The organism is Planctomycetia bacterium (assembly GCA_021413845.1).
Lineage (GTDB): Bacteria > Planctomycetota > Planctomycetia > Pirellulales > PNKZ01 > PNKZ01.
Genome location: JAIOPP010000056.1, coordinates 1 through 57,671 on the forward strand (window position 1 = coordinate 1; position 57,671 = coordinate 57,671).

Below are 57,671 nucleotides of genomic sequence, written 5' to 3' on the forward strand. Positions count from 1 at the left end.
CGACCTTCACCACCTGGAAGCGGCGTGCCAGGGCGGGGTCGCGTTCCACGTATTTCTTGTACTCGGCCCAGGTGGTGGCCGCGATGGTCCGCATCTCGCCGCGCGCCAGGGCGGGCTTCAGCAGATTGGCTGCGTCCCCCTGGCCCTCGGTCCCCCCCGCGCCGATCAGGGTGTGGGCCTCGTCGATGAACATGATGATCGGCTTCTCGGACGACTGCACTTCTTCGATCACCTGCTTCAAGCGATTCTCGAATTCTCCCTTCATGCTCGCGCCGGCTTGCAGCAAGCCGACGTCGAGCGTGCGCAAGCTGACGTCGCGCAACGACGGGGGCACGTCGCCGGCGGCGATCCGCAGCGCGAAGCCCTCGACGACGGCCGTCTTGCCGACGCCGGCCTCGCCCGTCAGGATCGGGTTGTTCTGCTTGCGGCGCATGAGGATATCGACGACTTGCCGAATCTCCTCGTCGCGACCGACGATCGGGTCGATCTCTCCCTTGCGGGCCTGCTCGGTCAGGTCGACCGTGAACTGCGCGAGTGCTTGTTGTTTCCCCATTTGCGCCGGCGACATCGCCCCGGAAGCTTCTCCCGGCGCCGCTCCGCCGCTGAGGCCCGAGCCGTCGGTGGCCTTCAGGCCCGACTCCGGCGAGCCGCCGACGACTTCGTCGAACTTCTCGGCCAGCGTTTCGACCTTGATCTTGTCGAACTCCTTCGAGATGCCGACGAGCGCGTTGCGCAGATGCTTCGTCTTCAACATGCCGAGAATCAGGTGACCGGTGCGAACTTGGCTATCGCCTAAGAGGAGCGTGGCGTAGACCCAACCCCGCTCGACCGCTTCATCGACATGCGACGAAAGATCGGAGATCGACGAAGCGCCGCGCGGCAGCCGATCGAGGCTGTCGGTGAAGTCTTTCACGATCCGAGACGGATCGAGATTGAACTGCCGGATGATCCGGTGCAAGTCGGAGTCTTGCAGCTGCAGCACTTGATGCAGCCAATGCACGAGCTCGACATAAGGGTTGCCGCGCAGCTTGCAGAACGTCGTCGCGCTCTCGATCGCGCGGTAGCCGACGCTGTTTAATTTGCCGAACAGTTTCGATCGACTGATTTCACTCACGGGACGGACCTCTCGGATTTATCGGAACGGTATTTCGGATAAGGGCGTATTTAGACTTCGCAGTTAGGTTTCGTAGCTTGGCTTCTTAGCTGGACATCGCGGATAGTTTTAGAGCGGATAGTTTAGAATTGTTTCGGATCGCTAGCGAGCGGGGCGGCGTTAGGCGGCGTCGAGCCCTCGGCTGAGGACGAGGTCGCGGGCATCTTCGCCCGGCTTGCGACGGCCGAGCCAAGTGGTCCAGCCGAGTTTGCCTTGCCGGCCGAGCGTCAGCCGCGGAATTTCCTCGCTCTTGAGCGTGAGCCGCACGTCCCAACGCAGCGTCAGGCCGACGTAGTTGCGGATCACGTCTTTCAGGCGCGTGAGCGTGGCCCCGCCGGGGAGCAAGCGGTTGTAGTCGGCGAAGTTCATCGGGCCGAGATCCAAGCGAAACGTCTGCCGCCGATCCCACACGCGCGTCCCGAGGATCGCGCTCGAGCCGAGCGTGGCGCAGGCGCGATCGACCCCGAGCTTGAGCCGACAATCGGCCGGCAAGTCGAGCCAATGGCCGACGAACTCTTCGAGCTTGGCCGGCACGCGCAGAAACGAGCCGACGATCGCGCACAGGCCGACTGCGTGGCGCGTTTGCGCGGAAAGATGGCCGACGAAATGGAGCTTCGTATGGTCGGGCATCGCATCGCGATTGCGGAGCGACGGCACGCCGATCCCCATCAGCGAACCGGCGTACGTGGCGAAGCGATCGCTTTCCGGACGATCGAACTGCACTGTCGGCTGGGAATCGGCCCAAGCGCGATAGAAGTACGTGGCGAAGCGATGATGAAAGACGTCGAAGAAGCGGGCGATCGTTTGGTCGCGATTGCGGAGGATCCGTTCGTAAGCGAACTCGGTGAGATGCAGCGGCAGCGGGCCGTTGGCGCCGAGCAGACCGAAGAAATAGGTCTGCAAGCGCCACACCTCGGCATCGCCGAGCTTCTGGAACGACGCCAAGGTCGAGGGGGCGAAAGCCATCGTCGGCACTTGGCCGATGCGCAGCGACTCGTCGCGCGGGCGCGCAGAGTAGCCGATCCGCGGTTGATTGCGGAACGTCGCTTCCAGGCGGCGCAAAGTCTGGTAGAAGCCGAATCGAAAAGGCTCGGCTTCGAGGCTTTGCAACCAACCTAGATCAGGTGCTTTCGTCCGATGCTCGCCGGCCATCGCATGATCTCGCCACGTTCCGTGGTGCGCAGAATCGTTTCGGTGAATGAATTGATCGAGACGTACTTCGTGAAAAACTCCGCCAACACGCCCCCCAACAAGAACACGCCCGCTCCGGCGTAGTTCGACTCGTCGCAAGTGAGCGTGATTTCCAAACCTCGGCCGAACGTCATCGGGCCCGGCATCGGCAACCGCCGCGTGACGGGCTTCGACTCGACCTTCTGCAACCCTTCGACTTGCTTCAACTGGTCCGCTTCGTAAATGTCGGCATAGAGCTTCAGCAACTCGCGCAGCGCGGTCGCTCCCCCTTGTCCCTCGTTGCCGACGAGCGACAAGTAGTTCAACGACAGATGGTTGATGAGCCGCCAAATGTGCGCGCCGGAGACGAAGTCGTGGGCGGGAATCGGCTCGGTCGGGCCCGCGACGCAACGGATCGACTTCACCGGAGCGCCGATCTCGAGCGTGAAATCGGTCGCCCCTTTGCCGACCGACATCATCAGCGGCAAGTCGCGATTCGTGCAGAGCAGCATCAGATCGAGCTGATTGAGCCCGTGGCCGTGAGGCGCTTGCCGACCATCGACGAGCGACAGATACAACTCGCTGCCGATATAGCTGGTGCGAGGGCCGGCGCGCTTTTGCTTCGACGACAACGGCCGGGGGACCCGACGCTGCGCGTAGTACGCCGTTTGCGATTCGGCCGGCTCCGTAGCGACGTCGCTCATCGAGTAAAACGAACGAAACGCCATGGGCTTCGGATCGTCTTCGGAATAGCCGGTCGCCTTCGTGACGCGGAAGACCTCGAGATCCATCGGCCGCGTTCGATCCGGCACGACTTGATACTCGTGATCTTGACGATTCAGATGAATGCGATCGGCCCGATGCGGAAACAGATTGATTGCCGGAGTGCAGAACAGGCCGAAGTTGGACGGATCGACGACGTTCTCCAACATCGGCTCGGCCCGGTTGAAGAGCACCACGATTTCCAACATCGACTCTTTGCACTTGCGCACGGCCGGCGCCAGGCCGGTGAGCTCGAAGAACATGAACCGCTGGAAGAACGCGAAGTATTCCTGCAGCAGGCGATAGCCCTGAAACGATTCGGCCGTAACCGGGAGGAGCGCTTGCGCGTCGTCGAAGCCGAGCCGGCGGATCGACGACTTATCGAGGATCTCATGCCAGGCATTGCCGACCGGCCGGACGAGCACGGCGTCGCAAGCGGCGAAGATCTGTTCATAGAGCCGCATGGCCCGTTGCTCGCCGCCGCGCACGAAGATCGGCAGCCGATCTAAGGCGAGCTTATCGAACGTCAGGCCGGCGGTCGTGCGGAGGCGAAGGCGAACCCCGGCCTTCGCCTTTTGCAGCTTGCTCGGCAGCGAGATGTTGGAAACGTCGCGGCTGAAGTAGTCGGCCTGCGTGAGCTCGATGGGCCACAAGGTCGTGTCGTGCGCGGTGCGGTATTCGCAGGCCGTTTGATCTCCCTTGCCGAGCACGCTGCGTAGCGCGGTCGCGCGCGGCACGACATACCCTTCCGCCAACGCCCCTTCCGTCAGATCCGGCCGCATCTCGACGACCGTCATCGACGGCGTCGGGCAGAGGTAATGCGGATACGTCATCTCCAGCAAGTGCTGCGTGAAGCGCGGGAACTCGCCGTCGAGCTTGAGCTGCACGCGGGCCGAAAGGAACGCGAAGCCTTCGAGCAAGCGCTCGACGTAGGGATCGGCACACTCAAACGCTTCGAGCCCGAGCCGGCCGGCGATCTTCGGGAACTCGCGCGCAAACTCGCTTCCCATCTCACGGATGTATTGGAGTTCGCTGTTGTAGAATTTGAGAAACTGCGGATCCATCGGCTCATCGCAACCTCGCGCGCTCGGCGCGACCGTTACTTCTGCTCCTTCACGGTGACGGTGCCGGTATCCAGATCGACTTCGGTGCGCAAATACAATCGCAAGGGAATCGGCTGCGCCCAAAGCTCCCCTTCGATTTCGATCGCGAGCGACTTCTTGCTCATTTCCGAATCGCTTTTCGCGGCCCGCACGACGACCGAATCGTGCAAGATGCGCGGCTCGAAATCGTAGACCGCTTGCCTCACGCGCTTCTCGAGCTTCGCGAGGTTCGTGCCCGAGAGGGTCGTGCCGGAAAGGGCCGGCACGCCGAAGTTGACGACCGAGCGCTTGACGTGCGGATACGCATCGAGGTCTTCGAGGTTTTCCAAACTCTCGCAATTGAGCAACCACGCGAGATCGCGCAGCACCAACTCGCGCAGCTTCTGCATGGCGAACACGCGCTGCTCCCGCGACTCGACGCGCGACGTCGGATCGTCGTCGATCAGGCGATCGAGCAACGAGGGTTGCAGACGTTCTTTTTGCGTGAGTTCGGCCATGAGATGCGATCCGTCATGCTCTCGGTCGCCCGCCTGCGCTAGGAGGTCTTGGCGGGAGCGTCGAAGAGAATTTGTTCGACATCGAACAAGGAGTATTCGTTTTCGTCGGTCGAGAGAAGTCGTTGTCCGAGCCCGTAGAAGATTTCCGGGGCTTGTTCTTGCCATTCGGTTTTACGCGCGAGGCGAATCAGATCGTCGGCCGCGGATTCCGAGCCCGGATAACGGGCCGGGACGAAGCCGACCGCTTCGCCGCCGTTCGTCCATTGGAAATGCGCCGGCAACCAAACGACGTCGCGCAGATCGGTCGGCTTTTCGAAATCGACCCGCATCAGCCGCAGCATCGGGATCCAATAATACTTCCCGTTCACGACCGCTTCGAGAATCGGCCCGAGCCGCGAATCGGCATCGGCGATCCACTCGAACGGCACCTTCGGGTTCACGTCGGAATCCTTCGCCGTGGTCTTTTCGTCCGTCGGCTTGCGAACCTTGAGCTTGCCGGGCGAGGCGGGGACGTCTTCGAGCGCTTGGTTGCGAAGCTGCTGAGCTTCGGCATGCTTGCCGGCTCCGGCCAGCCGCGCCGCTTCCATGACGAGCGCCATCCACGGCTCCGGCTCGCCGAAGAACAGCGGCGAGCGCTCGCCGGCGAACACCTGCTTGCGCAGCGCTTCGCATTGAATCAACTCTTGATAGGTCTGCCCGAGCGAGAGACACTCCGGGTCCATATCGCGCGCGACGTTGAGCTGCGTCAGCGCGCGGTCCCAATCTCCCATCACGGCGGCCAGCTGGAACATGTAGACGCGATGCTTCGCTTGGGCCGGTTCTTTACGAACTTCGGCCTTGAGCGCTTCGAGGGCGCGAGCGAGATCGGCGTTGCGAAGCGCTTCCTGCGACGACATACGGCGAGTCCTTCCCGATGGTTGCGAAGCCGAAGCCGGCTACGGCGAAGCGAGATCGAATCCAATCAGTCGAGCGGGCCGTTACTTCCAGCCGCTCGGCGTCCAGTCTTTGCTTTCTTGCTGGTCCCAACCGCGCGGACCGTACGTCTGATACGTCTTGCCGTCGGTCGAGGAATCGTAGGCCATCGCGATCTGGTTGTACCAGAAACTCAGCGACTCCGAGGCCCGATCGGACGCGCTGCCGTCGATGCTCCACGACTTCAACAGGGCCTTGCCGAAGCGAATCTTGAGATACGCCTTGATCGTTCCTTTGGAATCCTGATCGCCGTAGGCCCGGGGCTCGACGAACGCGATGTCGACGACGAACGGCGTGTTCGCCTCGCCGCTGGCGCGCTGCTTGATGGCCGTATACATTAGATCGACGGTCGAGATGTCGGCCGTCTTGGTGCAAGTGAACTCTTGCGTGTCCCCTTTGCCGGTCTCGATGTCGTTGCCGCCGCCCCGCTTGGCTTGCTCGATCTTCCGCTCGGTGCCGAAACTGAAGTTTTCGAGCGTGATCCAATTCTCGTAGCCGGGAAATTTGCAGTCTCCCTTGATCTCGTTGATTTTCATCAAGATCATCGGATCGAATCCCTCTTTCCGAAAGAGACGGCGACGTCACGACGTAGGGGTCGGCCGCGAAATGAAACGCGAGGCGCAGCGTCGAAACGGTTTTTCGACGCTGCGCCCGCGATGATGTCGAACGAAAACTTCCGCCCGAAGCTTACTTGATCAGCTTCCCGCCCTTGGAGTCGTAGCTTTCGACCGAGCCCGGGAGACCAGGTCCGTCGTCGCCGGTGTCTTTGACCCACGGACGGCTTTGGACGTGATCCCAGCAGCACTCTTGTTGCTTGGTGAAGATCTTGCCGTCGGTCGTGGCGAAATAGGTGAAGGCGATCTTGTTGTACCACAGCGCGACGTCTTCGGTCGGGCGACCGTCGGCATCGCCGCTCATCGTCCAGCTCTTGATGAAGGTGTTGTGCAGCTTGAACATCAAGAACACGACGTTCCCTTGCTCTTCGCCGATCGTGATCGCTTCGACGAACTTGATTTCGACCGTGCCGACCGAGGAGCCGCTGATCGCCTTACGAGCCAAGAAGGTCGAGATCGCGTCCATGCTCTTGCTGATCGTGCACTCTTGCAACTCGCCGACGCCGAGCGTCACGTCCGCAGTGCCCGACTTGGCGCTGTCGGAAAGTTCGCGCTGCACGCCGAAGCTGAAGCTCTCGGCCGTGAAGTAGCCTTTCTTCTCGCCGGAATCGGAAGTGAATCCCGGGATCTGGCAGTCGCCCTTGTGGTTTTCGATAGTGATGAGAATCATCGTTAATCCTTTGCTGTACTAAAAGACCGATCGCTCGGATCCCGCTACCCTTAATAAACCGATTTCTCGACTCGCGCAACGGAATTAAAATAGAGTGTCGAAAAACATCTCGTCAACTTGCGGCGGCCCTCGGCGCTCGGATTTTTCCCGAACGCCGAGGTGCCGGCATTAACCCGCCGGAAGCTTCGACGTGAGTCGGAGCGAGACGGTGAGACCTTCCAATTGGTAGTGCGGACGAAGGAAGAACTTCGACGCGTAATAGCCGGGATTCGCCGGATCCGGCTCGACGACGACCTTCGCCTCGGCCAACGGACGACGAGCCTTATCTTCTTGGCTGGCAACGCCCGGGTTCGGTTCCACATAGCGGTTGATCCAGCTTTGCAGCCAGTTCGCCAGCGAAGTCTGATCTTGGAACGAGCCGATTTTGTCTCGCACCATGCACTTCAGATAGTGCGCGAAACGGCAAGTGGCGAACAAGTACGGCAGCCGGGCCGAAAGCTGAGCGTTGGCCGAAGCATCCGGGTTGTCGTATTCCTGCGGCTTCTGCAACGACTGCGCGCCGATGAAGGCCGCGAAATCGCTGTTCTTCTTGTGGATCAAAGGCATGAACCCGGCCTTCGCTAGTTCCGCTTCGCGACGATCGGCGATCGCGATTTCCGTCGGGCACTTCATATCGACGCCGCCGTCGTCGGACGGGAACGTGTGCGTCGGCAAGCCTTCGACCGCTCCGCCCGACTCGATGCCGCGAATCGTCGTACACCAGCCGTAGAGTTTGAACGCGCGGGTAATGTTCGTCGCCATCGCATAGGCGGCGTTCGTCCAACAATACTTCGAGTGATCGCCCCCTTCGGTCTCTTCTTCGAAGTTGAACTCTTCGACAGGGCTGGTCTTCGAACCGTACGGCACGCGCGATAAGAACCGCGGCATGCACAGGCCGAGGTAGCGCGCGTCGTCCGACTCGCGCAGCGAGCGCCACGAGGCATACTCGGCCGTCGAGAAGATCTTCGTCAGATCGCGCGGGTTGCTAAGCTCTTGCCAGCTTTCCATCTGCATCACGCTCGGTGCGGCGCCGGTGATCATCGGCGTATGCGCGGCCGCGCAAACCTGCATCATTTCGGTCAGCAAAGCGACGTCGGGCGGGCTGTGGTCGAAGTGGTAATCGGCCGTGAGGCAGCCGTAGGGCTCGCCGCCGAACTGGCCGTATTCTTCTTCATAGACGCGTTTGAAGATCGGGCTCTGATCCCAGGCCGTCCCCTTGAACTTCTTCATCGTCTTGCCGAGTTCCTTCTTCGAGATGTTGAAGACCTTGATCTTCAACAGTTCGTCGGTCTCGGTGTTGGTCACCAAGTGGTGCAGACCGCGCCAGGCGCTTTCGAGTTGTTGAAAGTCGGCGTGGTGCAGCACGAGGTTGACTTGTTCGGTCAACTTCTTGTCGATCGCGGCGATCATCGCCGTGATCGAAGCGATCGCGTCGTCGGAGACTACGCCGGATTTTTCCAAGGCTTGTTGAGCCAAGGTCTTCACGGCGTTCTCGATCGCTTCCTTAGCCTGAGTCGATTGCGGCTTGAACTCTTTGCTTAAGAGCGAAGAGAACTCGCTCGTTTCCGTCGTCGTGGTCGTCGTCGTTTGACCAACTGCCTGATTCGCATCCGTTGACATTCGGTTACCTCTTCCCGATTAGAATTTCTGGTGTTTCGTGGGACGAACGCGAGACTATTTCGCCTCAGCGTCACCCGGCTTCGCGCCTGCGACGAGCGATTGCAACAAGGCGGGATCTTGCAGCGCCTTGGAGATGAGTTGCTCGGCGCCGGCCTTGCCGTCCATATACGTGAGCAAGTTGGCGAGTTGCGTGCGGGTTTCGAGCAGCTTGCGGAGCGGCTCGACCTTCCGCGCGACCGCGGCCGGCGAGAAGTCGTCCATGCTGTCGAACGTCACGTCGACCATCAGATTGCCTTCGCCCGTCAATGTGTTCGGCACGGTGAACGCGGCCCGCGGCTTCATCGACTTCATCCGATCGTCGAAGTTGTCGACGTCGATCTCGAGGAACTTCCGATCGGCCACGGCCGGCATTTCGTCCGCCGACTTGCCCGACAGATCCGACAACACGCCCATCACGAACGGGAGCTGGATCACCTTCTGCGCACCGTACACTTCCACGTCGTACTCGATCTGCACGCGAGGGGCCCGATTGCGTGCGACGAACTTCTGGCCGCTACCTTTTCCCATAACACTTAGCTCCTAAGAGGCATTCATCGAAGGGATCGAACCGAATCGTCGGGCTTCGAGTGAACGTGAAAGACGGTCTGTATCGAAACGATAGGGATATGTATCGAGGCTGCTAATAGTCGTTGGCGGAATTGTGAAACACCGGCGGCGGCGGTGGCGGAGGAGCCGACGCGGCGGCCGGGGCCTTCGCCGATTGCTTGGCGGCCGAAGCGGCTGCGGCAGCCGATGCAGCGACCGATGCCGCCGCGATCTGCGTGTATTCGTCGCTCGTCATGCCGCCCAAGCTCTCGGCTTGGCTGAGCCCGTCGGGAGAAATGTCGCGCAAGATTTCTAAGAAGCTCTTCGTCGAGAGCCGCATCGCCCGACGGAGCAACAACGGCAACGGGCTCGACGGCTCGTAGCGCTCGAAATACTTACAGACTTTCTCGATGGCCCGAATCGCGTCGTCGCGAGTCGCGATGTCCGCGTCCCAGTTCTGCACGACGACTCGCGTTTCTCGGCCGCTGCCGCTCGGCGCCGAGTCCTCGTCGTCCGACGAGCCATCGATGTCGGCATCCACATCGGCCGCCGGTTCGTCGGCATCGAGCGAAGCGCCTCGTCGGCCGAGGCGTTCGACGAGGATCTTCCGAATGCCGTCGAGTTCTTTCACGGCGGCATCGAGACTGCGCGAGTTTCCCGCGCCGACTTGCTTCGTCAGCGCGACTTCGATCGCTTTGACGTATTCGACGGCGTCGGTCACCGCTTGCGTGTTCTTTTTCAGTTGTTCGAGATCGCAATCGGCGAACGCCGCGTCGATGAGCGCCGGTTTCGGCTTCGTTTCGGACGGGCCGACGTGCGGGATTTCGCCCGTCGCAACCGCGAGATCGCGGCGCGAGAACTGCCCGGCGGCTCGCGAAGAGACGAGCGGCACGGTGCGCACGATGTTCAACATTGCGCCGTTGTCGCACAGCGTCGCGATCGTGTTGACGCGCATCGTCGGGTCGAGGTCGTCGTCGGGATCGAGCTGAGGATGCACCGAGTCCCAAAACTTTTCGATGAAGCTTTGCAACACGGCGAGGCTATCGCGAAACGCCGGCCAGCCGCTCGTTTTCAAAGCGGCCCGCGTCAGATATAAGCCGATGCGCAGATCGTGGGTTCGTTTGAGCAAGCCCACGGCCGCTTTGCCGACGTCGTCCCACTCGGGCTCTTTCGCTTCGATGATCGTCGAGCCGTACTGCTGCTCAGGCGTTCCCTGCGCGGCGCGCTCCATCTCGGCAAAGTCCGGATCGTATTCCAGATTTTCGCCCGACGGCGCATCCGGTGAAATCGGTCCCGTGAGGCTCTCGAGATCTATGGCGATCAATCCCTACGACCCTTTCAATAGAGTGTTCCGGCGCGCAATCGCCCGGTGGCTCGGGTGAGCCATGAGACCGCAAAGCTACCTTATCGGAAGGGCTGAGGCAAAGCAAACAAGCCGAATTCGCGGTCCAGGCGATTTTTCGGCTTTTGGGTTCCGCCTTGCCTGTCGCGCCCCTCGAATAGGTAATAACACCATCTGCGGAATGGCGCAACGGACCTATGTGAAAAAATCATCTCGATCTAAGTTGTTCGATGGATGCTCACGATCAAATTGACGGTAAGCTTCACGGCATCTAAATTCAAAAATCCCTCCCGCGACGATTCGGCCCGACCAGCCCCGGCGGCAATTGATGCACATCCCGCCGGGCGAACTGCCGATCATAGGGAAGCTCCGAAACTCATTGAGGCAGCCGGATCATGATCAACTTCCTGCTCAATATCTTGTTTCAACTCAAAGACTTGCCCGGATTCCGTTTCCTGGGTCCCTACTATTCCAACCTGTTCGGCAAAGTGCAGAGTGTTTTGGATAAGAAGGGGGATATGGAAGAAGAAATGGGGGGCATGCTGACCGGCGTAAAAGTCTTGAAGAACGCCCCGAAAGCCGCCATGGGGGCCAAAGGCTCGAAGAAACGGAACTAGCCGCGGCGACCTCGAACGACCCAAGGACGGATCCGTACGGTCGAGTTTCTTTGCATCTCTTCCGAATACCGTCTCCGAATATCGATGTTCGGCAGTGCCATGAAGTTAGAGCCGCCACTCGCAAACTTGATTGCCCGATGCCAGACGATTTGTGTGGCCGAGTGCTGTGGAGTGGATGCGTATGACTTTTCACCCATCCAGATCGCGTCATATCTGACGATGTATCGAGGAGCGCCGGATGACTCAGATGTTCAGACGTTACGCGGCCAAATCGACGCGTTGCGGGCGAATTACGGAGTTGCGGGTGCAAGTAGCCAAGGGGTGAGCCTTGAGGAGATGAATCAGGGATTTAGCGGCGAGCAGATAGAGGGACTTGCAAGCGAACTGTTGGCAAATCTAGACGTTGCCTTGAGCTTGATTGAGAAGAGTGAAGGACTACGATACAGAACCGCTTAACCATGCGCTGCAGCCAACGACGGCATCGCGTCACTTTTGCATCAGTGCGTCACCTGGCGGCCGCCGTTGAGTGTGGGGTGGCCGCTCCGCCTGGACGATCCCGTTCGACAGCCGAGCGAATTCCTGTCATCTTCTCTCCTGAATCGGTTTCTCTATATCATCGGGCCGAATGTCGAACAGAGATCGCCGGCGATATACCGTCGAAACCAACTTGGACGTGGGACGACTGAATGAGCGTGCATGAAATCACCACGGCCGTCTCAGGCACGACCTTTTTCTTTTGGCGCATGCACGTTCGCGAGGAATTGGGTCGGCCGTTCCAGCTCGATCTGGAAATGTTCTGCGAAAAGGCCGACGTCTCGGCCGAGAAAATGCTCGGCACCACGGCGACCTTGAAGATCACGAAGCCCGGCGGCGGCGAGCGCTATTTCAACGGTCTCGTCAGTCGCTTCGCCTATGCCGGCAACCGAGGCCGATACCAAGTCTATCACCTCACGCTCCGCCCCTGGCTCTGGTTCCTCACCCGCACCAGCGACTGCCGCATCTTCCAACAGATGAAGGTGCCCGACATTATCGAGAAGGTGTTTCGCGATAAGAACGGCTTCACCGACTTCAAACGTTCGCTGAGCGGCACCTATCGCAACTGGGAGTATTGCGTCCAGTATCGCGAAAGCGATTTCGACTTCGTTAGCCGGTTGATGGAGCAAGAAGGGATCTACTACTACTTCGAGCATGTGGACGGCAAACACACGCTCGTGCTCGCCGACTCTCCAAACGCCCACTCCACGATGGACGGCGGCGGCGAGCTCCCGTATCGGGGCGGCGGCGACGGCCGGATCGGCCAAGACCATCTCCACGAATGGCTCCGGTACCAAGAAGTGCAAACGGCAGCGTACGTCATTCAAGACTACGACTTCAAGAAACCCAAGGCCGACCTCGAAGTTCGTTCGCAGGTGACGCGGCAACATGCCTTAGCGTCGTACGAAGCCTACGACTATCCCGGCGAATACGTCGAGACGGCAGAAGGAACGGAATACGTCAAGGCACGGATCGAAGAACTGCAATCGCAACATCTGCGCGGCGTCGGCGTCGGCTCTTCCTACGATGTTGCGGTCGGCAAAAAGTTTAAGCTCGTCGACTTCGCCCGCGCCTCGGAAAACATCGAGTATCTCGTCGTCGCGGCCGACTACCAGATCGAGTCGGGCGAGGTCGAGCAGTTCTCCGCCGATTCGCAAAACCGCTTCGATGTGAAGCTCGAAACCATCGACGCCGCGCAGTCGTTTCGCGCGCGCCGCACCACGCAAAAGCCGGTCGTCGCCGGGCCGCAAACGGCCGTCGTCGTCGGCAAGTCGGGCGAAGAAATCTGGACCGATAATTACGGCCGCGTGAAGGTCCAGTTCTATTGGGACCGCGAAGGGAAGAACGACGAAAATAGTTCCTGCTGGATTCGGGTCGCGCAAGTTTGGGCCGGGAAAACCTGGGGCGCCATCCACATCCCGCGCATGGGCCAAGAGGTGATCGTCGAGTTTCTCGAAGGAGATCCCGACCGCCCGATCATCACCGGCCGAGTGTACAACAACGACGAGATGCCCCCTTACGCGCTCCCCGACAACGCCACGCAAAGCGGCATCAAGAGCCGATCGTCGAAGGAAGGGACCGCCGAAAACTTCAACGAGCTCCGCTTCGAAGATAAGAAGGGAGAAGAAGAGGTCTACTTCCACGCCGAGAAGAACTTCAATCGGGTCGTCGAAAACAACGACACCTTGAAAGTCGGCTTCATCAAGAAAGATAAGGGCGACCAGACGGTCGAGATTCACAACAACCAGAAGACGGTCATCGGCAACAGCGAATCGGAAGACGGCAGCCAAACGATCGAAGTCTGGAAGAACCGCACCGAGACCGTAAAAGAAGGGGACGAAACCGTCACCGTCTCGAAGGGGAATCGGGTCGTCACGATCAGCAAGGGAAACGAGACCCTGCTGGTTTCCGAAGGGAACCGCGAGGCGACCGTCAGCAAGGGGAACGACACCCTCACCGTGAGCACGGGCAACCTGACGATCAAGGTCGCCGCCGGCAAGGTGGAGATGGAAGCCGCGGTCTCGATCGAACTGAAGTGCGGCGCGAGCTCGATCAAGATCGAGCCGGCGAAGATTACGCTCCATGCGGCCGAGATCGCCGTAACGGGCGACGCTAAGGTCGCCGTCGCCGCCGCGATGGTCGACGTCAGCGGCTCGGGCATGGTGAAGATTGCGGGGGGCATCGTCAAAATCAACTGACGCGCACTATGAAAGCCTCGCTCGAAGTCCTTATCGCCGATCGAGTCGTGCGGCGCATTGAATTGCGCGAAGGACAGGTCGTGCAATTCGGCCGAACCGATTGGGCCGATTTCAGCTTCCGCGACGATGCCGCGATGGCCGACGTCCACTTCGCGATCGAATGCCGCCACGACGCCTGCCGCCTCAAAGCCCTCGTCACCGATCGCGACACGCTCGTGAACGGCGAAAAGGTCGAAGAGGCCGTGCTCCACACCGCCGACCGCATCAGCGCCGGTCTGTCGACTTTCCTCGTCACGATCGAAGGCGAAGCCGCTCCGCTCGGCGCGATCGTCGCCGGTGCGGCCATCGCCGCCACGCCGCCGGCAACCGACTTCGTGAACCTTTGCAGATACCTCGGGCTCGACGAAGCGCTGCCGTTTGCCGAGACCAAGCCGCATCAATCGCGCGACGAGTTGCTGCAAGCTTTGATCGCCGCGCAACAATATTCCGCCGCCGCGCGGCTCTATGCCCACTGGTTGCCGAAGCCCGCGGCCGTCTGGTGGGGCTGCCTCTGTGTGCGCGAATCGTGCGGCAACGCGCTCCCGAAGCCACAAGAGTCGGCCTGGGAAGCGGCTAAGAATTGGGTCGGCAAGCAAGACGAGGCGACCCGTCGCGAAGCCGAAAATGCCCTGGAAATGGCCGCCTATTCGGGCCCCGGCGGCATGCTGGCATCGGCAGCATTCGCCACCGGCGGCAGTATCGCTCCGGCAGGCTTGGAAGATCTCCCGCCCGACCCGCGCATGACGGGCCATGCCGTGCGCACGGCCTTGATCTTCGCTTCGGTCTTCGGCGACGCACGGCAAGCGCCGGCCCGTTGGCGCTGGTTTTTGGTATTGGCAGCGGAAGTGACCGCCGGGAAAATCACGCTGCCCGAAGCCCGCTGAGCCTATCGCTTGCCGTGGCTGAGAGCGAATCCGCGCCGCAACCGGCGCGCCTCGCTGTGCCTCGCCTTCTCTCTCGGAAACCGAATTTTCGCATGGCCCGTGCCCTGAAGAAGCCCGCCGAACTGCGCGACTCCTGGCGGCCGCGCCTCGGAACCGACCGGCAAGGACGCTGGCTCCGCTTCGGCCGCCGGCTCGGCATGACGTTTCTCGTCGGGCTCCTGTTCGCCGCGATGTACTACGCCCTCTTCAGCCCCTTCTGGCATCCGCACACGCACCTGATCACTGCCGGCGTCGAACGCTTTCGCGACACAGCCTCGCCGGCGCTCGAGTTCGTGCGCGAAGATGCCGCGGCGATGCAGGTCCCGCTCGATGCGGTTTTGTTTCACTCTTCGGCCGACGATCGAACTCCGCGCCACCTCGAAACGGCCGACGACTTCGCCGGCCTCGCCGCGCGGCTGAATGCCGACGACGTCCGGCCCGAAGACGTTCTCGTACTCTACCTGCAAACGCACGGCGTCGGCCTCGACGGTGATCGGCGTGGTCGTGAATGAGTTTCCCCGTTTACTGCGCGACGAGGTCGAGCGCACCGACGACCCGAACCTGTGGGTCCTAAGCGATTGCGCTCCGCTCGAGCGCGGGCACCTTGCCACCCTGGTGCGGCAAACGATCTTCGGCCATTTTTCGTCGCGCGCTCTGCAAGGCGAAGCCGACTCGAACGCCGACCGCTTGCTCGACATCGGCGAACTGTTTCGCTTCGTGCAAGCCAACGTCGCCCACTGGGTCGCCGATGCGACGGCCGGCGTGGCACGCCAAACGCCGATGTTGCTGTGCGGCCGAGCGTTGAAGGAGCCGCCGAGTTCGTACCCGGTGCTGCTCGCAGTCGCGGCGTTGCAACAGAACGAGCCGAAGGATGCGGCGAAAGATGCGGCAAAGCCGGCCGAGCCGGTAGCCGCCGCGCCGGCTCCTGCGCCCCCGATTGCCGAGCCGACGGCCACCGCAACACCCGCGCCTACGATAGCCTCTCCCACGGCGGCAGCCACGGCCGACGCGAAGCCCGCTGCGCCGGCCGCACCCCTCGACCCCAACGCGCTGCCGACGATCAAACTCCCCGACCCCGCGCTCACGGCCGCGCCGCTGCCGCCGGCGATCAAGCCCCTCACGGTCGAGATGCCGAAGCAGGAAATGAAGAGCGAGGCTTTGCTCGCGCTCGGCCGGCAGATGCAAGTCGCGATCGAAGATCGCAGCCGCGGGGCTGCGGTTCCCGTCGACTTCGGGCCGCAATGGTGGCGCGCCGCGCGCTCGGAGTTCCGCAGCCTCGAACGAATGCAAGCCGACCCGAGCGTCGATGCGCGCGTGAAGGAAATCTCGATCCGCCGCGCGGTCACGTCGCTCGGCGAGTTCGCCAACGGCCGACCGCTGACGACCGGCGATGAAGCCCTGCGCAAGCTCGAAGCGCTCCGCGGTTCGGTCGCGCCGCCGACGGAAGAGTTGCGAACCTGGGCTCTGGTCGAACGAGCCGTTTCCGAAGGGGCCGCGCAACCGTCGGCCGACTTGAAAGAGTTGATCACCGCGCTCGACGCAGCCTTTGCCGCCGACACCTCGACCGCATTCGACGCGCTGGCCGCAAAGGCTTGGTCGCCGGTCGCCGAGCGCTATGAAGAATTCCATTTCGCCCGACGACTGGGACGCGCCGCAGATGTCTCTTGGACGACACGCCGCCTCGCTTGGCATACCTGCCGCGAAGGGGAACGGGCCGGGGCCGAAGACCAACCGCGCACGTCGCTCCAAAATGCCGATCGACTCCGCGAAACGGCCCGGCGCGAAATGTTCGACCAAGTCGACGACGATTGGATTCGCCAAGCCGATCGCGCTTTTCGCGACGCTTTAGAACTCTATCGCCTGGCGCAACGGGCGGCCGACGAACGCCGCCGCTCGTCGCAAGTGCGCAACGACGCGCTCTACCGCGCCTCCGAGTACGTTCGCTGGGTTCACGACGGCGAGGGAGACACGATCTGCGCGCCGCGCCACGACGACGTCCTTCGCTTTCTCCTGTTACTGGCCGAATTCACCGAGCTCTTGGAACAGGGGCCCGAGGCTTCGTACGACGATCTCCTGCCGCGCCGCGAACGGCTGGAAGCTCTCGTCGCGGCGATCGAAGCCCCGCTCGGTCCGCCGGCGGTCGACGCTCTCGTCCGGCCGGGCTCGCCCGTTCCTGCACTGCGGCATCGGATCGAAGTGTTGCTCAGGTCGGGCCTAGCGAGCATCACTGCCCGCACACGATTGGAAGAAGCGCTCCTGCGACTCGATGCCGACGCGCCGAAGATCGCGGCGGTGCGCGAGCTGCCGACGACGTTCGACTTCGCCCGCAACCCGACGCCGCACGACTGGCGCTCGGCGCTGCGCTTTTGCGTTCTGGTCACGAGGCTCTCGCGGCTGACGCTCATTGACGGCAAATCCACCGCGAAGCTGTTCGAAGTGGTGAGTGAAAAGAAGTGGGAGCTGGCTTGGAAGCGTGCGCCGCAAGAGGGAGACCAACATGCGAAGAAAGAGCCGACGCACGAAACCGACGAATCGAGCCTCGAACATTTCGCGCAAAGCAACTCGCCCGACGGTTACGACCTGCGCGCGATCGAGCGCGAAGTGCGCCGGCGTTATGCGGAGCTGACGCATACGATTGAGCAAGCCGCGCAACTTGCCGGCGACCTGACCGACCCGCTCGAGCGCACCCGTCGCCTCACGACTCTTCGTGCCGCAAGACGCGCAAGCTACTTGCTCGATCCGCGCGACGTCGCCAGGCTCGCCGGAGCAGATGTCGGCCGCATGCTCCAGCGTGCCGAATGGTACGATCTGCTCGTCGAAGCTCGCGATCGGGCCTTGCTGGCTCGGCAAGATTCCTCGAACATCGAAGCGGCCTATCTCGCGGCCGTGGCCGAAGACGATCGCGAGCTCGCGCAAAAGATCCCTTCGCAACCGCCGATCGCCCCGCGGCCGCTCGATCCGGTCAGGCTGCTCGGCCCGGCGGAGCTCTCGCTCACCGACGAACCGACGCGCGATCTGAAAGCGACGGTCGAATACATCGGCCCGACCGCCGGACCGGTGTGGTTGATCGTGCATTACGACCCGGACCTGTTCGAAGTGAAGCTCCCTCCCGGCTCGGGCATCTACGAGCAGCACGAGCTCAAGCTTGAGATCGCAAAGATCGCGGCCGACGCGGAAGCGAAGCGGATGAAGTTGGCGAGCGCCGAGAAGATCGACGAACCGGCTTTCATAGAGGCGAACAAGAAGGCGCTCGCCGCGCGCAACGCCGGCCGCTTCCCGCTCGAGCCCGCCGGCGCCGGCCTCCCCGCTACTTGGTCGCTGAGCCCGGGCGAGCGGAAGGAGGTCGTCGTTCAATTGCGCCGCAAAGGAACCGCGGCGCGGCGGACGAAAGTCGTCGTCAACGCCGTCACGCGCGAATCGTACGTCCGCGTCGAAACGGCCACGACGCTGCCTTCGCTCGAAACGATCTCTTTCGCACCGGTCGGCGGCAGCGGCAGTTGGTCGCGCGCGGCCGACGGCGTCGTGCTACACCCGCTGCCGAATCGCACGACCGACTATGAGTTCCAAGTCGCGAACCTCGGCACGGCCGACAAGGTCGTCGATGTCGAGTTCATCGCACCCGAAAAACGCCTCGCGACGACCCTCCCGAACTCCGTCCGGACGCTCGCGATCAGCGAAGTTCTCGCCATGGTCGGGCCCGCACAAACGCTCGTGAAGATCGACGATCTCAAACTTCCCGGCGGGGCCAAGCCGGTCTCGCTGGCCGCTCCGAAACCGAAAGAAAAGGGAGAGCCGCCGCCGAAGGAAGCAGATAAGAACAATGCCGAGAGCACGGTCGGCACCGGCCCGAAAACCGGCGACGAGCCGCCGCCGATTCCCGTGCGCCAAGGGATACTGATGATCTTGCGCGAGCGCGAGACCGGCAACACGCTCTTGCGCCGCATCGACTTCCGCCCGCAGCGCCCGCGCCGCTATATGGATGCCGTCGTCGGCTACAACCTCGGGCTCGAGCGGATCGAGGTTCGGGTCGTGGCGTCCGATCGTGCCGCCGTTCCGCCGGCAGGGGTCAAAGTGAAGTTGAACTTCCCCGAGCCCCTTGCGCGCGGCACCGAAGCGCAGCTCGAAGGGATCGTCAACGCGCCCGACTACACCGCTCTGCTCTACGTGCAAGCCCCGCCGAGCGACAGCCGGGTGCAAACCGTGTATCTCAACGTCGACGACTATCCTCGCGCCTTTACCTACCACGTTCCTTGCGGCCCTCCGGCAACGAATATTCCCGAAGTCGCCGACGCGCTCGAGCTTCGCATCCTCGCGCCGGCGAACGGTTCGATGTTCAAGGCACCGGCCTCGGTCATTCCGGTCGAGCTTCAGGTCGACGCGCCGATCGGCTCGTTCGACAACGACCGCGACGTGCTCGAAGTCGGCATCGACCGCGACCGCGACCGCGACTTCCGCGACGAAGCGCCGCTAGTCCTCTATGCCGATCGCCAAGCCGAAGTGTTTCTCAATCGCTGGGGAACCAACGGCATCGTCGTCATCAAGACCGACGTCCACGACTTCAAGCTTGAAGTGCCGGGAGGCGCGTTGCAAAACTTGCGCGCCAACCTCGTCGCGAAAGCGCAAGTCGGGTCGCGGATCGCCTACAGCGCTCCGCTCGAAATCGGCCTCGACGGCGCAGCCCCGCAAATCAGCCGACTCGAACTCAAGCCGGGCCGCACCGTGGCCGTCGGCGGCGAGCTTGTCGTCGACGCCTGGTCGACCGATGCCGAAATGAGCGGCACCGGAAAAATCGAGATCGGCTTCGACGTCGACGGCAGCGGCAAGTTCTCCGAGAAGGAACCACCGCTCCCCGCACTCTCCGTCGCACCGACCCGTTGGTCGCTCAAGCTGCCGACCGATAAGCTCGTGCCCGGCAAAGCGACGGTGCTCGTTCGCGCGACCGATCGGGTCGGCAACGTCGGCGAATATAGCAAGCTCGCGCTCACGGTCGTCTCGGCCGCCGATGCCGCTGCGCTGGCCCGCGCGGCCGGTTCGCGCCTGACCGGCACCGTCCGCTATGGTACGGATCCGTTGGAGAAAGCGGTCGTCAGCCTGCTGGGAGCGGAAGATAAGCAGATCGCGACGGCGGAGAGCGACGCCGCCGGCTTCTTCGCGCTGGAAGCAGTGCCGGCGGGAACCTATAAGCTCACCGCTCGCGGACTTGCGAAGAACAAGCCCCGCAAGTACGAGCAGCCGCTTACGGTCCCTGCTCCGCCGGCGAAGGTTCCGCGGCTCGATCTGCAGGTGGAATAACCCGACGATTCGTTAAAATCTCCCCAAACCCTCAAGACGACACGCGACGATTGCCGATTTTGCAGACGAGAGACCGTCCGGTCTTTTTTGTTTGCGTGGCTTTTCGGAATCGCGGTCGATGCCTTCCTGGCGTGTCACAATCACGTTGCTCTTGGTGACGATGCAATGCATCGGTTGCGCCGGCGCAGGCAAACCGCCGACCCCTCCGGCCCTGCCCGCTGCGCCTAGCTCGGCGACGGCCGGCGCCACGACGATCGTGGCGATCGCGCCTCCTCCGGCACCCGCCGGTCCTTCTTGCACGCTCGCCGGTTTCCTCGGGCTCGACAAGCTCGGAGCCGGCATCGGCGGCCTTTTCCAGCGGGCATTTAGCCGCATCAAGAACGCGCTCGGTCTTACCGGTAAGTTTCCGGGCCTGCAAGCGCAGCCGCCGGTGTTGCCGATCACCGATCCCGCGAACCTCGGACCCAATGCGCCGCCGGCGGTCAAAGCGGCAGCCGCAGCGAAGATGGAAGAAGATCAGGCGGGGCAAAAGATCCAAGCGCTCCGCTACCTCGCGACCCTCGGTTGCGGCGGCTGCTATCCGGCGGTCGAAGATGCGATGCTCGCCGGCCTCGACGACTGCACGGAAGCCGTGCGCTATGAAGCGGCCCTTGCGCTGCGCGGCAAAGACGGCCAAACGCGCTGCTGCAACTATTGCAAATGCGGCGACTGTTGCAGCGACAAGATCCGCAAGAAGCTCGACGAAATCGCGAACAAGATGGACGACAAGAACTGCTATAAGGAACCATCGGAACGTGTGCGCCGCGTGGCCCGCGAAGCCCTCGCGGCTTGCGGCGGTTTCTCGAGTTCGCAATCGCCGACTCCGACGGAAGGCCCGACGGAAGCGCCGCTCCCCGATCCCGCCGTGTCGGGCCCTGCCGCAGGGGTTGTGCCCGAGGCACCGGCTCCGGCCGCGATCGTGCCCGGCTCTTCGGCCGGCGCCGCTGTGCCGAATCCGTTCTCCGGCGTGCAGCTCGCGTCGTTCGAGCAACCGACCGCCGAACCGCAGACGGCCGGCAACCCCGTCCTCGCGACCGTCGACGGCGAGCCGATTCACGAAAGCAAAGTCTTCCGTTCACTCGACGTCGAGCTGCAACGGGCGAAAGCGCAAGGCACGACCGTCGGGCCCGAGCGGTTTCAAGCCTTGTTGATCGAGCAGATCCAGCGCTCGGTCGATTGCCGCCTGTTGTTGCGAGAAGCGCATCGCGAGCAAGCTCGTTCGACCGGCTATATGTCGGCGCGTCCGCTGGATGCCGCCGAGATCGACGCTTGGCTCGCGCAAGCGCTGAAAGTCGACTCGCGGATCTCGCTGCTCGAGCTCAACGCCCGCTATCAAGCCGAGGCCGCGCGCTACCGCACGGCTCCGCAAGTGAAATGGGAACAAGTCTCCGTACCGGTCGCGCGGCTGAAGTCGCGTGACGAAGCGCGACTCCTCATTACCTATCTGCACAATCGGGCTCAAGGCGTGCGCTGCGAAGCCCCCGATGTGAACCTGCACGCCGTCGATACGCGCATCATCGATTGGACCCCGCGCGATCGGATCGGGTCGAAGTTGCTCGCGCAAACCTTGTCGCGGCTTCCGGCCGGAGCGACGAGCCCGATCTTGGAAGAGAACGGTGCGTTTCAAATCGTGCGCGTGCTGGAACATCGGGCCGGCGGAGTCGTGCCGTTCGAGCAAGCGGTCGACGCGATGCGCAAGGAAATTCTGGCCGAACGTCGCACGCAAGCGGAGCGGCAATTGCTCGAAAAGCTCAGGGCCGAAGCGAAGATCTGGACCGCCTTCGACCCGGCAGTGAAGACGGCCGACTACTCCGTCGACACGGCGAGCTTCTCCCCTTCTCCGTTCGGAGCCGAGGCTGCCGGGGTCGTGCCGGTCGGGCATTCTTCGACCGCCCCGCGCTTTCAGCCGGGAGCGCCGCGCGCCGCGAGCCCGTCCGAAATTCCCCCGGGAACTTACATGCGTCCCCCTTTCCCCGCTCCCTAACTCGTAAACCTAGGGTGCTTCGATCGGCGCGATCGAGTTATAATGCGTTGCCGCAGCGGCGGCCCGCATAGTTCAGGATGCAAGGTTCGCTATGGCAAGCCACTCTTCACGAGAACCGACGCCGCCGCCGAGCTGGAGCGATCGGCGCGATGAGTACGTCGACGATCGCAAGCACCGTTGGCAAGGGGCCGGCGATGCGGCCCGAGCCACGCGCGTCGCCGCGGTCAAGCGCAGCTCCGGGCGGCGCGTTTTCGTCATGCTCTTGTTGCTGCTGGCGCTGTTCGGCCTGTTCGTCTACGTGCTGTTGTTCTCGCCTGCCAAGACGCCGCTCATCGTGATCTCGGCGACCGACTATGCTTGGCCCGTCCCGCCGAACGCCTGGGTTCGCGAAGACATCGCCGGTCTCGAAGAGCTCGACGGCCGCACCCTGCACGTAGTCGATACCTCGACCGCTTGGCGCTCGAAGTCGACGGGGCTCGCCGAGCTCGATCGGCGCTTGCGCGAGCTCGGCCACGCGCGCGGCAACGACGGATCGATCTTGTTCTACGTCGCGCTGCACGGCTTGGTCGACGAAAAGGGAATGCCCTGCCTGCTGCTTCCCGGCGCGTCTCCTTTGAACTCCGCACAATGGCTTCCCTGCGATGAATTGCTCCGGCATCTCGGCTCGGAGCTGCCGGCCGAAGTCAACAAAGTGCTCATCCTCGATTGCACGCGGATTCGCACGAACTGGAATCTCGGACTCGTTCGCAATACGTTCGTCGAACGGCTCGAAGAACTCGTCGGGCGCGGCGACGTGCCGAACCTGCAAGTCCTCACGTCGTCGGGTCTCGATGAAACCTCGTGGGCCTCGGCCGATTTGCGCGGCTCGGCCTTCGGGCGCGCCGTGCGCCTCGGGCTCGCCGGAGCGGCCGATCGAAGCGAACGAGGCGAAAAAATCGGCAACCGCAACGGCCGGGTTTCGATCGCGGAATTGCATCGCTACGTCGGGTCGTATGTCGAGCGCTGGGCCAAGAAGAATCGCGGGGTCGAGCAAACGCCGCGCTTGCTGTTGAACGAAAAGACGCCGCTCACCGACTTTCGTCTAACCTGGTCGCTCGATCGCTCCGGGTTGAAACGGATGCTCGAAAGTGAAGAGACCGCCGGACGCGCCGCAGACACGATCCCGCTCGACGACGTCGCCGAACTCTGGCGCAAGCTTGATGCGCTTCGTGCGGCCCGCGCTTATCAGGCCGATCCGCTCGCATGGCGCGAGCTCGAACAACGCCTGTTGCAGCTCGAACAACTGGCCTCGGCGGGCGAAGCCTATCGCGAGCCGGCCGAGCGGTTGAACGCCGAACTCCGCGAACGACTCACGATCTCCGTGGCTCGCGCAACGCAAACCGCGGCCGGCGAAAACGGGATGGCGAAGGCCGCGCTGCTCGCGCCGACCGACAACGACGTTGCGGCGAACTTCAAGCTCCACTCGCTCCCGCTTTGCGAATACTTCGGCACGCTGGACGCCGGCACGATCGCTTCGACGCGCGGACGCCTCGACCTCGCGACCGCGGCGAACGATCCCGAAAGCTTGGAAGCGATATGGTTGAAATCAACCCGACCCGAGCAAGTGCGCGAGCTGGCTGAAGTGCAATTCATCAAGCTCGCGCGGCGCTACGAAGCCTCGACTCTGTGGAAGCAAGGAGATTCGGTTCGCAAAGGTTTGCAGCTCTACGAGCTCGCCGAGCGCACCGCGATCTTCGGCGATGCCCGCGCCCACTACTGGCTCCGCCCGACGCTCGAAGCGGCCGACGCGGCACGTCGCGCGGCGGAAGATCGGTACTATCTCGGTCCGCGCAAGGCCGCCGAAACGGCCCCGTGGGACGCGCCGCTGGCGCTCTACGAAGCGATCGGCGCTGCAAATTCGGGCCTCCGGCCTCGCATCGAAACGGCCCTGCTCGCGTACGATCGGACTTGCTCCGCGGCGCCGTATCTGGCCGAGTGGTATTCGCGCCCCGGGTTGAAGCTCACGAAGCGCATCGAGGTCGAGAGTGAGAAAAGCAACGACGGAACGAAGGTCAACAAACCTGCGACTCCCTCACCCGACGATCCCGTCAACGGGCGTCTTGCGCCGCTGTTTCGCAATGCGAAGAAGCTCGGCGAGTTGCTCGACGAACGGAGCGCGACGCCGTCGACCGATGCTCCGCCGTTCTTGGAATCGGCCCGCATCGTGGGAGAAGAACTCGAGGCGCTCGACCGCGACTTTCGCAACACGGTCGAAGAGCGCCTGAACGAGTCGGGCTCCGACGGCGCAACGCTCCGCGAACTGCAAGCCGCGCTCGACGTTCCGCTGTTGCCGGCTGATAAACGAGCGGCCGTAATGAAGAAGGCGAACGAGCTGGCCGTGCGCCTGCATGCCGCAGGGCTCGAAGATGCCGCACCCGCCGCAAAACCTGCCGACAAGCCGGCGAGCGATCTGGTCGCGATCGGTTTCGCGGAGCGGATCTCCGGTTGGCCGACCCATCCTTTGGCGATGATCCTCGACTTCGACGAACCGTCGAAGACACCGGAAGCGGCTGGAACGAAACCGGCCGATCCGCCCGCCGGCGACGTGAACGAAAAACATGCGGCGGCCGAACGTGTGGAACGGCTCGGCACGCTCGCCCGCGAACGGTTGCGACTGCTGCCGACGTTGCCGCTGGCCGACGATGCCGCCGTGGGAGATGCACCGCGTGTCGCATACGCGCGTACGGCCCGAGCGCTACGGAGCGCCGCACCGATTTGGTTCACAATGCCGACGGTCGATCCGATCGCGCGGCTGCGGCGCTTCGACATGCAGCAGCTCCTGCTGTGGGATTGTCGCCGTACGCTCGACGACTTCTGGGGCTCCGGCGGCGACAAGCCCGGCGCGATCGAGCGCTCGAAGCCGTTCTTCGATACGGCGGCGAGCGACCATCTCGCCGCCGCGCGCGAGTTGTTGCCGCCGACGTCGGCCGTCGATAAGGAGTTCGACGCTTTGCGTCGTCTCTTGAACTTGCGCCGGCTCGCGAGTCGTCGCGGAGCGGTCGCCGCCGTCGAGACCGGGCTGCCCGACGGCGCCGGCGATTCGATCACGCTCACGGTCGACATCGAACCGGGAGACGATTCCGCTCAGGCAGCCGTCCAGGGGGCGTTCCCCGCCGGCGAAGGAGCCGCCTTCGCCCGCAATGCCGAGACGATCTTGCCGCTCGTTCGGGAACCATGGAAGACGCCGCTCGCCGGCAAAGGGGCCGAGTTACGGCTGGCCGGGTCGGTGCCCGAGACGTTCGGTTCGGCCTTCCAAGCGGTCGCGATGTTTCGCGGCAACGAATACACGGTGCCGTTCATGCGGCCGGGGCTCGGGGGCGTGGTCGTCGACTTCGTCCCGACGCTGCCCGACACGGCGCAAGTCACGCTCTTCGGCGACCGACCGCAGCAATCGTCGGTCGTTTTCATTCTCGACTGTTCGGCGAGCATGGCGACCGACATGCCGGTCGAATTGATCGACGCGCAGAAGTTGCCGCGCCTCGAGATCGCCAAGAGCGTGCTGGAATCGCTCTTGGAACAGCTCGCGATCCGCGGCGATACGCGCGTCGGTGTCCGCTTCTTCGGGCATCGGGCCGGCTGGGCCAAAGAACAACTCTCGAAGATGCTCACGCAAAACGACTACGCGGGCTCGATCCCCGACGACGTGAGCCCGAGCTCCGACGTGGAGTTGGTGTTGCCGCTCGGTCGGTTCTCGTCGGTCGAGGCGGGCTTGGTGACGTCGCGTTTGAAGAGCGTGAAGCCGTGGGGACAGTCGCCGCTGTTTCTTTCGCTGCAAGATGCGCTGCGCGATTTCGACGCCGACAAGGGAGATACGGACAAGAGCATCGTCGTGATCACCGATGGCGCAAACTACCAATTCACTCCGGCCGGCGGCGGCGTGGCGGCACCGGCGCATCGCACGCTCAACGATGTCGCAACGAGCTGGCAAGGGAAGAACGTGCCGATCTATATTCTCGGCTTCGGCACGGCTCAGGCCGGCGATGCCGCGGCCGAGCGCGAGTTCACCGAGCTGGCCCGACGAACGCAAGGCCGGTACTTCCCGATCGGCAACGGTCGCGATCTGTTGACGACGCTGCGCGAGCGGCTCGGCCTCGGCAGTTACGAAGTCGACCCGTCGGGCGCGGCCGCGCTCGGCAACCAAGCGGCGACGAAGCTCAACAGCCCGGTCACGGTCTCCGGCCTGCGCAAACAACCGGCCGACTACACGGTCCGCTTCGAAGCGACCTCGCGGCAAGTCTTGCTCGAAGGGGGGGAGGCGTTGCAGCTCTATGCCTCGCGCGGCGGCGAGATCTCGGCCCGAGCCTACGACCAAGGGGTCCCGGTCGAAGACCTGTTGGTGAACGACAACGAGCGGCTACGTCTGACGGTGCGCGCTCATCGACCGCGGCGCATCGCGGCGGGGGTCGAGTTTCCGATCTCGGTGCAAGACGCCGATTCGTACTTCACGCGCCGGCCGACCGAGATGTGGATCGAGATCACGCCGACGACGAAGAACGGTGCGAAGAACGAAACCGAACCGCTGCCGACCTATATTTTCTACGATCGCAACTACACGCTCGGCACGCCGGTGCCCGTCGAGACCTGGACGGCCGATCGTTGGCCGGCCGGCAGCGCGCAGGCGAAGGTGCAAGTCTGGTGCAAGTATTCGCCGACCGAGCCGGGCGGAGCGACGCCGCTGCGCGAAATCGTCGAAGACCGCGCGCGGTTTCTCACCGGCACCCCGATCGCGCTCGTCGACGGCGCGACGTTCCGCGTGCAGCTTCCCGAGCGGATCGACGGCGACACGCCTTACGAGATCAAGATCATCGAAGAGCATGGTCCGGCCTCGCCGGGAGTCGGCGCGCTCAAGGTCCTCTTGGAGACCGAGAAGTCGCTGCTCCCGAAACGGATCGTGCGTCGGTTCGACGCGAAGCATCGCGTGGCGATCCATTCCTACTGGTTCGACCCGGACACGGCGCGGAAGGTGCTCGACTCCGCCGCCTCGCGCATCACGTTCACGACGCGCAACGCCACGCGCGACGGAGCCTGGCGCATCGAAAACCGATCGCTGACGGTCGACATCTTCGGCGCCGGCGAGACCCTGCCGCTCGACGCCGCGACCGGCGTGCGCTAACCGCGCGGGCCGCTTACTACGAGCCGCCCTTCAAGGCGACCGCGATCGCGACGACCAGGGCCAGCAGCACGCACACGCCGATCAGCACCGCCCGGCTCGGGCCGCGGCGGACAGGGCCCGACGCGGAGGAGTCGTCGTCGCCGTTCCAGCCGCGCATGATCGTCGAGAGGCGGACGGCGATCGTCGTCGGGGCGCCGGCCTCGGGATTCTTCGCCGGATCGGACTTCGCCTCGGGCTGCGGAGTCGATTCGCCAGCTTGCCCCGGCGGCATCGCCGACAGCGCGGCGGCGAACTCCGCGGCCGATTGAAAACGAAGCTCGGGATCTTTCTCCAAGGCCCTCAACGTGGCCGCGCCGATCGGCAGCCGCGCGACGTCGCTCGGCAGCGGCGGCACCGCTTCCGTGTTGTGCTTCACCAACACTTGCACCGGATTCGGGTCGTCGAACGGGGGCTTTCCCGCGAGCATTTCGTAGAGCACGACCCCCAGCGAATAAATGTCCGACGTCGGCGCGGGGAAATCGCCGCGGCATTGCTCGGGGCTCATATAGGTCGGCGTGCCGAGCACGTTGCCGTGTACCGTGAGGCGGGCCGATTCGGAGAGGCCGCCGCCGTCGGCACGTCCGGCGACTTTCGCGATGCCGAAGTCGAGCACTTTGACGTCGAGCGGCGCGCCGTTGCCGCCGCACAGAAAAATATTATGCGGCTTGAGATCGCGATGAACGACGCCGAGCTCGTGCGCCTCACCGACCGCCTCTAAGACCTGGCTCGCGATCTCCACGGCCGCGGCCGGAGCGACGCGTCCTTCGCGCGCCATGCGGAGCGTAAGCTCCTCCCCTGCGAGCAGCTCCATCACGACGTACGTTCGCCCTTCGCCGGTTTCCGCCACGTCGAGCACGCGGATGCAATGCGTGCTCCGCATCTCGTTGGCGAGCTTCGCCTCGCGCCGCAGGCGATGGCGGAGCGTCGGGTCGGCATCGGCTTCCGGCAGCAGCACCTTCAGAGCGACGCTCCGCTCCGTCTCGCAATCGAGCACGCGATAGACGATGCCGAACGAGCCGCGACCGATCTCCTGATCGATGCGGTATCGGCCGGCGAACAAGGTTCCGAGTGCGAGCATGAACGAATGATCCGAGAGATCCCGACGCGTTTACGGCCGGCCGCTAGTTTGCGGCGTCTTCGCGTCCGGTGCAAGCGGTGATTTGTCGTTCTTGCCCCCTCCCCAATCGACGGCCGGCCAAATAATCGCCCTGCCGTCTCTGCCGGTCGTGAGCGCGTTCAGTCCGTCGTGCGAGAAGGTCGTGCTGGAGACCGCTTGCTTATGTTCCTTCAACGTTAGGATTTCCTTGCCGGTGGTCGTGTCCCAGAGCTTGGCGAGGTTATCTTGCGAACCGGTAAGCACTCGTTCGCCGTCGACGGTAAACGCGACCGATGTCACGCCGGCCGTGTGCCCTCGAAGCACATATAAGTTTTCGCCGGTTTCGGCATTCCACACGATCGCCGTAGTGTCTTCGCTGCCGGTGGCGATGAACCTGCCGTCTTTCGATACGGCCACGGCGCGAACCGCCATCGTGTGCCCTTCCAGCGGAGGCAACTGTCGGCCGTCGGCGACGACCCAGCGGTGCGCGGTAATCTCTTCGCCGCCGGTAATGATGCGCTTGCCGTCGGCGGCGAACTCGGCGACGTACATCGCCCCTACCTGAGCGAACGACTTCCCTTCGAGCTCTCCGGTCTCGGCGTTCCAGAGGCGGGCCTGGCCGTCTTCCGAAGCGGTGAGCACTTGCTTGCCGTCGGACGAGAAGCGAACGGAATTGACGTTGCCCGTGCCGGCCGCCGCCAGACGCCGGATGGCGAGGCCGGTGACGGAATCCCAAATCTTCGCCGATTGATCCCAGCTGCCGGTCACGACGCGCGCGCCGTCTTTATCGGGAGAGAATCCCACCGAAGCGACCGCTCCTTGCGGGCTGAAGCTTTTCAACTCCGCGGCGGTCGCGGCATCCCATAGCCTGGCACCGTCGCCGCCGACGGTGAGCAGGCTTTTGTCGTCTTCGGAAAACATCGCGCACCAAACCAAAAAGTCGCGCGCCTCGAGATCCAAAAAGGGAGCGGCTTGGGCAAGCCGTTCGTTGCCCGCGGCCGGCGAAGGAATCTCGTCGCCGGTTTTGAGATCGAACATGCGGACCGTGCGGCGCACGGCATCCGTCGAAACGATCCGACGTTCGTCGTGCGACAAAGCGACCAACTGCGGCGACTTCTCCGTGCGCAACTCGTGCAAGACTCGGGCCGACTGGACGTCCCACACGCGGACCTTGCCGTCGTTGCAACCGGTGACGGCCGTTCGACCGTCGGCGGTTGCGGCGAGCGACGACACGGCCTGCGGATGCTTCAAGATCCGATCGCGCAGCGGCCGGCCCGTAACCAAGTCCCACTGCTCGACGGAATTGTCGGCCGAAGAAGTGAGCAGTAGCTTGCCGTCGTCCGAGAAGACGGCGCCGGTGATTCGATCGGTATGCGAGGAGAGTTCGCGCAGCAGGCTGCCGTCGGCCCGGCTCCACAGGCAACATCGCCCGCCGGAGTCGCCGGTGAAAAGTTGCAAGTCGTCGGCCGAGAAGGCGGTCCACACGATTTCATCGCCGCGGTTGGCGAGTCGGAACAAATTTTCCCCCGTCTCGGCGTACCACAACGTGGCCCCATCCTGCTCGTTGCCGGTCAGCACGACCGAGCCGTCGCGCGAGGCCGAGAGGGCTCCGGCTCGGCCGGCGGGTTTCAAGCGCAAAATCTCGACGCCGCGCGCGACGTCCCAAATGCGCGCCGTGTTGTCGATGCCCGCCGTCACGACGCGCCCCTGCGGGTGCTCATCGTCCATGCCCGGCAGGTTCGGAATAAACGCGGCCTGCGAGACCAAGAACGAATGCCCTTCGGAGATTTGCATCGACGACCCATCGGCGACGTTCCAAACGCGGGCCGTGTGGTCGCGGCCGCCGGTGACGATGCGCTGATCGTCGGGCGAGAACTCGGCATGCAGCACGGCGTCGGAATGCTTATGCAAGACGAGCTTGCCGAGCACTTTTTCTTCGGCGTACTTATCGAAGTCCCAGAGGATCGCGCTCCGATCGTGGCTCCCCGAGAGAAGCCGCTTGCCGTCGGCGGATAAGACGCACGATCGGATCCAACCGGCATGGCCGCGGAGTGTCTTTTCGAGCCGACGATTCTTAGCGTCCCACACTTTGACTGTGTTATCGTTCCCGGCGCTGACGATGCGCAAACCATCGGCGGAGAAGCCGACCGAGCGGACGGCGGCATCGTGCCCCTGGAGCGCGTCGAACTTCACTGGAATTTGCGGCTTTTTGTCGATCAGTTTCTCGAAGTCGAAAGCGCGAATATCGGCCGGGTCCCAAAGCATCACGCGCTTGTCGTCTCCGGCCGTAGCGACATACTTGCCGTCGGGCGAAAAGGCCGCCGCGTAGACCGGGCCTTCGTGGCCCCTGAACGGCTCGCTCGGTTTCTCCGTTTCGATATCCCAAACGAACGCGTTGCCGTCTTGGCCGGCGGTGACGATGCGCGTTTCGGGAACATCGGGACCGAGAGGCGGGGCAAACGCCGCGGACCAGACCCACCAGTTATGCCCTTGAAAGATATGGAGCTGTTTCTTGGTTTCGATTTCCCACAGCCGTGCGGTTTTGTCGTAGGAACAGGTGAGCAAGCGCAGCCCGTCGCGCGAGAAAGCGACGCCGAGCACGCCGTCTTCGTGGCCCGAGAACGTCCGCTTCAACTCGCCGGTAGCGGCATCGCGAATCTGCACATAAGCGTCGGGATCGCTACCGCCGATCGCGATGTCTTTTCCGTTCGGAGAAAAAGCGACGGCATGCACGTATTTGGAACCGTAACGGATGACGGTCGGCGGCGCCGAGCCTTCGACCGACCAGATGCGCACGCTGTTGTCCCAACTCCCGGCGGCGAAACGTTTGCCGTCGGGCGAGAACGCGACGCAATCGATCGGGCCGACGGTGCGGAACGTCTGTTTGTTTTGCCCGCAGAGGTACATCAACCGACCCCATTCCCACCGGCGTAGGCTCGCCTCGCATTGATCGAGCAAGGCTTCGGCGGTGCCGAACGAGTTTTCCTCGATCTTCGCCGCCGCGAGTCCGATTCGTGCGACATACGCTTCGTAGGTCTTGGCCGTCTGTGCCGCTTTGGCGTCGGCCGCGGCTTTGATAGCCGCAGCTTCGGCCGTTTTCGCCAGCGCGGCCGCTTCGCGCGCACGCTGCTCGGCGAGCGTGGCGTCGTTGAGGCGTTGGGTGGCGAGAGTTTCCGCGGTGCGAGCCTTACCGGCTTCGGTCGTTGCCGTGTCGGCGGCGGTTTGCGCTAGTGCTTCCGCATCGACGGCAAGCTGACGATCGGCTTTGGCCGTTTGTTCGGCGATCAGAGCGAGCTTGCGATCGCGATTGATCTGAAAGAACGCGCCGGTTACGACGACGATCACGAGCGCCGCCAGCCCGATCGCCATACGCTTCGCGGCGGTGAGGCGCTGCTGACGTTGTTCCCGTTCGTCGCGGCCGGCCGTGGCGCGGATGCGAATGTCGTCGTCGCGCAAGTCGCCGGCGTCGAGCAGCGAAAGAGCGAGATCGAAGTCGGCCTTCGTGACCGCCGCCTCGGCGTAAGCTTCCTTCGTCGCGCGGACCCCCGCCTGCGCTTGTTCGCTGCCGCTCCACAAGCCGAGCGCTTGCTGAAACCCGAACAGCGCGCGGGCGAAGTCTTGATAGTCTTTCGACTCGCTCGCGCGCGTCAGATCTTCTTGCGCTCGCACCGCGAGCACGATGCTCTCGGCGTGCGATTGGTACTCGCGAATCTCGTTTTGGAAGTCCTTCACCGTCGCCGGGCGTTCTTCCCGCGACGACGCCATCGAGCGCCGCGCGATCTTGATCAATTCGCCGTCGTGATCCGTCGGCACGATCTCGTTGCGCGCCGCCGCGAACAAGCAGCCCATCACGTTCGGGCCCGTATGCGGCGGCCGGCCGACGACGATCTCGAACAAGATCGCGCCGAGTAGATACACATCGCTGCGGGCGTCGATATGCGCAATCGGGCCGGTCGCCATCTCGGGAGCCATGTAGGCCGGGGTGCCTCCCATGCCGGGATCGTAAGCGGCGACGCTGATCTTGCGCGACTCGGCAGTGAGCAGCGCGAGCCCCCAGTCCATGAGCAGCACTTCGCCGTAGTTGCCGAGCATCACGTTTTCGGGCTTCAAATCGCGATGGACGACGCTGCGCGAGTGGGCGAAGGCGACGGCGTCGGCCACCTTCATCAAGATTTCGATGTTCTCCGCGAGCGACTTCTTCGCGAGCACTTTGTTCCACGGCGTGCCGACGACCCGCTTCATCGAATAGAAGTAAGAGCCTTGCTGACTGGAGCCGAGATCGTAGATCGGCACGATGTTCGGATGGTCGAGCTCGCCCGTGATGACCGCTTCGGAAAGAAACTTCGCGCGCTGATGTTGGTCGGTCGTCTTGTCCGACTTCAACATCTTCACGGCGACCGTGCGATCGATCGAGGCTTGCCGCGCCGCATAGACGACGCCGATCCCGCCTTCTCCGATCATGTCGAGCAGCTGATAGTCGGCATCGGCCGCGCGGCCGCCGCTGATGGCTTGCAGCACGCGCCGGCCGACCATCAGCGATGGAATTTCTTCCACTTCATCGGCGGCTTGAAGCGTCTTTCGCTTATGGGCCGAGCCGGTGACGGTGCCCGACCAGAGATCGCTCATCCGCGCGACGTCGGCCGGATCGAGCTTCGGGCCCGAGCCGATGAGTGAAGACGGCAGAGCGATCTCGTCTTCGGGAAGTTGGAGCGGCGCAGAAAACGTTTGCGTATTCAGCAACTGCGTCGGGCTTTCGCGCTTCGCGTCCGTGGCACCGAGACTTCGGTCGGTCGTCTTGTAATGATCGACTTCCGGCGGCGGCGGGGCGGCGGCAGGCGCCGGCGGAGCCGTCGCCGCTACGACCTCGGGCGGCGAGGCTGAAGGAGGCGAAACAACATCGGGCGAAGCGGCTTCAGGCGAAGTAGCTGCGGCAGGCTGTGCGACGAGCGATCCGCCGAGCGACTCGAAATCCTTCGACGACACCATCAGGGTGCCCGTGATCTCGACGGGATGAGCCGCGACGGGCATGACGCCGCCCGGGCCGACGTATGCCGTGGCACCGAGCGCGCCCTCTTGTGCGCCGACGGCAGGGGTCGCCGGTGCGGCGAGCGCCGCTTCGGCCGCGCGAGCGACGATGCGCTCGAACGTATCGATGAGCGACGGCTGCACCTCGGGCGGGGGTGGCGGGCCTTTCCGTTTGCGCGTACCGCCGGCGATCAGCCCATCGCAACAGGGGCAGACCGGCGACGTCGCGAAGGCGGCGCCCAGTTCACGGCCGCAGGAGGCGCATTTCCGCATCACGGAACGGGACCTCGCAGCTCATTGAATTCGGGAGTCGAAGCGGCGGGAGAACCGACACCGCGCACACCCTGCGGCGGCACCGACAGGTTCGGCCCGACGATGCCCGGGCCCGCGCCGTCGCGCTCTTCCGGCGATGCGTTGGAGGAGTTGTCCGTCGCGGCGGGAGTCTTTGCGATCGGCGGCACGTTCTGCACTTCGGAGGAAGGCAGGCGGAACTGCTTCGGCGGACGATCGGCTTGCAGATCGCCGGGAGAAACGGCGAGCCCGCGGAACATGATCACGTCGGCCAGCATGCGCGGCATCGTGAAATCGTTTTCCTTTAAGTACAGCCGATAGTGCCCGTCCGGAAGCGTTTTTAGGAACTCGGGGAGATCGTCGAGCACGGCCAGCTTCAGCCTGTATCCGGTCGACGCCTCGACGCCGCGCGACACTTTGCGCAACTCGACCGTGCGCTCGACGGCCGCCACCTGCTGCGCGACGGCCCGACGATCGTTGATCGCCGTCGGTGCGGTCGGGATGGTCGTGCGCACTTCGGGCGTTTCCGGAATGATGTACGCGCGCAACAACGAAGGGGTGTCGATGATTCCCAAATCGCGCACGATCGGGGTCGGAATGCCGGTGCCGGGAACTTCGATCGTCACGTCGCTCGTCGACACGCCGCCGTCTTTGTCGATCGCCGTCACTTCGATTTTGATCGGGGCCGCCGCATTGCTCGGATCCGGAGCGATGAGGAACGTAAACGCCTGCGCGAGAGCCGTGCCCGGCAGCACGTGCGGCAGGAAGGTCTGTTGCGGGAAGCCGGTCTTCGAGATCCCCCAGGTGATCAAGACGCTGAAGTAATCCTTCGGAGCGTCGTTGATGACGCTCGTCAACGACGTCGACGCGGCGGCATCGACGTTCGAGGCGAACAGCTTGGTGATCTCCGGAGGAACGTTGATCACGTCGACGTCGATGTCCTTCACGGTCGACGCGTTGCGGTAGGTGTAGCCTAGCGCGGTTCCGACTTCGGTCGACGTCGCCGTGATCTTGAACTTCGTATCGAGGTTGTCGTCGGCGTAGATCGTCATCCCGAGGAATTGGGCCCAAGTGAGCACGTAGGTCTTGATGCCGCTCATGTCGGTCGCGGTCGGCGCGATCAACGTCACGCCGTCGGACCCGCGCAGTTGAACCTGCGGTATGACCCCTTCGATCTTAACCGACGTGATCTCTTCGGAGCCGTCCGTGTCGGTCAGAGAGATTACGAGGCCGGATGCGAAGGGGGTGTTCTCTTTGCCCGAGATCGTGAATCCGACGGGAAACGTCGGGGCATCGGCAACCGGATCGACCGTGATCGAGAAGATCGCGAGGCTGCTCGTGAGCGGGCCGCCGCCGGCCGTGGCGTCGTCGGTGACGACGAACGTAAACGAATCGGTCCCGGCGTAATTTGCGGCGGGCCTATACTTGTAATTGCCGTTCGAGACGAACTCGAGAACGCCATGCACGGGCGGATTGATGATGGTGTAGGTCAGCGTTTGGACAAAGTCGTCGTCGCCGTCGTTGCCCGCCAACACAACCGCCTTCGGAGTATCTTCGAGCGTCGTGATCCCTAGTCCGGCGGCGGCCGTCGGTTGATCGTTCACCGGATTGATGTGGAGTAGGTAGTCGGTCGTGACGAACGAGCCGCCGGGATCCTTCACCTTGATCGTGATAATGACGTCGCCCGAAAGGTTCGGCGCGGTCAGAGCGAGGATCGTGCGAGCTCCGCTCGACGGACCGTTGAAATTGTAGACGAAGATGTCGGAGTCTTTGACGAGCGTCTGATTGTTCGACGTCGCGGTCACGTCCAACATCCCGAGATTCGGCGCCGTTTCGGCGTCGGTGACGGAGACGACGAAGGCCACACCGCCGGCATCTTCATTGATCGTCGAGCCGCTCGGCGCCGTGACGAACGACGGGGGGTTGTTTACGTCCACGTTCAGCTTAACGAAGTTGGTCGCACCCGACGCGTCTCGAACGGTCAGCGTGATCTCGACGTGGCCGAAAGCGCCCCCGACCGGCGTAAACTTCACGTTGCGCGATGTGCCGCTGCCGCCGAAGACGATGCCGCCGTCGGCGATGATCCCCTGAGCGTTCGACGTGCCGATCATCGTCAACGTGGCGGGATCGTTGTCGACGTCGCCGATCGTAAACGCAAAGGTTCCGCTCGTCACGGTTTGCAGAATCGTGATGCTCGTCGGGGGCGGATACGAGATCGTCGGCGCATCGTTGATCGGGTTGACCGTCACGATCTGCGACGCCGCGGCGCTGTCGACAAAGCCGTCGTTCACCGTAAACACGATCGTCCGATCGCCGCCGGTCGGATTTTGGCTCGTGTTGGAATACGTGATCGATTGCAGCGCTAGAATATAGTTCGCGATGCTCGTCGTACCGGTCAGCGTGAGCGTCCCCGCGCTGTAAATTCCGCTGATGCCGTTCTGGTTTACGAACGACAACTGATCTTGAATTCCCGCATAGGTGTCAGGCCTGATTTTAATCGTCGCCGAAGAGACCGTTGCGCCGACGTCGACATCGCTCACGGAGACGCCCGAATCGATGACGACCGGCGCGGCGTTCTCGTTATAGATCGTCGCGATGCCGGTGGTCGTCACTACCGGCGCGTCGTTCACGGAGTTAACGAGAATGCTCGCCGACGCCGTCGCGATGCTGAACGCAGTCGTGCCGCCGTTGGTCGAGGCATCGGCCGTGTTGCCGGCGGTGCCGCTCGTCGTGTCCCACGCGCGGAACGTGAGGCCGGGGGTCACGGTGCCGTTGAAGTTCAAGTTCGGCACGAACCGGACCCGCATCTCGCTATCCGACAGCAAGAGGAGAGCCGTGGAGTCGGAGAGGGCGCCGAATGCCGTCCATGTTCCGGCGTTCGTCGTGCGGTATTCCCAACTGCCGTTCGTGGTCGTCGCACCGGTAACCGCGATCCCTTTCGCTACGCCTACGCCGTCCGCGTCGGTCACTTGGCCGGAGATCAACGCGCTGACCAGCGTCCCCGTGTTCGCGGCCGAGGTCACGTCTTCGTTGATCGCCGTTAAGCTGTTCGCGCCTGTGAGAACCGGAGCGTCGTTGATGGGGTTGACCGTAACGCTCGCCGAAAAAGCAGCGGTGCTGTAAGCCGTCGTGCCGCCGGTGGCCGAGGCGTCTCCTACGCCGCCGGCCGTGCCGCTCGTGGTGTCCCAGGCACGGAACGTGAGGCCGGGAGTCACGGTGCCGTTGTAGTTCAAGTTCGGTACGAATCGCACCCGCATCTCGCTGTCGGATAGCAACAGCCGAGCCGCGGCATCGGAGACCGAGCCGAACGCCGTCCAAGTTCCGGCGTCCGTCGTGCGAAATTCCCAAGTGCCATTCGTAGTCGTCGCACCTGTGACCGCGATCCCCTTCGCCACTCCCACGCCGTCGATATCGCTCACCTGTCCGGCGATCAACGCGCTGACGAGCGTTCCCGTATTTGCCGCCGTGGTTACGTCTTCGTCGATGGCCGTTAAGTTGTTCGCCCCCGCCAGAACCGGCGCGTCGTTCACGGCGTTGACCGTGATGCTCGCCGAAGCGGTGTCGACGCTGTAGGCCGTCGTGCCGCCGTTGAGCGTTGCCACGCCGACCCCGCCCGGCGTGCCGGTCGTCGCGTCCCAGGCGCGGAACGTGAGGCCGGGAGTGATGACGCCGTTGAAGTTCGCGTTCGGCACGAACCGCACCCGCATCTCGCTGTCGGCCAGCAACAGCCGAGCCGCGGCATCGGAAACGACGCCGAACGCCGTCCAGGTTCCGGCGTTCGTCGTGCGATATTCCCAGGTGCCGTTCGCGCTCGTCGTTCCCGTCACGGCGATTCCCTTCGCCACGCTTGCGCCGTCCGGATCGGTTACGTTGGTGCCGGAGATGAGCGCGCTGACCAACGTCCCGGTATTCGCACCCGTGGTCACGTCTTCGTTGATGGCCGTCAAATTGTTCGTGCCCGTCAGAATCGGGGCGTCGTTCACGGCCGTAATCGTGATCGTGCGCGTATCGGCGGCGCTCGTATCTTCGCCATCGGTAACGGTGAACGTCAGGGTGCGATTCTGCGTTTGCGGCTTGTCGCTCGTGTTGCGATAGGTGATCGATTTGATCGCGTCTCTGTATTGGTCTTTGGTCGCATTGCCGGTGAGCGTCAGAATGAGTTTGCCGCCGGCCGTCGACAAAGCGCCCGTGATTTCAGGCGTGTTCGTGAATTCGAGCACGTCTTCGTTCGTGACAAGGGGCGGCAACGTCAGCGAAATCGTCGCTCCCTTGATGTTGGGGTCGTCGCCGTCGGTGACCGTCGTAATCCCGGAAGCAATCGCCACCGAACCGTCTCCCTCGGTATAAACGATCGGAGGATTCGGGATGGAAACCACGGGGACCTGATTCGGCCCGACTTGGATCGTGCGCGAGACGAGCACGCTGTCGATGACCTTGTCAATCGCCCGGTCGCTGACGCCGAACGTGACGATGCGGTCGGCCGTATTCGGCGTTCCACCCGAGTTTTGAAATTTGACCGATTGCAACGCGGCTTCGTACTCCGCTCGCGTCGCCGTTCCGCTGAGCGTAATGACGTACGTCGAGCCGGGAGCCGTGGCGACGCCGGAGATACCGTTTTGATTCGTGAACGTCAGCGAGTCGTTCGTCTTCCGGTTCGTCAGCGTAATGACTGCGCCGTAAAGAAAATCGTTGTCGGGATCGGTGATCGTGATCGTCGCATCGATCACCTTCTCACCGTCGTTCTTCTGATAGATCAGATCGGGCCCGGTCGGCGAAAGCACCGGCACGTCGTTCACGGCCGCGACCGAGACGGTTTTCGTCGCCGCCGGTCCGTTGCCGTCGCCGTCGTTGAGCGTGAAGGAAATCGTTCGGTCGCCTTCGGTCGGCTTATCGCTTCCGTTGTGATACTTCACCGAGCGGAGCGCAAGCAGGAAGTTCGCCTTGGTCGTCGGCCCGGTCAACGTAAGCGTCCCCGCGCTATAACCTCCGGTGATGCCGAAGTTATTCGCGAAGACGAGCTGGTCTTCGACACCGGCATAGTTCGTGATGGTCACCGTGGCCGATTGCAGATCGGTGTCGTCGACGTCGACGAGGGTAATGCCTGCGTCGATGACGAGCGCCGTATCCCCTTCCACGTAAGCGGTCGTGCCGCCGGTCGTGGTCACGACCGGCAGATCGTTCACGGCGTTGACCAAGATGCTCGCCGACGCGGTCGTGGAGCTGAAGGCCGTCGCGTTGCCGTTCGTCGAGGCGTTTCCTATGCCGCCGGCCGTGCCGGTCGTGGCGTCCCAGGCACGGAACGTCAGGCCGGGAGTTACGGTGCCGTTGTAGTTCAAGTTCGGCACGAACCGGACCCGCATCTCAGCGTCGGCCAATAACAGCCGTGCCGTGGTATCGGAGACGGAGCCGAACGTCGTCCAAGTCCCGGCGTTCGTCGTCCGATATTCCCAGGTGCCGTTCGTGGTCGTCGTCCCCGTGACGGCGATTCCTTTCGCCACTCCCACGCCGTCCGCATCGGTCACCTGACCGGCGATCAGCGCGCTCACCAGCGTCCCCGTATTCGCCGCCGTGGTCACATCTTCATCGATGGCGGTTAAGTTGTTCACGCCGGTCAGATCCGGCGCGTCGTTCACGGCGTTGACCGTGATGCTTGCCGACGCGGTATCGACGCTGAAAGCCGTCGCGTCGCCGTTGGTCGAGGCATCGGCCGTGGTGCCGGCCGTGCCGCTCGTCGTGTCCCAGGCGCGGAACGTAAGGCCGGGAGTTACCGTGCCGTTGAAGTTCAAGTTCGGCACGAACCGCACGCGCATCTCGCTGTTGGAGAGCAGCAGCAAAGCGGTTGAGTCGGAGAGCGCGCCGAACGCCGTCCACGTTCCGGCGTTGGTCGTGCGGTATTCCCACGTGCCGTTCGTAGTCGTCGCCCCGGTGACCGCGATCCCCTTCGCCACGCCCGTGCCGTCCGCATCGGTGATCTGCCCCGCGATCAACGCGCTGACGAGCGTTCCCGTGTTCGCACCCGAAGTCACGTCTTCATTGATCGCCGTGAAGTCGATCGCCCCCGCGAGCACCGGAGCGTCGTTCACGGCCGCGACGACCAACGTCCGCGTTCCGATGGCGCTCAGGTTCAACCCATCGTTCACCTGAAAGCCGATCGTCCGATTCGCGGCCGACGGATTCTCGCTCGTGTTCTGATACTGAATCGAGCGGAGCGCCGTCTGGTATTGCGCCAGCGTCGCGGTTCCGCTGAGCGTCAGCGTGAGCGTGCCGGCGTTGATACTCGAAGAACCGAGGATGGTCCCCTGATCGGTAAAGAGCAGGTCTTCCGCACCGGTATCGAGAATCGTGAGGGTGACGGTCGCGCCGGTCAACGTTCCGGCGCCATCGGTGTCGGCGACCTGGACCGCGCCATCGAGCAGTTTCGGTCCTTCTTGTTCATCGTACGTGAGGTTCGCCACGGTCGGCGTTACCGTCGGCGGGGCGTTGAAGCGCACTTGGAAAGCCCGCAGCGCGGTTTCGCCGTTGCCGTCCGTCACCGTGATCGTAATCGTCGTCGTGCCGACCCCGTTAGCGACCGGCGTGACGATGAGAGTTCGATTGGCTCCGGAGCCGCCGAACGTAAAACTCCCCGGCACGTTCGTAACGACTCCGGTGTTCGACGAAGCCGCGCTCAGCGTCAGCGAGCCCGGCGCAGTTTCCGTATCGCCGATCGTGAACGCGATCGCACCCGTAGCCGTTCCTTTCGGTCGGGCGACGTCGGCGATGGCGAGCCGTCGAAAATCGGTGACGGGCCAAGCGTCTCGAACGTTCCGTTGTCGTCGAGATCCCAACTGTAGGTGAGCGTGTCGTTGATGCCCACATCGGTCGCGGTGCCGGTGAGCGTCACCATGGCGTTCGCGCCGGTCGTGTAGGGCCCATGCGCGTTGGCCGTCGGCGCGACGTTGTTGACGACCACCTGCATCGCGGCCGAGGTCAGCGTCGATGCATCCGCCCCGACGACCGTGATCCGCACGTTGTAATGGCCGACTTGGTTGTTCGCATACACGTGCGAACCGACGATCGTGGTGTTCGTGTTCGCAGCGGTCGGTTCCGAAGTCGCCAACGTGCCGTTCGACGTGCTCGACTGCGTTCCGTCTCCCCAATCGACCGTGATCGTGTGGTTCTTATTCAACCCTGCGGCGTTGTCTTGATAGCTCGCCCCGCTAAGCGAGAAGAGCGAGCCTTCGTTTACCGGGCTGCTCGTTCCCGCCGTGACCGCGGAGACGGCGAAGACACGCCGCTCTTCCATCCGTCGGACGCGGAGTTGCACGAAGTCGTCCGGTCGACGAGCGGCCTCCTGTCCGCGGCTCGGCTTCGAGCGAAACAGCCTGCGGACCCAATCTGAAAGCGGCATAGGACTTTACTCGTTCACTAGAACGTAGAGACCCTGAAGCGCACGTGAGTCGCGGCAGGCCCGACTCCGCGGCGCAAGCCCCTCCATTTTACGCGATCGGAATATCCGGCAAGGTAAGATAATTATAGTCCTGCGAACCGCTTTCAAACCGCTTAGTTATAACGACTTAAGTCGCAAACACGCTCCTTCTCCGCCGACCTCGACACCTGCATCTGTTGTATCGGTCGTTCCGAGCCGACAATCCGCCGCGCCGCCGAGCGACCGGCATCTCTTCTCCAACCGCTGCCGTGAGCCTGTCGGAAGCGCAGCCGGAGCGCTGCAATCGTGCCCCCGATCTCTGCGGCGGGGTTCTTGTCGTACGGCTCCTAGCGGATGTGTTGCTCACGCCGGTTCTAGCGCAGCTACCGCCTATTCGGACTGGAAGCATTTCTCTGATAGCTCTCGAACATCCGCGCCGAAACAATCGGTACGAACGGCCCTCGGCTCGATCAGTTCGGACCGTCCGTTCTTCCCTGTCGGAAAGCCTCATGACCCCGTTCTTCCGTCGCCGACGAACGCTGCTCGCGCTGCTGACCTTGCTCGGCGGCGCGGCGAGTTGCTTTTCGTGCTCGACGGCCGGCGAGCTCTCGGCCTTTAAGAACTACGAGCGCGATGCGCAGCGGAACGACGGGAAGCAGAGCCCCAAGCAGCCGGTCGCGAAGCAGCCGGTCGTCGCGGCTGCCCCTCGCCGCGCGTCGACCGGAAAGACTTCGTACCTGCCGCAGAACATTCCGCGTCCGAACACTACCCGCTCGACCAGCGCTCCGGTAGCGCCGCTCCCTGGCGCCCAAGCTCCGCAATTGCTCGAAGCGCCGCCGGAACTTCCCCGCGCGACGATCGTGCCGCTCGACTCGATCGTCAGCGATGCAGCAGCGCAACCGATCGCGCCGCTCGTCGCCATGCAACAACCGCCCGAACCGCAGCAAACCGAGCCGCAGCGCAATGCCGCGCCGCCGATCATCGTTCCTCCGCAAGCCTCGGAACTCGTTCCCCCTCCGGCCGGCACCGAAGAGCTCGCGCCGTTCGTTCCTCCGCCGCTCACGGGCATCGGCGCAGCGACGACTTCGATCGCGCTTCCCAAAGGGGAAATGCCCCGCAACTTCGCGAAGCTGACGCATGGCAACGAAACCCAACTCCTCGCCCCGCCGGATCAAGCCCCGCAGGTCAGTGCGCCGTTCTATTCGACGCCCCGCGCTCCCGACTTCACCTATCGCCCGCTCTACTTCGAAGAGCGCGGCCTGGAGCGCAACGGTCGGACGATCGGTTTGCTGCAGCCGGGCCTTTCCGCAGCGCACTTCTTCGGCACGATTCCGATTCTCCCCTACAAAATGGGTGCGCAACCTCCGTCGCGCCCGATGTACACCGGCAACGGCGTCAACGTCCCGAGCGATCGGCTCACCTGGCGCGATCGCGTGCGCGGCGTCATGGCCGAAGCGCTCGTCGTGCTCGGCTTCAACTACGCGATGCCGTAAACGAGAGGCGGCATAAACCGCGCCGGCTCGCTACTCGAAACGAAACGTCTGCGCGAGCCGCCGCGCAAGCGTCGCCGCGAGCGATTCGGGATCGACGTGAATCTTCGTCGGCACGAGCGTGTCGAACGTCGCGTCGTCGACCGGCCCGTCGATCTCGATCTGCACCTGATACTTCGTCGTCGCGCCGTCGCGTGCCCCGCGCCCCTGCTCCGTCCGACCGAGCGCGAGCGCTTCATCCTCGGGCTCCCATTCGCGCTGCGCGACTTCACGCACAGTGCCGTATAACACGGTCCCAGCAAGGGTCGTCGCGCCGCTTCGGCCGCCGTTGCCCGCCTCGATCAACAGCTCGACTTTGCAGCCCGGCCGAATCGCCAGCACATCGGCTTGATCGATGATCGCCGTCGCTTCGACGCGGCGCGGATCTCCGACAAGACAAATCGGCGCACCGGCTTCGAGCGTCGCTCCGAGGTTTTCCCGCGCCGAAACGGCTCCGCTCCAATCGTTCAACACGCGCGGATCGGCTTGCTCATTGATTTTGCGCCGCGCGGGAATGATCGTCCCTGCAATGGGGGCTTTGAGCGTTAGGCGTTCTTCATCACTTGTGCGCTGGGCCAGTTGCCGTTCGGCATCGACGAGCGCTTGCCGCGCCGTCGGCAGATCGACCTTGACGCTCGGGTCGGCCTGTTGCCGTAGCTCCAAGTTGCGCAATGCCGCCGCGAGTCGTCGGCGCTCGCTTTCCAACTTCAACACTTCGCGCCGTAACGCGGCGTCGCGCAGCACCGCGATCGTATCTCCCGCGCGCACGTTGCCCGACGGCACGATCGACTCCAACGTGCCGGGCTGCGTCACGTACACCGTCTCGGCCCCCGCCGGCCTTAAGATGCCGTCGACTTCGATCGACCGCGGCAGAGGGATCGCCAATGCCGTGGCAATGATCCCGACGACGAGTAAGCTGACCAGCCAAAACCTCGGCTGCCGAAACAAACTGCGCGAGCTCGGCTCGGCCAAGCGGCGACCGATACGCATCGCCGGCGACATCGCCAACCCGACGACGGAGAGCACCGTAACGAGCTGCGCCGCGAGTTGCAGACCGTACGTCGCGGCCCAAGCGTTTAAGATCCGCAACGCGCCGAACATGACGAACCACAGAAAGAGGGTCGACGCGAGCGAATACGCAGCGAGCGCGACGGTGCGCAACGGCGCATGCTCGTTGCCTCGCAAGTCGCGCCGCCGCGGATCGTCGCCGAACCAGAGCCGTTCGGCCCAGCGCCGCCACACGTCGCCCCCCTCTTGCGCCAAGTGCGGGATCTCGACGAAGTCGGCCAACACGTGATAGCCGTCGTAGCGCATCAACGGATTGCCGTTAAGCATGAGCGTGTTCACGGTGCAGACGAACATCAGCGCGAGGCACAAGGTATGAAAGCCTCCCGGCTCGCTGAACCACCAGAGAAACGTCGCCCCGGCCGCGATCACGAGCTCGACTCCGATCCCCGCCGCGCTCACGGCCATGCGCGACCGTTTATCCGCGAGCATCCACACATCGCTCACGTTGCAATACAAGCTCGGCGTGAACAAGAACAGCATCACTCCCATCTCATGGCATTCGCCGCCGAAATGCTTGCAGACCAGCGCGTGGCCGATCTCATGCAGCAGCTTCGTAAGCCCGATGGCCGCGGCGAACCAGAGCGCGTTCTGCGGTTGAAAGAAGTCTTGTTGCGTCGGCAAGCGCGCGATCAATTCGCGCCAATGCGTAAACACCAGCACGAGCGCGCCGAGGATCAAGAGCCCGTAGCCTGTCAGCGCGACGGGCGAAAGCAACGCGCGGACTTCCGGATAAATCCGCCGCAGCGTTTGCTCCGGGTCGAACCCGCGAAAGCGAATCATCAACGGGTTCAGCCAAGTCGAACGGCGCTCGTTGCGGCGTGCGGCGGCGCGGCGCGTCGTGAGCACTTCCCCCTGCCCCGGCGCATCGGAAAGAATCAACCCTTCGCCGTGCAATTGCCGCACGAAGCCTTGCAGCATGTCGAGGCTGAGCCGTTTCGGTGCGAACGCCGCCTCGAACTCCGCTTGAATCTGCAGGAGCCCGAGCCGGCCGTCGAGGCGCTCGAAGATCCAAAACTCTTCTTCTTCCAACTGGAAGTAGCGCATCGCGACGGGATCTTTCAAGCCCCACACGCGTCGTCGTTCGTAGCGCAACGCGCGCACTTCGAGATCGCGCCGACGACGGAGCGGCCAGGCTCGCGAGTTTCCGCCGACGGCGAACGTCGCCATGGATTACGACCCTTTCACCGCGCTCGCAGCGGTCGGCGGCGCGAGCTCCAGCGTTCCCCGTTCGCCGGGGCGAAGCTCGTGGTTCCGGTTTTCGATCTCCGCCCAGACCCGAATCTGCCCGTTCACCGGATCGATCTCGGGACTGACGAACACGAGCTTGCCGACGAACGGCGCGCGCTCGACGCCGGCCGAGTCGGCAATGAACCGCACGCTGCGTCCCGTCCAACTTCCGACCGCCTGACCGGCGGGCACGAACGCCTCGGCCCGCATCCGATCGATCCGGACGACGCGCAACACGGGATCTCCCGGCTTGACCCATTCCCCTCGCCGACGATGCAGCTGCACGACTACGCCGTCGAGCGGCGACATGATCTGCCGTCGATCGACGACTTGCTGCGCGACGGCGAGCTCCGCTTGCTTCAAGTCGCGCGTCTGGCGGGCCACTTGCAGATCGTGTTGCGCTTCCTCGACGGACAGCTCGCCTCGTTCGGCTTCGAGTTGCAATTTCTCGAGCTCGGTCTTCGAGATGCTCCGCTCGACTCTTTCCATCGACACCTGCGAGCGCTTCAATTCCGACATCGCGACCTTCGCGGCTTTGTCGGCGAAGCGCACCTTCACATCGTTCGCGGCGGTCGTCGCGGCGATCTTCACTTCGGCCGCGGCTTTCGCGAGCGCGAGTCGCGCGTCTTCGTCGTCGACCTTGCCGACGATTTGCCCTTTCTTAACGACGTCCCCTTCGTTGACCTTCAGTTCCGTCAGCAAGCCGGCATCGCGCGCGGGAATCTCGGCCTGTTCGATCAACGTCACTAAGGCGTCGGCGATGCGCAACTGCGACGGCTGCGCTTCGTCGGCTTCGGCGCGCGCGGCGAATAGGCCCTGCGCTGCCAACAGCGAGATCGCGAGCAGATGTCGAACGGATGACCTCATGACGACCCTCCGGAATTCAACTCCGCTCCCGCGTTCGCAACGCCGCGAACGTCCTACCAGCCTACTGCGACACGGATCAGAACAATAGCTGCGTCCGGACGACATGAATCAAATCGAGCAACCAACTGCGGGCCAGCGACGTCTCGCCGCAACGCAACTTCGCCACGACCGCAGCACCGGGCCGGAGCTCGTCGCGCGGCATCGCGCCGATGTCGGCCGTCACCCGCACGGTCGCCTCGCCGTCGACGGGGGCTTCGCTCCGCCGGGCCGTTTCACGAACCTGCGCCGTGTACGTCGTTTGCGGCGCAGCAGCGGAAACGAACTCCACTTCGAGCGGCGTCTTCTGCTCGCGCTGCGCTTCATGGACGTAGCCGATCCGATCGTCGGGCACCAGCAACTCCAGCTCCCAAGGACCGGCCACGTCGCCGATCGAAAGCAAGAGTTGCCCCTTCCGCACCGGTCTTGCGGCGAGCGATTGCTCGACGTCCCACGTCAGCACTTGGCCCGCGAGCGGACTCGTCACGACCAGCGCTTGGCGTTGTCGCAGCAGCTCGGCGTGTTGTTCGCGAAGCCCGATGAGTTGCTGCTTCATCTCTTCTTCTTCCGCCGTGAGACGAAACCGCTCGCTCGTATCGCTCGTCCCGGCCGGCGAGCCGCGCAAGCGGGTCGCTTGCACCGAAGCGAGCCGCTTCTCCGAAGTTTGAATTTCGCCCGAGACGCGCGTCAGCTCGAAATCGAGTTCCGGGCTGTGCAGCGTAAGGAGCGTTTCCTCCGCACCGACGTCGGTGCCGTGGCGAACGCGCACCGAAGTCACGATCCCATCGACCGGCGCGAAGACATTGCGCCGCCGCGCCGGTTGCAACTTGCCGCGGGCTTCGATCTTCAGCTCGGCGGGAATCAGCAGCGAGGCCGCGACGAGCGCGAGCGGAATCGCACCCCACTTCCACCAGCGCGAAGCGAACCGCCCGCGGGCGACATTCCGTAGCTGCTCCCCGACGCGCCGCAGCGGCAGTCGTTCGTATTGTCCGGAGTTGTCGAGCGCGGCTCCGACATGCGGCGCGATCATCGACAACCGCTCGCGCAACATGGCCGGCGATGCCGTCGCTATGCCCGATGCTTGCTCGAAGCGTTCGACGATCAGCCAACCGACATGGTCGGGCAAGCGTTCGCCCGGCCGCGCTTCCGCTTCGCCGGCGGCCGGCTTCGACGCTCGCAACGGCACGACTGCGCAGAAGCGCGCGGGGGAAACATCGAGCAAGTGTTGCAGCGCCGTTTCGATCTGCGGCGCGCGACTCACCGGAGTTTCGTCGTACCAAAGCGGTTCGCCTAAGGCCGCGACCGCTTCCGTAAAATCTTCCCAAGCTCGGGCGACGTTCGAGCGCCGATCGAACGACTCTTGTCCGCTCGCGGCGATCAGCTTGGCGCGACCGCGCGAGACGAGCGCGAGCCCGACCCGATCGCACGCGAGGAGGCGGCGCAGCTCGTTGACGATCGCCGAGGCGACGTCGTCGAGATCCAAGCTCGCATGAATTCGAGCGAGGAAATCAAACCATTCGGCGTGCGGGGCGAGCTGCGGCGGCGGAACTTCGGACCTATGCATGGCTCGATTATACCCACACGACGCGCCGGCATTGCGGGCGACTTCTTCCCGCTTTCCAGGTCTTCGCACCACCGCCGGCGTCGGAAACTCGATCTCTTTCCCTACGCCTCCGGACAAGAAAAGGGGAAAGCGGCGCAAACAGCGTGAAGAATGCCGCTTTTTCCGATTGCGTCGAAAAAACCGCTCATGCCGATTGTAGCGGCTCGCCGAATTTATCCCATACGACAGCTTGGGCTTTCGTATGCGCGTGTCTGCGCATTCATCACGCCGGTGCTAGCGAAGCAGAGCAAGCCGAAACGTCTTCATGCCGGTTCCTTTCCGAGATCCGAACGACCGACTTACCTCTCCGCTCACGGCACATTGCCGGGGGCTGATGGGGCGGATCGTCGTTTGCCTCGTGCCGGTGCTGGTCGCGTCGCTTGGGTGCGGCACCACGCCGCGGCAAGTGTTGGAGAACCACCGACCCAACTCCGGGAACTTCTATCGCAACCTCGCGAAGCAGGTCGACTATGCCGACCCGCAGTTGCACGCGATGCAGCAAGAGCCGTCGCTGGAGCCGTTTACGATCGAACAAAACATACCGCGGGAGTATTGGAACCTGCCGCTCGAAGAAGCGATTCTTCTCTCGCTGACCAACTCGACGGTGCTCCGCGACCTCGGCGGCCAGGTGCTCCGCTCGCCGGCGACCGCCCCTTCGATCCACAACCCGGGCATCGTGGAAACCGATCCGCGGTTCGGCATCGAGAACGCCTTGAGCGCGTTCGACACTTCGTTCAACACGCGGCTCTTCTACGAGAAGAACGATCGGGCCTTGAACAACGCCTTCTTCGGCGGCGGCACGCGGCTCTTGCAGCAAGACTTGCTCGTCGCGCAATCGAGCCTCACGAAGCAAGCCGCGACCGGCACGCAATTCATCGTGCGCCATAACACGAACTACGACGCGAACAACGCGCCGGGCAACCTCTTCCCGAGCGCTTGGGACACGAACGTCGAAGCCGAATTCCGCCATCCGTTGTTGCAAGGAAGCGGCGTCGAGTTCAATCGGATCGCAGGGCCCGGCGGTCAACTCGGGCTCTTCAACGGCGTCGTGCTCGCGCGTATGAACACCGACATCAGCTTGGCGGAGTTCGAGACGGCCGTGCGCAACATGGTGGCCGACGTCGAGAACGGCTACTGGGACCTCTACTACGCTTATCGCGACTTGCAAACGAAGCTCGTCGCGCGCGACAACGCGTTAGACACTTGGCGACGCATCAACGCGCTCTACATAGCACAGAAGCGCGGCGGCGAAGCCGATAAGGAGGCCCAAGCGCGCGAGCAGTATTATCGGTTCCAAGAAGAAGTCGAGAATTCGCTGACGGGCCAAGTCGTCGAAGGGACGCACACGAACAACGGCAGCTCCGGCGGCACGTTCCGCGGCACGACCGGCGTGCAACTCGCCGAGCGCCGCCTCCGGCTCGTCTGCGGATTGCCGATCTCCGACGGCCGAATGATTCGTCCGAGCGACGAGCCGATCGTGACGAAGGTGACGCTGGATTGGACGCAAACTTCGCAAGAAGCGCTGGCCCGCCGACCGGAGTTGCGGCGGCAGCGTTGGGTCGTGAAACGTCGTGAAATGGAGCTGTTCGCGAGCCGCAACTACTTGATGCCGCGCCTCGATGCGACCGGCCGCTACCGCTTCCGCGGGTTCGGCAACCAGCTGCTCAACAGCGACGGCAACACCGACGGCAACCGCTTCGACAACGCTTACGACAACCTGCTGACCGGCGACTTCCAAGAGTGGCAACTCGGCGTCGATATGACCGTGCCGATCGGATTCCGACGGGCCCATTCGGCCGTTCGCAACGGCCAGCTGTTGTTGGCGCGCGAGCGGGCGTTGCTGCATGAGCAAGAGCGTTCGGTGCTGCACGACCTGAGTAACTCGGTCGCCGATTTGCAGCGTGCGTTCGCCATCACGCAAACGAGCTACAATCGCTTGGTCGCCGCGCGCGATCAGTTGAACGCCGTGCAATCGACCTACGATGCCGACAAAGCGCCGCTCGACTTGCTGCTCGAAGCGCAGCGCCGCAACGCCGAAGCGGAGGGGCGCTACTATCGAGCCCTGGTCGAACATGCGACCTCGCTGCGCAACGTCCATTTCGAGAAGGGGACTTCGCTCGAATACCACAACGTCTATCTCAACGACGATCGCCAAGAATACGGCGCGAAGCGCGCTCGCCGCGGCAATGAGTTGCCGCTGAATTACGCCTTCGATAAGAGCATCGTCCACCCGGAAGCGAACGGGCCGCTAACGGCTGCTCCGATGGTTGCCGGCCAAGCTGCTCCGGCAGCGACTCCGACGTTAGCCCCGACATTGGCACCTGCACCGACTCAAGCAGTATCGAATCCGATTGCATCGACTCCGACTGTGCCTATTCAGGCCGTGCCTATTCAGACCATGCCGGGTCAGCCGACTCTCGCGCCACCATTAGCACCGCCGATCACCGCACCGGTGCAAACGTGGATGCCGTTGCCGGCTCCTTCCGAACGCCCGACGACGCCGGCCTCGTTCGACGGCTCGGCGGCTCCGAAGTTCGTGCCGATGACGCTGCCGCCGACCACGACGCCGGAAACGGCACCTAATGCCGGCCAACCCGTAGAACCGATCTTCGACCGGATCGTGCTCCCGCCGACGGGCCCCTAATCCTCGGCGTGCGACGCTGATAAGCTCGCCGCCTGCGCTCGACGAGAAATTAGAATTGTACGGCCCGATGCATCGGTCTATATTGATCGATGCTCCCTCCTTCCTCTCCCGCCTCCCCCCGCACGAGGAAATCCCATGTCGCGCCTCTCGTCAGTTCCTGCCGCGCATGCCGCCGAGCATCATCTGCACTCGCGGGCGAACCCGATGTTGCCTCCCGCGCGCGATACGATCCGTGTCGGCTCGAGGCGTTGGTTCTTGCAGACGGGCACCGCCGGACTCGCCGGGCTTTCGACGATCGACCTGTTGCGCGTCCGCGCTCAAGCTGCGGCGGCCGGCAAGTCGAGCGGCAAGAAATCGGTGATCTTGTTCTGGCTCTCGGGCGGACCGAGCCATCTCGACATGTGGGACCCAAAGCCGGATGCTCCGCGCGAGATTCGCGGCCCTTACTCGACGATCGCAACGAAGCTTCCGGGCGTCCGCTTCTCCGAGCATCTGCCTTTGCAAGCGCAGATGATGGACAAGCTCACCGTGATTCGCTCGGTCGATACTTCTTCGAGCAATCATACTCCGATCACGATGCAAGCCGGCAACTCGCTCGCGCGTCGCACGAACGACGGCAAAGACGGCGGCGGCTATCCCTCGATGGGTTCCATCGCCGCGAAGTACCACGGACCGAACGTGCCGGGCATGCCGGGCTTCGTCGGCCTCGCCGATAAATGGACGTCCGACGTCTGGGGGACCGGCGAACTGGGACGCGACTACGATCCCGTCAAAGGGTTGGAAGTCGCCGATAAGCTCAAGATGGCCGAAGGGCTGACGCTCGATCGGTTGCGCGACCGGCATGAGCTACGTCGCAAACTCGACGACTTCGAGCGCCTCTTCGAGCGCCGCAGCGATGCCGTCGAGTTCGATCGCTATCAGCAGATCGCGCACGAGATGATGCTCACCGGCAAGATGCGCGAAGCGTTCGACATTGCGCGCGAGCCCGACGCGATGTTCGACGCTTACGGTCGCGGCAGCGTCGGCGAAAAGACGTTGCTCGCGCGGCGGCTCGTCGAGGCCGGCGTCGGCTTCGTGCTCGTCAGCGGAGCCTGGGGCTACTTCGATCATCACGGCGACGAAGTGAAATGGGGGGGCATCGAGAAAGGTCTCACCCCGCTCTTGCCGACGATCGATCGCGCGCTCACGACCCTCATTCGCGATCTCGAAGACCGCGGCCTGCTCGACTCGACCCTGATTCTGATGATGGGCGAATTCGGACGCTCCCCCGTCATGACCCCTACGGCCGGGCGCGGGCACTGGGTCAACGTCATGTCGATGGTCATGGCCGGCGGCGGCTTGCAGCATGGGCAGGTGATCGGCAGCACCGACGATAAGGGGTACGGAATCGCGACAAATCGCGTCACGCCCGAGGATTTAGCGGCTACGGTCTTCCGCCACCTCGACATTCCGCTCGGCACGCACTGGACGAACCCGCAAGGCAGGCCGATCGCGATCGTTCAAAATGGCGGCCGGCCGATCCCCGAGTTATCATAAGAGGATCGTAGCGCGACGGCCGGGGCTTTCCGACACAGCGGAAGTTCGTGGAGCGTGCTCCGATCGATGGCTGCGTCTTCGCGGCTTTCGCCGGCATCCACCCCACCGAGCCCGAGTATGTTCGCCCGACCGAGTCGCCGGCCCGTCGCTTTCGTTCTCCAACCGTTGTCGGTTGTCATGGCGTTGCTGTTCGCCGGCGCGCCGGCCGGGGCCGCCGCGCCGCAAGATGCCGGCCTCGCGTTCTTCGAGCAGAAGATTCGGCCGGTGCTCGTCGAGCATTGTTATTCCTGCCACTCGCAAGCAGCCAAGACGCAAAAGAAACTCCAAGCCGAGCTGTTCCTCGATTCGCAAGAAGGAATGCTCTACGGCGGCGAGAGCGGCCCGACGATCGTGAAAGGAAAATCGGCGGAGAGCCTGCTCATCAAGGCGCTCCTCTACGACGGCTTCGAGATGCCGCCGACGGGTAAGCTCCCGGCCGGCGTCGTCGACGACTTCAAGAAGTGGGTCGACATGGGTGCGCCCGATCCGCGCGTCGGAAACGCGACTGCCGTACCGGCGAAGCGCGTGATCGACGTCGCCGCGGGCCGGAAGTTCTGGTCGTTTCAGCCGCTCCACACCGCTGCGCCTCCGGAAGTGAAAGACGCCGCTTGGGGTCGCACGCCGATCGATCGCTTCGTCCGCGCTGCGCAAGAGCAGCAAGGGATCGTTCCCAACGGCCCGACCTCGCCCGAGACGCTCGTTCGTCGGGCCTACTACGACTTGATCGGCCTTCCGCCGTCGCCGGAAGAGGTGGCGCTGTTCTTAAACGATAAGTCGCCCGATGCCTATGCGAAGCTGCTCGACCGGCTGCTCGCGAGCCCGCGCTACGGCGAGCGCTGGGGCCGCCACTGGCTCGATGTCGCCCGCTATGCCGAAAGCGGCGGCTACGAATTCGACGGCTTCCGCCCGGGAGCGTATCACTATCGCGATTGGGTGATTCGCGCCTTGAACGACGATCTCCCTTACGACGAGTTCGTGCGGATGCAGATCGCCGGCGACAAGCTCAAGCCGGGGGACTATCAAGCCGTCTCCGCGGCCGGGTTCTTCGTCGCGGGCCCTTACCCGGGCCAGATCACGTCGAAGACCGTCGAGCGATTCCGCTACGACCAGCTCGATGACATGCTGATGACCATGGGAGGCTCGATGCTCGGGCTCACGCTCGGCTGCGTGCGGTGCCACGATCATAAGTACGACCCGATTCCCGCGACCGACTACTACGCCTTGGCCGCTTCGTTGGAGCGGACCGCGCAAGGCACTTCGGCACTCGATCCCGACGTCGCCGCCTCGCGACAAGCGCTGGTGAACTACGAGCAGCAGCGAAAAACGCTCGACGCCGCGCTGGCGAAGTTCGCGGAAAGCGAGCTGCCCGCGCGATTCACGAAGTGGCAGCAACAAGAATTGCCGAAGCTCACCGAAGAGCCGCGCTGGCAAGTGCTCGCACCGCTCTCGACGTCGAGCGGCGACACTTGGCTGACGATGCACGACGGCGGCCTCGTCGCCACCACGGCCGGCGGACGAATCAAGCAGAGCGATATCTACGTCGTCGCGACCGAGACGTATCAAGAGAAGCTCACCGCGCTGCGGCTCGATGCCCTGACGGATAAAGCGCTGCCGAAGAAAGGGCCGGGCCTTGCCGGCGACGGGAGCTTCGCGCTCGCCGATTTCAAAGTGACCGCGCGGCCGCTCGACCCGACGAACAAGACAGCTCCGATCGTCTTGAAGCTCAAGGCCGTGCAAGCGGCGCACGAAGCGAAGATGGCGCTCCTCGCAGCGGCCGTCGATCAAGATGCCAATACGAATTGGAAAGGGGAAGCCGGCGGACGGGATAACTCCGGCGTCTTCGAGATCGAAGGGGGCTTACCCGGTTTTCCCGGAGGGACAGGGCTCACCTTCGAACTCAAGTTCGCCGGCGCGGGCCTAGGGCGATTCCGCATCGCGATGAGCACGGAACCGAACCCCGCCACTTGGGCCGGCGAGATCGCACCGCAAAACCTCGGCGAGATCCGGGCGATCGTGGCGGCCGGGAAGAATCAACTCACGGCCCCGCTCCGAACGCCGATGGTCCGCTGGTTCGCCCGCTACGACGACACCGCGCAGAAAGCTTATGCGGCGCTCGAAACGCATTTGCGGCAGCCGCCGCGCGTGCAACTGGTCGACATCTATACGGCGGTTGCCGGCGGGCAAGATGTGTACCTGCTTCGCCGCGGCGAAGTCGACAACAAGCAAGGCCGCGCCGCGCCCGGCTTTATTCAAGTGCTCGCGACGGCCGACGACGGCAACGCGCACTGGCTCGCGAAACCGGCGGACGCGAAGGCGCTGGCCGTAAAGACGCCCGCCGCCAAGACACCCGTCGACCCGCGATTGGCGCTGGCCGAGTGGATCACGGACGCGAAGCTCGGCGCCGGGCAGTTGCTCGCGCGCGTGATCGTCAATCGCCTCTGGAAGCATCACTTCGGCGAAGGACTCGTCGGCACGCCGAACGACTTCGGCGCGCAAGGGGAACGGCCGAGTCATCCGGAACTGCTGGATTGGCTCGCCGGCGAATTGATCCGCGGCGGCTGGAAGCTCAAGCCGCTGCATAAGCTGATGATGACGAGCGCCGCCTACATGCAAGACGGCATCGTCGCGGAGACCAATCGGAAGCTCGATCCCGAGAATCGCCTGCTCTGGCATCGCCGCCCGCAACGGCTCGAAGCCGAGATCCTGCGCGACGCGCTCTTAGCGGTCGGCGGCGCGCTCGACGTGAAAATGTATGGGCCGAGCGTGCTCGATGATTCTCTGCGGCGCAGCGTTTATCTGCGCGTGAAGCGGAGCGAGCTCATTCCGCTGATGACGATGTTCGACGCCCCGGAACCGACGCAGAGCATCGGCGAACGCGCCAACACGACGGTGCCGACGCAAGCCCTGACGCTGATGAACTCGCCGTTCGTGCGGAAGATGGCCGAAGGGTTGGCCCGCCGCGTGAACACGCCCGCTCCCCTTCCGAGCGGAGTCACGACGAGCAGCGCGACTGTGACCAGTGCAACGGCCAGCACCGTCGAAGCCGCGATCGTGCGGGCCTACGAGATCGCGCTGTGCCGCAAGCCCATGCCGCATGAGCTGACGCAGATGCGCGAGTTCGTCCTGGCTCAGGCCGCGGCGCTCGGCGGCGCGTCGCCGGCAAACGTGGAACGAGCGCTGACCGAGATGTGCCAAGTGATGCTGTGCGTGAACGAGTTCGTGTATGTAGACTAAACCCTTCTCCCGTCGGGAGAAGGTGGCCGAAGGCCGGATGAGGGGAACCGGACGATCGATCGAACCGACGAACGCTTGACGGATGCGCCCCTCATCCGTCGGCTGCGCCGCCACCTTCTCCCGCCGGGAGAAGGGTTACCGACCGTTTTCGATTTAAGAGACTGCTTGTATGTACGACCATTTTCCATTCGGCGACGTTTCGCTCCCGTCGCGGCGGCGGTTTCTGCAACAGGCCGGGCTCGGCTTCGGTTCGTTGGCGCTGGCCTCGATGTTGCATGAAGATTCGCGCGGCGCAGCGCTCCCCGCGGCGCCGGCCTTGCCTGCGTCGATCGATCCGCTGGCGCTGAAGACGCCGAACTTCGCCCCCAAGGCGAAGCGCGTCATCTGGCTCTTCATGACCGGCGCGCCGTCGCAAGTCGACACCTGGGACTACAAGCCCGAGCTGCAAAAGCGCGACGGCCAAGCGCTTGCCGGCGCCGATCCGAAAACCGGCTTCTTCACCACCAGCGGCAAGTGCTTGAAGTCCCCCTTCGCGTGGAAGCAATACGGCGAGTCGGGCTCGTGGGTCTCCAGTTTGTTTCCGCACCTCTCGAAGCATGTCGACGAGATGACGTTCATCCACTCGATGCACTTGCGGGCCAACAATCACGCGCCGGCTTCGATGGAGCTGATGTGCGGCGAAGACCGGCCCGGCTTGCCGAGCATGGGGGCTTGGCTCACCTACGGCCTAGGCGCGATGAACCAAGATCTGCCGGCGTTCGTCGTGATGCACGGCACCCGGCCGCGCGGCGACGACCAGATCTGGTCGTCCGGCTTCTTGCCGAAGACGTATCAAGCGATCGCGCTCGACGCGCGCCGCAAGGAAACGATCGACAACCTCACGCGCGTCGCCGCGCAGACCGACGGGCAGCAGCGCTCGCAGCTCGACCTCATGCGGCGCATGAACATGGAGCACGCGCAAGAACGCCCGACGCAAGTCGATCTCGCCGCCCGCATCAACTCGTTCGAGCTCGCCTATCGGATGCAGATGGCCGCGCCGGAAGCCCTCGACATCGCCAAGGAATCGAAAGCCGTCCACGACCTCTACGGCGTCGATAGTCCCGATTGCGGGACGTTCGGACGGCAATGTCTCATCGCGCGGCGGATGCTCGAGCGCGGAGTGCGGTTCATTCAGATCTTCGCGGGCCAAGGGGTCGGCGGCGACGGCAGCGTGAACGACGTGCCGTGGGACGGCCACAGCGACGTCGAAGCGAACCATCGTTCGTGCGGCAAGTACGTCGATCAACCGTGCGCGGCGTTGCTTGCCGATTTAAAGGCCCGCGGGATGCTGGAAGACACGCTCGTAATTTGGGGGGGCGAATTCGGCCGGACTTCCGACTCGCAAGGAGCCAAAGGGCGCGACCACAACCCGAACGGCTTCACGATGTGGCTGGCCGGCGGGGGCGTGAAGCGCGGCTACCACCACGGCAGCACCGACGACTTCGGCTACAAGGCCGTGGAGAATAAGGTCCACGTAAACGATCTCCACGCCACGCTCTTACACCTGCTCGGCTTGGAACACGAAAAGCTCACCTACCGCTTCAACGGCCGCGACTTCCGGTTGACGGGAGTGGCAGGGAACATCATCAAACCGATCTTGGCGTAGCCGCGCGACGACGACCTCTGCAAAGTAGCAGGCACGTTCCACGTGCCGTCCGCCACGCGGGCCTTCACGCAACCAACGCGGCTTCGTCCATAAACGACGCATGTGGCTACGGCACGTGGAACGTGCCTGCTACCGTAACCGCCGGCGTGATGGGCGAAGTCTTACTTCTCCCCGATGCAGTACAGATGCTCGAACGTGCGGATCAAGATTCGGCCGTCGGAGATCGCCGGGGTCGAGTTGCTGTGCTCGCCCAGTTTGTTTTCCGCGATCAGTTCGAACTTCTCCGGGCTCGGCTTGAACACGATCGTCGTGCCGGCTTGCGTCGTGACGTACGCGCGTCCTTCGGCCATGACGATCGAGCCCCAATACGCCCCGTCGCCGATGCGCTCGCTCCACGCTTCCTTGCCCGTCAACAGCTCGAGGCAGCGGATCGTATTCGGCCCGGCGTCGGGAACGTAGAGATAGCCGCCGACGACGACGCCGGTGCCGATGCTTTGCGGATTGCGAGGCTTGTACCAGAGCCGATCCTTCTCGCCGATGTCTCCTTTGGCGCCGAGCTTGAAAGCGATGCCGCTACCGTTGTAGCCACCTAAGGCGACGCAGACACCGTCGGCGATCATCGGCGACGAGTAAGCCAAATCTCCCTTGGGATTCACGAGCGTGCTTTCCCAGATGATCTTGCCGTCGGCCGGTTGATAGGCGACGACGCGCCGCGGCTGGAAGCAAACGATCTGATCCTGCCCTTGCTGCGCGACGACGATCGGAGTCGTGAACGTTCCCATCGGTGCGCCGTCTTTGCGCTTCTCGCCGTTTCCTTCGGTCGGCTCGTCGACGCGCCACAGATCTTTCCCGGTCTTGAGGTCGAACGCTGCCAAGAAAGCCTTGACGCCCGGCGCGCAGTTTTGGATGACCCGATCTTGGTAGATGATCGGCGAGGCGGCGTAGCCCCACACATGGCGAAACTCGCCGAGGTCGCGCTGCCAAAGCTCCTTCCCCTCGAGATCGTAACAGAACAGGCCGGCCGAGCCGTGCCACACGACGACATGCTTGCCGTCGCTCGCCGGAGTGGGAGAGCAATA

General features: G+C 63.6%; 30 protein-coding genes (1 of these 30 running past the window's edge). 13 read left to right on the forward strand and 17 right to left on the reverse strand.

Annotated elements, in window-relative coordinates; all coding sequences use genetic code 11:
- The 10 genes from K8U03_09735 to tssA form a co-directional block, all read right to left on the reverse strand.
- The coding region (locus K8U03_09735) for an AAA family ATPase (GenBank protein MCE9605166.1) at positions 1 to 1,114 on the reverse strand (1,114 nt) is incomplete at its 3' end.
- 159 nt (positions 1,115 to 1,273) lie between these two features.
- Complete coding sequence (tssG, locus tag K8U03_09740) at positions 1,274 to 2,305, reverse strand: type VI secretion system baseplate subunit TssG (GenBank protein ID MCE9605167.1); 1,032 nt, start codon at positions 2,303 to 2,305, stop codon at positions 1,274 to 1,276.
- Positions 2,269 to 4,149, reverse strand: a complete 1,881-nt coding sequence (gene tssF / locus K8U03_09745) for a type VI secretion system baseplate subunit TssF (GenBank protein MCE9605168.1) — start codon at positions 4,147 to 4,149, stop codon at positions 2,269 to 2,271. The genes tssG and tssF overlap by 37 nt, the downstream gene beginning before the upstream one ends.
- Before the next feature lie 35 nt (positions 4,150 to 4,184).
- Positions 4,185 to 4,685: a type VI secretion system baseplate subunit TssE gene (tssE, locus tag K8U03_09750; GenBank protein ID MCE9605169.1), complete on the reverse strand. Its 501-nt coding sequence runs from the start codon at positions 4,683 to 4,685 to the stop codon at positions 4,185 to 4,187.
- Between the two features lie 38 nt (positions 4,686 to 4,723).
- Positions 4,724 to 5,581 (reverse strand): virulence protein SciE type, encoded by an 858-nt coding sequence (locus tag K8U03_09755; protein ID MCE9605170.1) that lies wholly within the window; start codon positions 5,579 to 5,581, stop codon positions 4,724 to 4,726.
- An 81-nt stretch (positions 5,582 to 5,662) separates the two neighbouring features.
- A complete protein-coding gene (locus K8U03_09760) occupies positions 5,663 to 6,202 on the reverse strand; it encodes a type VI secretion system tube protein Hcp (GenBank protein ID MCE9605171.1) in 540 nt (179 codons plus the stop codon).
- 142 nt (positions 6,203 to 6,344) lie between these two features.
- A complete protein-coding gene (locus K8U03_09765) occupies positions 6,345 to 6,941 on the reverse strand; it encodes a type VI secretion system tube protein Hcp (protein ID MCE9605172.1) in 597 nt (198 codons plus the stop codon).
- A 168-nt stretch (positions 6,942 to 7,109) separates the two neighbouring features.
- Entirely contained in the window at positions 7,110 to 8,600 is a 1,491-nt protein-coding gene (gene tssC / locus K8U03_09770; GenBank protein ID MCE9605173.1) for a type VI secretion system contractile sheath large subunit, read from the reverse strand.
- A gap of 54 nt (positions 8,601 to 8,654) precedes the next feature.
- Complete coding sequence (gene tssB / locus K8U03_09775) at positions 8,655 to 9,167, reverse strand: type VI secretion system contractile sheath small subunit (GenBank protein MCE9605174.1); 513 nt, start codon at positions 9,165 to 9,167, stop codon at positions 8,655 to 8,657.
- 112 nt (positions 9,168 to 9,279) lie between these two features.
- On the reverse strand, positions 9,280 to 10,509 hold the full coding sequence (tssA, locus tag K8U03_09780; protein ID MCE9605175.1) for a type VI secretion system protein TssA: 1,230 nt from the start codon (positions 10,507 to 10,509) through the stop codon (positions 9,280 to 9,282).
- A 413-nt stretch (positions 10,510 to 10,922) separates the two neighbouring features.
- On the opposite strand from tssA, the gene K8U03_09785 reads away from it, so the two are divergent.
- From K8U03_09785 to K8U03_09820, 8 genes are all read left to right on the forward strand, one after another.
- Positions 10,923 to 11,144, forward strand: coding sequence for a hypothetical protein (locus tag K8U03_09785; protein ID MCE9605176.1), 222 nt, complete (start codon positions 10,923 to 10,925; stop codon positions 11,142 to 11,144).
- Positions 11,145 to 11,228: 84 nt separating this feature from the next.
- A complete protein-coding gene (locus K8U03_09790) occupies positions 11,229 to 11,600 on the forward strand; it encodes a DUF6331 family protein (protein ID MCE9605177.1) in 372 nt (123 codons plus the stop codon).
- A gap of 230 nt (positions 11,601 to 11,830) precedes the next feature.
- Positions 11,831 to 13,876: a type VI secretion system tip protein VgrG gene (gene vgrG, locus K8U03_09795; GenBank protein MCE9605178.1), complete on the forward strand. Its 2,046-nt coding sequence runs from the start codon at positions 11,831 to 11,833 to the stop codon at positions 13,874 to 13,876.
- An 8-nt stretch (positions 13,877 to 13,884) separates the two neighbouring features.
- The gene (locus tag K8U03_09800) at positions 13,885 to 14,799 is read left to right on the forward strand and encodes an FHA domain-containing protein (protein ID MCE9605179.1); all 915 of its coding nucleotides are present in this window, start codon (positions 13,885 to 13,887) and stop codon (positions 14,797 to 14,799) included.
- Positions 14,800 to 14,891: 92 nt separating this feature from the next.
- Positions 14,892 to 15,350, forward strand: coding sequence for a hypothetical protein (locus tag K8U03_09805; GenBank protein ID MCE9605180.1), 459 nt, complete (start codon positions 14,892 to 14,894; stop codon positions 15,348 to 15,350).
- Positions 15,259 to 20,130: a carboxypeptidase regulatory-like domain-containing protein gene (locus tag K8U03_09810; GenBank protein ID MCE9605181.1), complete on the forward strand. Its 4,872-nt coding sequence runs from the start codon at positions 15,259 to 15,261 to the stop codon at positions 20,128 to 20,130. Before K8U03_09805 ends, K8U03_09810 begins: the two co-directional genes overlap by 92 nt.
- A gap of 118 nt (positions 20,131 to 20,248) precedes the next feature.
- Positions 20,249 to 22,153 carry a hypothetical protein gene (locus tag K8U03_09815; GenBank protein ID MCE9605182.1) on the forward strand — a complete coding sequence of 635 codons (1,905 nt, stop codon included), beginning with the start codon at positions 20,249 to 20,251 and terminating at the stop codon, positions 22,151 to 22,153.
- A gap of 91 nt (positions 22,154 to 22,244) precedes the next feature.
- A complete protein-coding gene (locus K8U03_09820; protein MCE9605183.1) occupies positions 22,245 to 27,305 on the forward strand; it encodes a VWA domain-containing protein in 5,061 nt (1,686 codons plus the stop codon).
- Positions 27,306 to 27,321: 16 nt separating this feature from the next.
- On the opposite strand, the gene K8U03_09825 is transcribed toward K8U03_09820, so the two are convergent.
- From K8U03_09825 to K8U03_09835, 3 genes are read right to left on the reverse strand one after another with little or no spacing between them, the layout of a single operon-like run.
- On the reverse strand, positions 27,322 to 28,422 hold the full coding sequence (locus tag K8U03_09825) for a serine/threonine protein kinase (GenBank protein ID MCE9605184.1): 1,101 nt from the start codon (positions 28,420 to 28,422) through the stop codon (positions 27,322 to 27,324).
- 30 nt (positions 28,423 to 28,452) lie between these two features.
- Complete coding sequence (locus K8U03_09830) at positions 28,453 to 33,741, reverse strand: protein kinase (GenBank protein MCE9605185.1); 5,289 nt, start codon at positions 33,739 to 33,741, stop codon at positions 28,453 to 28,455.
- The gene (locus K8U03_09835) at positions 33,738 to 40,583 is read right to left on the reverse strand and encodes a tandem-95 repeat protein (protein MCE9605186.1); all 6,846 of its coding nucleotides are present in this window, start codon (positions 40,581 to 40,583) and stop codon (positions 33,738 to 33,740) included. The genes K8U03_09830 and K8U03_09835 overlap by 4 nt, the downstream gene beginning before the upstream one ends.
- A gap of 1,090 nt (positions 40,584 to 41,673) precedes the next feature.
- Here K8U03_09835 and K8U03_09840 point away from each other — a divergent pair.
- Positions 41,674 to 42,657 (forward strand): hypothetical protein, encoded by a 984-nt coding sequence (locus K8U03_09840; protein ID MCE9605187.1) that lies wholly within the window; start codon positions 41,674 to 41,676, stop codon positions 42,655 to 42,657.
- A gap of 30 nt (positions 42,658 to 42,687) precedes the next feature.
- On the opposite strand, the gene K8U03_09845 is transcribed toward K8U03_09840, so the two are convergent.
- From K8U03_09845 to K8U03_09855, 3 genes are all read right to left on the reverse strand, one after another.
- Positions 42,688 to 44,928, reverse strand: a complete 2,241-nt coding sequence (locus K8U03_09845) for a hypothetical protein (GenBank protein ID MCE9605188.1) — start codon at positions 44,926 to 44,928, stop codon at positions 42,688 to 42,690.
- 3 nt (positions 44,929 to 44,931) lie between these two features.
- On the reverse strand, positions 44,932 to 45,855 hold the full coding sequence (locus K8U03_09850) for an HlyD family efflux transporter periplasmic adaptor subunit (GenBank protein ID MCE9605189.1): 924 nt from the start codon (positions 45,853 to 45,855) through the stop codon (positions 44,932 to 44,934).
- 76 nt (positions 45,856 to 45,931) lie between these two features.
- Entirely contained in the window at positions 45,932 to 47,455 is a 1,524-nt protein-coding gene (locus tag K8U03_09855; GenBank protein ID MCE9605190.1) for an HlyD family efflux transporter periplasmic adaptor subunit, read from the reverse strand.
- Between the two features lie 304 nt (positions 47,456 to 47,759).
- Between K8U03_09855 and K8U03_09860 the strand changes: the two genes are divergently transcribed.
- From K8U03_09860 to K8U03_09875, 4 genes are all read left to right on the forward strand, one after another.
- Complete coding sequence (locus K8U03_09860; protein ID MCE9605191.1) at positions 47,760 to 50,138, forward strand: TolC family protein; 2,379 nt, start codon at positions 47,760 to 47,762, stop codon at positions 50,136 to 50,138.
- A 204-nt stretch (positions 50,139 to 50,342) separates the two neighbouring features.
- Positions 50,343 to 51,674, forward strand: a complete 1,332-nt coding sequence (locus K8U03_09865) for a DUF1501 domain-containing protein (protein MCE9605192.1) — start codon at positions 50,343 to 50,345, stop codon at positions 51,672 to 51,674.
- Between the two features lie 177 nt (positions 51,675 to 51,851).
- Complete coding sequence (locus K8U03_09870; protein ID MCE9605193.1) at positions 51,852 to 54,947, forward strand: PSD1 and planctomycete cytochrome C domain-containing protein; 3,096 nt, start codon at positions 51,852 to 51,854, stop codon at positions 54,945 to 54,947.
- A gap of 169 nt (positions 54,948 to 55,116) precedes the next feature.
- Entirely contained in the window at positions 55,117 to 56,592 is a 1,476-nt protein-coding gene (locus K8U03_09875; GenBank protein MCE9605194.1) for a DUF1501 domain-containing protein, read from the forward strand.
- A gap of 161 nt (positions 56,593 to 56,753) precedes the next feature.
- Here the strand turns inward: K8U03_09875 and K8U03_09880 are convergent, their stop codons facing one another.
- Positions 56,754 to 57,671, reverse strand: partial view of a PQQ-binding-like beta-propeller repeat protein gene (locus tag K8U03_09880; protein ID MCE9605195.1) — the 3' portion only. The gene runs 345 nt beyond the window's last position; only the last 918 of its 1,263 coding nucleotides appear in the window; its start codon lies beyond the right edge, outside the window — the gene reads right to left on this strand; it ends in the stop codon at positions 56,754 to 56,756.

Bases quoted from the DNA above. Each gene is read 5' to 3' on its own strand.
- K8U03_09870 (MCE9605193.1), top strand. From the start codon at position 51,852: ATGGCGTTGCTGTTCGCCGGCGCGCCGGCCGGGGCCGCCGCGCCGCAA.
- K8U03_09785 (MCE9605176.1), top strand. From the start codon at position 10,923: ATGATCAACTTCCTGCTCAATATCTTGTTTCAACTCAAAGACTTGCCC.
- K8U03_09850 (MCE9605189.1), bottom strand. From the start codon at position 45,855: ATGAGGTCATCCGTTCGACATCTGCTCGCGATCTCGCTGTTGGCAGCG.
- K8U03_09805 (MCE9605180.1), top strand. From the start codon at position 14,892: ATGGCCCGTGCCCTGAAGAAGCCCGCCGAACTGCGCGACTCCTGGCGG.
- tssC (MCE9605173.1), bottom strand. From the start codon at position 8,600: ATGTCAACGGATGCGAATCAGGCAGTTGGTCAAACGACGACGACCACG.
- tssF (MCE9605168.1), bottom strand. From the start codon at position 4,149: ATGGATCCGCAGTTTCTCAAATTCTACAACAGCGAACTCCAATACATC.
- vgrG (MCE9605178.1), top strand. From the start codon at position 11,831: ATGAGCGTGCATGAAATCACCACGGCCGTCTCAGGCACGACCTTTTTC.
- K8U03_09765 (MCE9605172.1), bottom strand. From the start codon at position 6,941: ATGATTCTCATCACTATCGAAAACCACAAGGGCGACTGCCAGATCCCG.
- K8U03_09875 (MCE9605194.1), top strand. From the start codon at position 55,117: ATGTACGACCATTTTCCATTCGGCGACGTTTCGCTCCCGTCGCGGCGG.
- tssE (MCE9605169.1), bottom strand. From the start codon at position 4,685: ATGGCCGAACTCACGCAAAAAGAACGTCTGCAACCCTCGTTGCTCGAT.
- K8U03_09760 (MCE9605171.1), bottom strand. From the start codon at position 6,202: ATGATCTTGATGAAAATCAACGAGATCAAGGGAGACTGCAAATTTCCC.
- K8U03_09755 (MCE9605170.1), bottom strand. From the start codon at position 5,581: ATGTCGTCGCAGGAAGCGCTTCGCAACGCCGATCTCGCTCGCGCCCTC.
- K8U03_09810 (MCE9605181.1), top strand. From the start codon at position 15,259: ATGCCGACGACGTCCGGCCCGAAGACGTTCTCGTACTCTACCTGCAAA.
- K8U03_09855 (MCE9605190.1), bottom strand. From the start codon at position 47,455: ATGCATAGGTCCGAAGTTCCGCCGCCGCAGCTCGCCCCGCACGCCGAA.
- K8U03_09790 (MCE9605177.1), top strand. From the start codon at position 11,229: ATGTTCGGCAGTGCCATGAAGTTAGAGCCGCCACTCGCAAACTTGATT.
- K8U03_09845 (MCE9605188.1), bottom strand. From the start codon at position 44,928: ATGGCGACGTTCGCCGTCGGCGGAAACTCGCGAGCCTGGCCGCTCCGT.
- K8U03_09820 (MCE9605183.1), top strand. From the start codon at position 22,245: ATGGCAAGCCACTCTTCACGAGAACCGACGCCGCCGCCGAGCTGGAGC.
- K8U03_09860 (MCE9605191.1), top strand. From the start codon at position 47,760: ATGCCGGTTCCTTTCCGAGATCCGAACGACCGACTTACCTCTCCGCTC.
- tssG (MCE9605167.1), bottom strand. From the start codon at position 2,305: ATGGCCGGCGAGCATCGGACGAAAGCACCTGATCTAGGTTGGTTGCAA.
- K8U03_09825 (MCE9605184.1), bottom strand. From the start codon at position 28,422: ATGCTCGCACTCGGAACCTTGTTCGCCGGCCGATACCGCATCGATCAG.
- K8U03_09865 (MCE9605192.1), top strand. From the start codon at position 50,343: ATGTTGCCTCCCGCGCGCGATACGATCCGTGTCGGCTCGAGGCGTTGG.
- K8U03_09815 (MCE9605182.1), top strand. From the start codon at position 20,249: ATGCCTTCCTGGCGTGTCACAATCACGTTGCTCTTGGTGACGATGCAA.
- K8U03_09800 (MCE9605179.1), top strand. From the start codon at position 13,885: ATGAAAGCCTCGCTCGAAGTCCTTATCGCCGATCGAGTCGTGCGGCGC.
- tssB (MCE9605174.1), bottom strand. From the start codon at position 9,167: ATGGGAAAAGGTAGCGGCCAGAAGTTCGTCGCACGCAATCGGGCCCCT.
- K8U03_09840 (MCE9605187.1), top strand. From the start codon at position 41,674: ATGACCCCGTTCTTCCGTCGCCGACGAACGCTGCTCGCGCTGCTGACC.